The organism is Halobacillus yeomjeoni (assembly GCF_020171525.1).
GTDB lineage: Bacteria > Bacillota > Bacilli > Bacillales > Halobacillaceae > Halobacillus > Halobacillus yeomjeoni.
This window is the reverse complement of the sequence record NZ_JAIVAI010000001.1, coordinates 403,701-461,371: the sequence shown is the minus strand read 5'-3', so window position 1 is coordinate 461,371 and position 57,671 is coordinate 403,701. Positions and strand designations below refer to the sequence as shown.

Sequence of the window (57,671 nt, the reverse complement as noted above, 5' to 3'; positions counted from 1 at the left end):
TAGTGGAAACACAAAAACTTTCGAAGCATATTCCTCAACGGTTAATCGGGGGGATGTTTGAAATCATTCTATCCGGGGTGATCGGTGCTATATATACCGAAATGCAAAATACCGGAAGAGGTTATGATCCTAATCCAGCCTTTTGGAAGGCTTTCTTGATTGCACATTTGATAATTATGATCGTCGTCCCTCTTCTTTTCAGAGGTAAAACGATAGGAATATTAATCACCAATATGGACGTCGTTTCAAATAAAGGAAAAAGAATCAGATATTATCAAATACTTTCAAGAGCTATCCTCGGGTTCGGTGTAGTCGCTGTGACTCACGGGGCATGGTTTTTTGTCTCGATGGCTTTGTCGTTAATGGACAAACGTGGACGCGGTTGGTCCGAATTCATTTCTCATACGACAATTAAGCCTAAAGAAGAACATGAACTATAAAAAAAGAGCCAACTGTGGGTAATGTCCCCGGAGTTGGCTCTTTCCTGTTTAGAACGTATGAGCTGCATCTTTAGCACGAGCGATCGCATCTTCTTTAATCGATTCCGCTTTTTCCGGCATCATCGCATGTCCTTCTACGAATACACCATCAAAAGATGGGACACCGAAGAACTGCATGATTTTCTGCAGGTAACTGTGGCCTGTTTCCATCCCTGCGGCAGGACCTTCAGAATAGATTCCACCGCTGGCCTGGATATGGAATGCCTTTTTATCCGTCAATAAACCTTGAGGACCTTCCTCTGTATATTCAAACGCTTTACCAGCTACAGCAACAGAATCGATATAAGCTTTCATCACCGGAGGAAAAGCGAAATTCCACATCGGCGTTACGAAAACATACTTGTCAGCGTCAATGAATTGTTCACTCAATTCAGAGAGTCTCCCCACTTTTTCTTTTTCTGTTGAGGAGAGATCTTCAAACCCTGATCCATTTTGAAGTTTTCCCCAGCCATTAAAGATATCTGCATCGATTTGAGGAATATATTCTTTATACAAATCGATGTGGATGACCTCATGGTCCGGGTTCACCTCTTTGTATTGATCGATGAATGCCTTCCCTACTGCCATACTGTAAGATTGAGTATCATCGTGAGGGTGTGCTGTAATGTACAAAACTCTTGTCATTTCCATTTCATCCTTTCTGTGAAGTGTGTTGATTCTAGTTTGGTGTTTGAATTGGAATCGATACATTTATCTCAATACCAATTATTTTTAATTCGAGATAATTGTATTTCATATTTAATTTTTTTTCAAGTGTCTAGCTTTTGGTTATTTTTTCTAGGGTTTATGTAAAAATGCAAAAAAAAAGAATGGCCTCATACAGACCATTCTTTTTACTATGAAGATTTGTTGCTTGTCACCAGCAGATATATGAAGTAAGGTGCACCGATTGAAGCCGTAAAGACCCCTGCTGGAACTTCCAAAGGAAGAAACAGCGTGCGTCCTATCAAATCAGCTCCCATAACGAGTATAGCTCCGATCACTGCTGAGATCGGAATTAAAGACCCGTAGTTGGAACCGACGAGTCTCCTCGCTATATGTGGAGCCATGAGTCCTACGAACCCCACTCCACCTGCAAACGAAACGGCAATCCCTGTCAGAGCAGTTGCAATAATTAAAAACAAGCGGCGATCACGTTCCAAATGAACTCCGATTCCCACAGCCGTTTCATCTCCTAATTCCTGTGCATTCATACGCCTTGCCAATAAGAGTGAAAGAAGAAGTAAGGCTGTGACTACTGGAACAATAATTTTCACTTCGTCCCAATTCGAGCCGTACACACTTCCCGTCAGCCATACATTGGCCTGGGAAGCTCGGAAAATAGGCCCAAGAATCATAAGCATCGTAATGATTGCCTGAGTAAAAGCAGAGATACCAATACCAATCAAAATCAATCGCATGGGTGAGAGTCCGTTCTTATAGGCTAGAAAATAAACGAGAAGTCCAATCAGAATGGCACCCGCAAAGGCAGAAAGCGGCATCCATTTGATACTTACCGTCAAAGCATGATCTTCATTACTGAAGAATGCAAGAAAAGCGACCACTCCTACACCTGCTCCGCCTGTTAAACCGACTAAATCGGGAGAAGCCAGTGGATTTCTGATCATCCCCTGCAAAATAGCTCCACTAACAGCCAGAGCTGTTCCTACGAACAGAGCAATAATAATTCTTGGAAGACGTAACGTCTGCACAATCAAACGATCATATTCTTCCCCCCCACCAAAGAAAACCTGTAAAACATTAAGTGGATGGACAATGATCTCCCCAAGTGAAGCTGAGATTAAGAAAAGCCCCAGCATAATCAGCGTCAACACTCCCAAAATCATGAGCGTCCGAATTTCAATCAAAATCGAAAATAAATCATTTTTGGTTCGAAATGTACGGTATTTATTCAAGATTCATTCCACCCTCTCCGAGCAATAAAAATAAAGAAAGGGGTTCCGATAATGGCGGTCATCACGCCGACAGGAACTTCCTCGGGCATGATGATGTATCGTGCACTGATATCAGCCAAGAGCAACAGGATGGCACCTAAAATCGCTGAATAGGGTATGACCCATCGGTGATCCTGTCCCACAAGCCACCTTGCAATATGAGGAATAACTATACCGATGAATCCGATCGGACCTGCAATAGCGACGGCCCCTCCTGCCAACAAAACGATTACAATTCCTGCGATCGCTTTAATCCAGGCTGTTCGTAAACCTAAGCCATAAGCGACATCTTCTCCCATTAATAACACATTGATGTGACGGCCGATGAAAAGAGAGCCGAGCCATGCAGCTACGATATATGGAAGCACGGGAAGCATATGATCAAGGCTTCTTCCCTGAACAGACCCAGCCAGCCAAAATAAAACTTCATCCAGAGCCTTTTCATTCAACACAAGAAGCCCTTGTGTGAATGAGAAGAATAAAGCAGCAATGGCAGCTCCTGCAAGAGTGAGTCTGACAGGAGTCAACCCTTCTCTTCCAATCGATCCGATTCCATAAACCACTAAAGCTGCTACTGCGGCCCCTGCAAACGCAAGCCATGTAATGCCTTGTAATGAAAGCGATGGAATGTAGGATATAGCCACCACGACAAAAAAAGAAGCCCCTGCATTGATTCCGAAAATACTCGGAGATGCGAGAGGGTTTCGTGTTAAAGCCTGCATCAACACACCTGCTATGGCCAAGGATGCTCCGACACAAGCTGCTATAAGAGCTCTCGGGAACCTGACTTCCGTTATTATAATATGTAGATTTGTTTCATCGAAATTAAAAAAAGCTTGATACACATCCCTGATATTCACATCCGTATAACCGAATACGATACTTGCAAATGTGCAAAGCACCAATAATATCAGTCCAGCGATGATGCCCATACCTTTTAATACGTTAGATCTTAAAACCATATGATAACCCTCTCAAATCCATTCTCTTACAAAAATCTCATATCTTACAGTCTATGTGTACGCGCGTATACTGTCAATGTATATGAGAATCATTTTCAATTAATTACTGAAAAAAGGTTGACTTACATCTACTTTTGCTATAATCTACTAATTGCAATTGAGAATCAAAATCATTTAAGGAGTTGTTCATGTGTCAAAGAAATACATAGTATTATTCAGTCTAGTATTCACATTCGCGCTACTCTTGTCTGCTTGTGGAGGTTCTGAAGAGACATCCGAGCAGGAAGATAAGCAGAAAGAAGCGAACGGGTTTGAACCTTATACAGTAGAACATGCAATGGGAACGACCACTGTAGAAGAGAAGCCTGAGCGTGTCGTTATTTTGACCAACGAAGGTACAGAAGCGCTTCTTGCTCTAGGTAAGAAACCGGTTGGTGCCGTTAAATCATGGACCGGTGATCCATGGTATGACCATATCAGTGATCAAATGGAAGGCGTTGAAGTGTTAGGCGATGAAACAAATGTAAACATTGAAAAAATCATTGAACTGAAACCAGATTTGATCATCGGAAATAAAATGAGGCAGGAAGATGTCTACGATAAATTGAGCGCTATTGCTCCGACCGTTTTCTCTGAAACCCTTCGAGGGGAATGGCAGAATAACTTCATGACTTATGCAAAAGCATTGAACATGGAAGATAAAGGACAAAAAATGATCGATGAGTATGACCAGCGTTTGGACAGCTTTGCAGAAAAAGCCGGAGATAAGCTGAACCAAAAAGTATCCGTCATCCGCTTCATGCCTGATCACGTACGAATCTATCACAAAGATTCCTTCTCAGGAGTAATCCTTGAAGAAATCGGATTTGAACGCCCTGAATCCCAAGATGTCAATGATTTCATGGAAAAAGCGACGAAAGAACGTATTCCGGCTATGGATGGAGATGTTCTATTCTACTTCACCTATGAGCCAGGTGACGGCGCTGCAACTAACCTTGAAGAAGAATGGCTGAACGATCCATTGTTCCAAAACCTTGAAGTAGCCAAAGAAGGCGATGTCCACAAGGTGAGCGATGCCATTTGGAACACGGCAGGCGGTTACATTGCAGCAAATAAAATGGTCGACGACCTGGAAGAATACTTCCTGGACGAAGAACAATAATCTCTTCATATGAAAGAAAGAAGCGCATCCCATTGGATGCGCTTCTTTATGTGTATACGTTTCTTTTGCAGTACTCAGAGATGAGTTATAATAAGAGCATATAAAAGCAAATCCTGGTGCCCTCCGTTTGCATACACAGCTTTCCGCTGAGTACCTTCATAGGGAAGCATGGGTGTTCCATATAACACCTTCGGTCAACGTCTCATAACCGGCATAACGAAACATATCTCCTGCAACACCGTATGTCAATTTTGTTAAGACGTGTCAATTTCAGGTATGCATCTCTATACTTATATGCAGGTTTCACTTATATACCTCATTTCAAAATGTCAGGATTGCCACATTCATCAAAAGCTTCTACCCGCTCTAAAAATTGCTTCGCCTTTTCGCATTCTTCAGGGATGCTGAAATTATATGCCCTCGCCACTACCCTCCCGCTTTCCATAAACAATTCATAAAACCGGGACAGCGAATTCCACAATTCTTTATAATTGGTTCCTGCATAAGTTTCTAAAAAAAGAAGCCATTCATCTGGGGATAACAAACCTTCAAGCTTCTTCCCGCCTTTGCCGATCGATACAGGATTCTCATTTTCAACAGATATCTTCCATGACAACATCTGAATCAATGACTCCCGAAGGTCAGATTCTATCAATTGTTTTAGTAAGGGTAGTTCCCGCCTCCATATAGTTTTTGGGATATGAGATCCGAGACAGAACGAAAACTTATTACAACAGTTCTGAAACTGTTTTTTTGTAGGGGGGATGACCCAGTAACTTGATTCGTCAGGTTCGGGCTGCTCCTCAAGCAGACCACCTTTATCTAGAAGCACTTTTGTCAAACTGTCTTTCAGAAAATCTTCCATCCTTTCCAGAGAAACAAAGTGCATATCTATTCTGTTACCATCCATAAATTGAACAAGATATGTAGCTCGATGTAGTCCTAATGGGACTCCCCATACTTCTCCCTCAGGCATCTGCATGACGAGGACTTCACCAAAATAAGGGATGAGATCCTCTTTTTCATTGAACGGTTCGACTTTACTCACAAAAAATACGATGTCGTAATCCTGAAAACAGTCAGGTTCAATAGTTGGATTCACTCTTGACCCATTCATAACCACCCCGCGAATTTCATCATGTAACTGAGCAAATGACAAAATCCTATCCATCATTACTGCTTCTGATCTCACCATGAAACCTCCTTCTACAGACTTAACTTCACCTTTGAAAAATGGGTCTGTTATTGCTTGGTGTTGTTATATCACATGTGAGCTTATATCATCTCTCTCTGTCCTGGAATTTGTAGGAGACGGCCTTTTAGAATGACTCCCTTTCCGTGGGGTACCGTGAAGCCTCCTTACGATGCGCCTTCCGGAATCTCACGATGTACCTTTATCCCACAGGCGCCTCGCCTCGCCATTCTAAAAACCTGCCTCTTCAAAGGAGAAGAGACAGAAAGACCAAAACCGAAGTCCTTTACACCAACTACGAACGGGATGGCAGGGAAAACAGGGAGACTCCTGCGGGAAAAAGGAACAAGGTGAGACCCCGGAAAACGAAGTTTGAGGAGGCTTAGCGTTCCCCGCAGAAAGCGGACTGTTTTCCCTCCCATCCCATGCTCTAAGTAAATAACGGACCCGACATCTAGTCCCAGACGTAGGCTATTGAATAATCGTTTAAAATATCAACAACAGACTTTAACAGAGCCTTTTTAAAAAATATATATGTAAAGGACTGTCATAAGAATTTCCTCATTCTCAATTTAGGAAATTCTCCATAACTTTGAGATATTCTGTTAAACCCACTTAGCTGATAAAAATCCAATGCAGATTCATTAGATGGTGATACTTTCAAATGAAGTTCTGCAAGCTTATGTTTCTTAAAGGTTTCCTCAGCAAAATCAACCATTTGTTTTCCGAATCCTTTTCCTCTATAGTCTGGAATTAAATAAAATAAGTTTGCGTACCCGATCGTTCTCCCTTGGTATTCAGGTGTTGTGAGTCCGATTTGACCTATAGGTTGACTACTATCTTGAATGAACAACTGACCGGAAGACCACTGTTCGATTCTTGCTCTCAAACGGTTTACATAGGCTCTTTTGTCGAAATGGGTTTTCCCATAACTGACGAACTGTGCATCTTCTCTAAAATTCAAAAGCAGCGTTTCATCCTGTTCTATATCGATTTCCCTCATAATCAATTCTTCCATTGGTCCCCACCTCCTTACTTATAATTACAATTCCCCACTTTCAAATCCCTCCTTTCAGAAAAACAAAAAATCTTTCACTTACCGGTCAATAATACAAACATTTTCGGCAAAAAAATGGGCAGTCCCTAAATAGGAACTGCCCCAAAGACTAATAGATGCTTAACGGTTTTAAATCGTTGTTAAAAGATAGATTTATAAATTTAAGTGATCTTCTCACCTATGACGACCAACCTCTCTTTATTGGAATACATAGGATGACATGTAATCAGTGTAACAACCGATTTTCCCTCTACAGGCTCCAGCACCTCAAGTTGTGTAGGCTCTATAATTTTTTTATCTATGACTCGAAAGGTTAACGTTTGATCAGGAGATTGGAAAAGCAATTCATCTCCATTAGATAATTCATCCAATCGGTTAAAAAACTTCCCGGTGATGTGGGACCGATGGCCAAGGACGACAAAGTTCTGGCTCATGGCTCCCAATATCCCTGTCCCCTTTAAATGACCTACCGCTACTCTCAACTTTTCACTGGATGTACCTTCAATCACTGGTGTCTCCAACTCGATTTTTGGAATCGATAATTCCACATTCTTTAAGTCAGCGATGGTGTTCTCCTTATATTGGGGAATCTCTTTTTCACTTTTTTCATTTTCAACTTCACTTCTGAGCGATTGCGAAAGTTCTTCCGTATTCGCAAACAACTTTTTTTCCAAGTAAAACGAATACAGTTGTTCATATCCGATATAACCAAACAGTAAGACTGATAAGAGGATGAACAATCCTCCAAGCTTTTTCATTTAACCAAAACCATCCTTAGTCTTCTTCTATTCATTCTCTTTTTTCCTACCGAACCTTCGCAGCAAGATTCCTAAACTTCCAAACAAGCTGGCGATGGCTAATAGAAGGTTACGATCAAATATTGAACCCGTTTTCGGTAACTCATCCAAATCCTCTTTATGATGATCTTCACTATTTCCTTCTCGCTCTTGGTTTGTATTTTGGCGATCTTCGTCATCGCTTCCGATCGGCACTGTATTTTCATGTACCTGCACATGGACTTCAATGGTATGAAGAATCCCTTGTTGATTATAGTAAAGGACCTTGAATTCATCTTCTCCGACAAACCCTTCCTCGGGTTGATACTCCCAGTTCATTTCGGACAAACTGACATCTGCGGTACCATTTTCCGGCTGTTTCAACTCAATCGTAACTGGATCTATGATGTTCAAAGCTTTTAAATTTCCACTTATCGTCTTACCAGAGAAAGTCTCTAAGAATATTTCGTTACCCGGAGCATCCGGTAAAGAATTCCCTTCTACAGTGACTTTGACGGTAGAAACAGAAACCTCACCATGTTCGTCTTCAACACGCAGAATAAATTCATCCAGGCCACTGAATCCCGGTTTGGGAACGTAAGTAAATGTTCCCTTATCCTTTAAAGTCAAGCTTCCATGGGAAGGCTTCTTATATAGGCTGTAAGCAAGCATGTCCCCATCTGGATCTTCTGCTGTGACTTTTTCGGTCAAGACTGTGTTTTCTTTGACTGTGAACTGATAGTCTTTGAAACTTGGCGGATGATTCACGTCTTCATCATCACTTAAAGCTTTCATGGAAAAGTCATATTCGACAATATCTTGACCAACGTGAATGACGCCATCCTTAATATAGCTATCCTCGCCCGGTTTCGCACTGACATTTCTGCCTTCTGCGCGACTATCGTAAGTGTGATACTTTTCATTCTCAGCAATGATGTAATAATCGCCATCCGGAAATACCATCCAGGCATATTCACCTTTGCTGTTCGTAATTTGTGGGACACGGTTATCATTCGGTGCAAAACCATCCAATATTGGTAGGTTCACTAAAGTATGTGGCGTTCTACCTTTGTTCCGGTTCAATTCCGTATCTGCCCAATAAAGCTTCATTGTCGTATTTTCAATCGGAAGACCCGTTTCCTCATCGGTAACAACACCATATGGATCGATCAAGGTCGTTTGGACTTCAGAAATTCCATCCTCAGGTATATCAACTTTGATTTTCTTACCTACCATAAGCTGCTTTTCACCGTTTTCTCCTTCCACCTCAACATTCAGCATGACATCATAAGATTTTCCTTTTTGGCCACCGGTAATGACATATTTTCCGTTCCTATCCACCTTGATTTCAAGGTCATCATCACCCGAATTCAAAACCACCGGTTTAATATTGATATCCTTCCCTTGATTGTCCATTTCTTCAGGAAGGTTGGTTTCCCTGTTCAAAAAGAATACTTGACCGGAGATGGTTTTTTCAGATTTGATATTTTCTCCTACGCCTTTGATTTCACCTACCTTTGCCTTCAAGCTATAATTCACGGGAACCTTCTTCCCATCTAAAGTTGTGGAAGCCGTAACGTTCAACGTATAATCCCAATTATCATATGGTACTGCTATACTGTATGCCCCTTCTGAGTCCGTTACTGCAGTCGCTTCAAAATCAATCACACCATCTCCGTTAAAGTCTTCCCGTACTTCAATCAATGACCCTGGGATCGGTTGTTTCGACGATGAATCAATGATTACACCACTGACCGAAGCAGGAACATATTGGACAACAATCTGACTTTCTCCGTATAAATTTTTATCAGGGTTGGACACTTTGGCACTGATCACCTTTTGCTGACTTTCTATAGTTCCGCTCAAATCCGGAGAGATCAACTCTACCACGGCTACTCCTTCATCGTTTGTGGTGGCTTCAGAGTTTACTAGAGTTCCTGCCTTCGAACTGAAACTCACCCTTTCCCCTTTGACCGGGTTTCCATTGCCATCTTTAATGATCGCTGTTAGTACAGCTTTTGTCTTCCCATCCCCTACAATAGCTTTTGGACTGGAAGTCAATTTTAAAGAAACATTGGATTCTTCAACTTCAAGTGCCTGTACACTTTTATTAAGCTTTTCATCTGCCTCACTTTTGAGGGTAGCTACAATTTCATAAGAACCCGGAGCCAACTCTTTCTCAAGCATATAACTCCATGTTCCATTCAGGATGCTTGTATAATCCTTCAATACCATTTTTCCATCCGAGTTTAGAATTTCAATGGATACTTGAGAGAACTTGGGTGCTTCTGCTGTCCCGGATACCAAAGGAGTACGATCTGCAGATTTCAGCTCAGCCCCTCCATCAATAATGATTTTTGTATCCAGATCTGTGACATCAACGTTAATCATTGAAATAGAAGAGCCGCCACGAGCATCAGTCACCTTGATCTTGAACTGATCTTTTCCGACAAATCCGGAGTCAGGAGTGTAAAACCAGCTGCCATTGTCTTTAAGTTCAACTTCGCCGTTTTCTGCATCGCTACCCAACTTATAAATCAAATCGGTACCTTCCGGGTCTCTCGCTTCTACAATTCCCGATAATGATTGGTTCTCTTTTGTCTCAACAGTATAATTTTCAACAATCGGAAGCTCGTTTTCCGGTTCTTTTACTTGAAGTACAATTGTGGAGACAGTGCTTCCACCTCGAGTGTCCTCTACTTTGATTTTAAATTCATCGGTTCCCGTGAAGCCTACTATTGGCGTGTATGACCATGTTCCATCTTCACTCACTTCCACTTTCCCATTTGAAGGCTCGGTTTCGAGTGTATAACTGAGCTTATCTCCATCTGCATCTTCTCCGACGACCTTACCTGTAGCTGTTTGATCTTGTATTGTTTCTTCCTGGTAATTCCCTACGGTCGGAAGCGTATTTTCTGGTTCGCTTACTTGCAGTGTGATCATAGACAAAGCGGTACCACCATTTTCATCTTTCACTAAGACGGTGAATTCGTCGGTGCCGGTGAAACCTTCTTTTGGCGTGTATGTCCATGTTCCATCTTGACTCATTTCCACTTTCCCATTGGAAGGCTCGGATTCAAGTGCATAACTGAGCTTATCTCCATCCGCATCTTCTCCGACGACCTTACCTGTAGCTGTTTGATCTTGTATTGTTTCTTCCTGGTAATTCCCAACGGTCGGAAGCGTATTTTCTGGTTCACTTACTTGCAGTGTGATCGTAGACAAAGCGGTACCGCCATTTCCATCTTTCACTAAGACGGTGAATTCGTCGGTTCCGATGAAACCTTCTTTTGGCGTGTACGTCCATGTTCCATCTTCACTCATTTCCACTTTCCCATTGGAAGGATCGGATTCGAGTGCATAACTGAGCTTATCTCCATCCGCATCTTCTCCGACGACTTTACCTGTAGCTGTTTGATCTTGTATTGTTTCTTCCTGGTAATTTCCGACGGTCGGAAGCGTATTTTCTGGTTCGCTTACTTGCAATGTGATCGTAGACAAGGCGGTGCCACCATTTTCATCTTTCACTAAGACGGTGAATTCGTCGGTTCCGATGAAACCTTCTTTTGGCGTGTACGTCCATGTTCCATCTTCACTCATTTCCACTTTCCCATTGGAAGGATCGGATTCGAGTGCATAACTGAGCTTATCTCCATCCGCATCTTCTCCGACGACTTTACCTGTAGCTGCTTGATCTTGTATTGTTTCTTCCTGGTAATTTCCGACGGTCGGAAGCTTATTTTCTGGTTCGCTTACTTGCAATGTGATCGTAGACAAGGCGGTGCCACCATTTTCATCTTTCACTAAGACGGTGAATTCGTCGGTTCCGATGAAACCTTCTTTTGGCGTGTACGTCCATGTTCCATCTTCACTCATTTCCACTTTCCCATTGGAAGGATCGGATTCGAGTGCATAACTGAGCTTATCTCCATCCGCATCTTCTCCGACGACCTTACCTGTAGCTGCTTGATCTTGTATTGTTTCTTCCTGGTAATTTCCGACGGTGGGAAGTGTATTTTCAGGCTCTTTTACATTGATTAATACAGTGGAGGTCACCGTTCCTCCATTCCCATCTGAAATTATGACTCCAAAACTGTCCGGACCACTATAACTTCTATCTGGTGTATAGACCCAAGTACCATCCTCTTCCAGTTTCACAATCCCGTGTTGAGGATTTTTTTCCAGCTTGAAGGTCAACTCGTCTCCATCAGGGTCCGTACTTTCAATTTTTCCATTTAAAGCCTGGTTTTTAAGGGTTGTTTCATTGTAATTATCAACAACAGGGAGTTGATTAACTGGTTTCATTACGTTCAATGATATCGTGGACGTTTTTGTACCGCCCTTTCCATCAGAAACGATGATTGTAAAGCTATCTGTGCCAATAAACCCTTGGTCAGGAGTATATTTCCAGTTCCCATCCTTCTGTACGACAAGGGTTCCTTGTAAAGGACCTTTACCCTCTGAATAGTTCAAAAGATCTCCGTCTGTATCCGAGCCTATGACTCGACCTTCGACTTGCTGGTTCATTTCAGTTGTGACATTGTAATTCCCGACCTCAGGAATGTGGTTCACCGGTTCTTTCACATTGACTAGAATTGTAGAGGTCGCAGCGCCACCTTTTCCGTCATCTACTCTTACAGAAAAGCTGTCCGGTCCACTATAGCCTTCTAATGGAGTGTACGTCCAACTTCCACCTTCATCAACTTTGACAACCCCGTGTTCAGGATCTTTCGCTTTTGAATATAGGAGTGGATCTCCATCGGAATCCGATCCTTCCACCTTACCTTCAAGAGGCTGATTTTGTTCTGTAACTACATTGTAATTATCAACTACCGGAAGGTGATTAATGATTTCTTTGATTAAAATGGATACTTCTGAAGTCGTTACTCCACCTTTGCCATCGGAGACTTCGATTGTGAAACGATCCTCTCCGATATAGTCTTTATCCGGCGTATACGCCCAGCTTCCATCAGCATTAACTTCTTCTGTTCCGTGAGAAGAACCTTTACCGAGACGATAAGTGAGCGGATCTCCATCGACATCTTTTCCTTCTACCCTTCCACTTATATGACCACCTTGGAATATCACCTCGTTATAATTGGAAACTGTAGGTAGATTATTCACAGGTTCAAGTACATTGATCAATATGGTAGAAGTGGCTACGCCGCCTCTTCCATCAGACACCTGTATTGTAAAGCTATCTGTTCCGGAAAAGTCTTCTTGTGGTGTATATGTCCAGCTTCCATCATCATTAACTTCTGCTGCTCCATGGGAAGGAGACTCTCCAGCTGAGTAAGTAAGAGCATCTCCATCAGAATCTTTTCCTTCTACCTTACCGCTGACAGAATGGTTCTGTTCAGTCTTCTCATTATGATTGTTGATGGTTGGCAGTTGATTGATTGGTTCTAACACATTGATGGAAATCGTCGAAAAGGAAGTTCCACCTTTGCCATCGGATACATTAATAGTAAAGCTATCCATGCCTGTATACCCTTGAAGAGGTGTATAAGTCCAGGAGCCATCTATATTCACCGAAACTTTTCCATGTTCAGGTCCGGAACCATTCGTGTATGAAAGAGAATCGCCATCACTATCTATCCCTGAAACCTTTCCACTTACAGCATTATTCTCCCGAGTGGTCATATTGTAATTTTCAACTGTCGGTGCGTGATTAGCAGGCTCAGATACATTTACCGTAATGGAAGAGGTTACAACTCCGCCTTTTCCGTCATTCACTTCAATGGAAAATTGGTCGATCCCTTTATAATCTGTTGACGGCTGATAAGTCCAGCTTCCATCTTTCGTCACTTCTGTTGTTCCATGGCCTGGAGAAGTCTTAATAGAATACGTTAAAGGGTCTCCATCCGCATCTTTTCCTACCACTTTGCCGGATACAGCTTTATTTAATTCTGTTTTAACTGTGTAATTATCAACTGTAGGTAATAGATTTACAGGTGGCTCCACGTTGATAGAAACTGTCGAAGTTGCTGTTCCACCTTTGCCGTCAGAAACCAAAACCTCAAAGTGATCTTCACCTACATAATTATTCGATGGTGAATAGGACCAATTCCCATCCGAATGGATTTCTACAGTTCCATGGGAAGGAGATGAACCCTTGCTGTAGGTCAACGAGTCACCATCCGGGTCTGTTCCAGATACTCTGCCATTTACACTTTGATTATGCTCTGCTTTTACCTTGTAATTCCCGACTACAGGCAGTTGGTTGACCGGCTCCTTGATATGAATATCTACTGTAGTAGTCGCTGTGCCACCTTTTCCATCCGATACTTCTATGGTAAAACTATCAAAACCGATAAAATTGTCGTTCGGCGAATACGTCCATTCTCCCGTTCTATCGACATTAACGCTCCCATGATTGGGACTTGAAGCTTCCGAGTAAACCAATGAGTCACCATCCGGATCCGTCCCTTCTACCTTTCCGGATATTGCTTTATTTACCTCAGTCGTTTCATTATAATTTTTGATTTCCGGGAGTCTATTTACAGGCTCTTTAACGTTGATCAGTATGGTGGAGGTGGCTACTCCTCCTTTGCCATCTGAAGCTTTGATGCTGAAACTGTCCTGTCCGACAAAACTTGGATCAGGAGTATAGCTCCAGCTTCCATCACTATTTGCTTTCAAGTCACCATGAACAGGTAACTTTCCTTCTTCAAAAAGTAATGAATCCCCATCAGGATCTGTTCCTTCGACTTTTCCATTTACTGATTGACCCTGTTCTGTTTCTACATTGTAGTTATCAACGACAGGTAGTTGGTTCACAGGCTCCAATATACTTATCGAAACAGTAGACGTTACAGCCCCCCCTTTTCCATCAGATATTTCCACCTTAAAACTGTCATCTCCGATATAGTCTTTATCTGGGGTGTATACCCAGTTTCCGTCTTCTTTCAATACTACCGTTCCTTGTGATGCTTCCTGTTTCATTTTGAAGGTCAGTGGGTCTTTGTCCGGATCTATTGCTTCTATTTTTCCGCTGACGGACTTATTCTGCTCAGTTTCTTTATTGGAGTTTTCTGCAGACGGCAGCTGGTTCACAGGCTCTTTCACAATAACGGATATCGTTGAGGTCGCTGTTCCACCTTTTCCATCTTCAGTAATAACCGTGAAGCTATCTGTACCGGTATAGTCCTGCTCTGGTGTGTAGGACCAGCGTCCTTGTTCAGTGACTTCCACCTCTCCATGTTCAGGAAGACGTCCTTTTTTGTACTTCAAAGAGTCACCATCTGGGTCTGTACCTTCCACATTACCGTTTATGGAAGTGTTTTTTTCCATTTCTTCATTGTAGTTACTTACTACAGGTAATTGGTTGACTGGCTCTTTCACATAGACAGAAATTGTAGAAGTCGCATGACCACCTTTTCCATCGGAAACGTTTACCATAAAACTGTCTTGCCCAATGTAATCTTTTTCGGGTGTATAGGTCCACTCCCCATTATCTTTTAAATCAAGTGTTCCATGGGAAGGCTGCTTTTCTACACTATATGTTAGAACATCTTTATCGGGATCACTTCCTACTACACTTCCACTTACAGGTTTGTTTTGTTCCGTTTCTTCATAGTAATTGATAGCGGTCGGCATTTGGTTCGCTGGTTCTTTAACTGTTACAGACACCGTTGATGTAGCTGTCCCACCTTTACCATCAGAGAGGGAAATGGTAAAACGATCGGTCCCTGTGTAATCTTTCTCGGGTGTATACGTCCATTTTCCATCCTTTTCAACCGTTAATGTCCCATGTTGAGGGGATGTTCCCTTTGAATATTCCAATGGATCTCCGTCAGGATCTGCTCCTTCAATTACACCATTTAACGTTTGGTTTCGTTCTACGGTCTTCTGATAATTTTCAACGGTAGGCATTTGATTGGGTGGTTCTTTTACATCTATGGTTACGGTTGAAGTTACTTCAGCTTTTCCATCAGAGACTTGAACTTTGAAAAGATCTTCTCCCACATAATCATCCACCGGGGTATATGTCCATGTTCCATCTTCCTTCACCGTCACAGTGCCATGAGATGGACTGGATTCTTTAGAATAAGTCAATGGATCATTGTCCGCATCTGTTCCTTTTACCTTGCCACTAACCGCTTCATTTTTTATCGTAGTTTCACTATAGTTCTTCACAGATGGTAGTTCGTTCGGAGGTTCTTTGACATCAATGGTCACCTTTGAGATTACTACAGCCTCTCCATCTGACACCAACACTTCAAAGCTGTCTAATCCGACGTAATCGATCGTCGGAGTGTACACCCAGCTACCATCTTCTTTCACCGTTACGTTTCCGTGAGATGGTTTGGTGCCTTGCTTGTAAGTCAATCGATCGTTGTCATCATCTGTCCCTTCCACTTTTCCACTGGCTGCTTCATTTTTAAATGTCGTTGTTGAATAGTCTACTGTTGTCGGCGCTTTGTTAGGCGGTTCTTTTATTTCAATCGTTACAGTGGAGGTTACGTCGGCTTTTCCGTCCGAGACTTGAACTTTGAAAACATCGGTTCCTACATAATCTGTATTCGGTGTGTAACTCCATGTCCCGTCTTCCTTTACAGTGACCGTTCCATTTGAAGGGTCTGTTTCCTTGCTGTAAGTTAATGGATCTCCATCCACGTCTGCACCTTCGACTTTTCCGCTGATCGTTTCATTTTTTAACGTCGTATCTGAATAGTCTTCCGTTGTCGGCGCTTTGTTAGGCGGCTCTTTTACATCGATGGTTACTGTGGAGGTTACGGTGCTTTTTCCGTCCGAGACTTGAACTTTGAAAACATCGGTTCCTACATAATCTGTATTCGGTGTGTAACTCCATGTCCCGTCTTCCTTCACTGTGACCGTTCCATTTGAAGGGTCTGTTTCTTTAGTGTAAGTTAACGGATCTCCATCCGCGTCTGCACCTTCGACTTTTCCGCTTATCGTTTCATTTTTAAATGTCGCATCTGAATAGTCTTCCGTTGTCGGCGCTTTGTTAGGCGGCTCTTTTACATCGATGGTTACTGTGGAGGTTACGGTGCTTTTTCCGTCCGAGACTTGGACTTTGAAAACATCGGTTCCTACATAATCTGTATTCGGTGTGTAACTCCATGTCCCGTCTTCCTTCACTGTGACCGTTCCATTTGAAGGGTCTGTTTCTTTAGTGTAAGTTAACGGATCTCCATCCGCGTCTGCACCTTCGACTTTTCCGCTTATCGTTTCATTTTTAAATGTCGCATCTGAATAGTCTTCCGTTGTCGGCACTTTGTTAGGCGGTTCTTTTATTTCAATGGTTACGGTTGAGGTTGCAGCTCCGCCTTTTCCATCTGAAACTTCTATTGTGAAATTATCAGTGCCCGTATAATCACTATCAGGGGTATACGTATAAGTACCATCCTCTTTAACTTCAATCGTTCCATTGGATGGCTCAGATCCCTTACTATATGTAAGAGGGTCATTGTCACTATCTGTTGCGGTCACCTGACCACTCTTACTCTCCCCTTTGAATATGCTCTCGTTATAATCTTCAATTACTGGGACAGAGTTCCCTGGAGTATTAATAATGAAAGAAGTCGACGCCCTTTTCACATTCCCGTTCACATCCGAGGCAGTCACAATCACATCTTGCTTTCCTAAAGATAAATCACTAGAAGGCGTATAGGTCCAGTTCCCACCCGCATCTGCAAAGACAGTTTCAACTTTTTCACCATTATTAAAATTCAAACCTATGGTAGCAAATGGTTCTGCAGTACCGGATATCGACTCCCTTTTATTCTCAGTAACCGCCTGATTGGAAGGTGAGCTGATATTCACAAACGTGCTGGAATCTATAGTAAGCTCCTGGGTATAGGAGTCCGTCAATCCACCACTGGTCACACTTGCTTGTATGGAGTATGTAGCATCATCTAAGGGATTGTTGATATCTACAGACCATCTTCCATTTTTCACCTGGGTGGTAAGCGTATTACGATTTCCTACTTTAACTATTACTTCACTGCCATCAGGGGCGGTGGACCTTCCTCGAATAGTAGGGATATTGTCATTTAATTGGACCTTATATCCATTGATTATACTTATATCCAGGGAAGAAACCTTGTAGCTGTATACAGATGTCTCTTTCTTGTTTCCTATATCATCAGTCGCTTCTGCCTTGAACGTGTGATCGCCGGGGGCCAATGCTTTCCCTAAGGTTAGAGACCAATTTCCCGCATCGTCAGCAGAAACCGTTCGATGAAATTGATCATCTATAAAAACAGAAACTTCAGCTTTTGGGTCCGTGTTCCCCGTTACAGTAGGAAACGGATTGTCTGATGTTGTGTTATCAGCTGGACTGGTAATAGAAACATCAATTTGGTTATCTATGACAATGGTCTGTGTAGCTTTTGGTAAATTATCATTTTTCTTTACGTCTTCCACCGCTTCAATCGTATATGTACCTTCAGGTAACGATAGGGAGATATCTTCGCTCCACTTTTGTGTTTTATTGTTGACTTGAATTCCTTTGAATGACTTACTCACAGGGTCTCCATTTGAATCTTTCACTACAAATTCAATCTTTTTACTTCCACCCGTATCATTCGTAAACGTTCCTGACACTGTAGTAGGGAAGCTGCTTACCGTTCTTGTTTCACCACCATCAATCGTAATCGTTTTTCCAATTTGAATCGCCTGCTTTGTGGTGGCGATATTATTAAGTTCATTGACGACTTTTACAGTAGCCGTATGTGTCCCGTTCGTCAGAGGGTCCGTGACTGGAATACTCCACGATTGATTGGAAACTGTAGTTATGTATTTCTTTTCATTAATCGTTAATTCAACTTCGCTGCCTTCCGCCGCTTTTGTGGTTGTCCCGGAAAGAACAGGGGTTTTGGAATCAAAGCTCGCGGAACTTGTAATAGAAATTGTCGGGATTTCCATTGTTAAACTGGGGCTTAACTTTACACTCGCAGAATCCTCATAAGATCCCCCTCTGTCCGGCCCCATATAATCTTTATTAATGACAGATAAATTCGCAGCTTTTGAAGTTCCAAAAAATAATTGGATATTAGAATCAGAACTGATAGAAGGAGCAACTTCAGTTATCTTAGAGATTGGAACCTGGAAATCTAAAAAGAATTGTCCGTTTTCGGCTTCCACCACTCTTGTCCCCGGGACATGACTACCGGAGCTGTCTGTCTTGTATATGGAATTTACAGTTGTGCCTTTCGGGTTCGATACATATACATAATCTTCATGTGGAGATTTCCCGTTAATTCCAACGGTCGCTTTGTGTTCCCCATTTTCAGCAATCTGCACAAACCAAACAGATGATAAAAAACCTCCTTTTCGATCATAAGGATTCTCCATAAGTCTCATTCTAAAGAACATGTCCGTCCCGTTACTGGCTATATAAAATGAAGGCTTATCACCCGATCCTTTTGAGTATCCACTTACAAAATCAACTTCGTCCGGACTGATGCCAGGCTCGTTGGCTGGGTCATATATAAGCTCACCGTTATTCTTTACATAAGGGATAAAAGTGACACTATCCCATTCGGAAGATGTATTCGGAGAATTCGTCGCCGATACGGAATTACCAAGCGGGGAGATCACCAAACTGGATGCCAAACCCACTTTTGTAATGGTAGATAGTTTCTTTTTATTCATTGCTTTCTCTCCTTCAACTTCTTCTAATAGTAAAATTCTGCTGCGATTATTTGCTGATTTTTACATGGTTTTTTATGTTTAATTTTATTTTTATACAAAATTCGACATTGGGTCTTATATCGACAAGCTGAAGTGAAGCTTTAGTATTTATGGAAGGTTTTACAAAGAATTTAAGATTTTTTTCATTTCCTTCATAACTATAGTACGGAACAAAAGTACAAGGGAACCTTTCCGACTCCTCTGATTTTTCTATTACACAACTCTAGAAAATGAGTTGCAGAGAAGCATCTTCCTTTCACGTTCATAATTCTCATTTAAAAACTTCCATACTTAAAGACTATCGTTTTCTTTGAAATCACCCAAAAGACGACATGCTACAAAAAATATCGTACATACACTGTCGAAATCACTCATATATTGTTCCAAAATATGGTACGAAAACATCTTGTTATCGCATCTAAATACCCATACGATAATAGTACTATCATTCTTTTTTCTAAAGGAGCCGTTCTATGCTGACTAAAGTAAAACAAGCCCTTTTTTTAAAAAAACTAGAAAAAATGTTGTCAAACTACCATATTAAAATCATGCACTACATTCCAGGCCGTGTACGTTTATCTTCTCCGTATTGGACTGGTGACTCAAAAATCATCGATCATTTAAAGCCATTGCTGGAGCTCGAAAAGAAAATACTTTCCGTCAATCACACCAAAGAAACGGGTACATTATTGGTTGAATACGATCCTGCCCCTGACGTTGATGAGAAACAAATTGAACAATGGTTTGATATTGTCCAAAGGGTTCACAACGATGTCATCAAGAAAGAAGTGGCACGTCAATGATTCAGACACTAGTCGGATTAGGGGTGTCTATGGCTGCTCCTAATCTAATGAAACGTTTGAAAGATCAAAAAGTACAGGTCCTACACGCCATGCCGGGGCGTGTCCGCCTTCAAAGCAATCACTGGAAAGAAGATAAAATCGCTGCAGCATTGGAAGAATGCTTTTCACAACTTCCCATAATTAACAATGTACAAGCTTCAGGAATTACAGGAAGTCTGCTTTTGGAATTTACGACTCCTCACCTCACGTCTGAACAATTCGATGAAATCGTCCAACTTGCTGTCCGTACGTCTATCGATACATATCCTCACATAAAATCTAAGATGAAAACCTCTATGAAGCAGGGAGTGGATTCTTTAGACGATTTCGTAAAAAAACAGACAAGCGGAAAAGTCGATGCAGAAACCCTCCTTGCCCTTTGGCTTCTCTTTAAAGGCACTACAGGATTCTCAGCGAACCCTGCTTTTGCTTCCAGCTTGCTTTATTGGGCTTACACTTTGATTTCAAGGGACGGTGACCGTTCGTGAATCACCCTCGCATCTTACATTCTCTGCCGGGAAGAACGCGGCTTCAAGTCTTCTCCTCTGATTCTCAAAGGAAAATTGAAGCCACTTACCGCTCCCTTCCCGGCGTCTATTCAGCTCAGTATTCTAGCGCAACCAAATCTGTGCTGATTCATCATGAGTCTGATATACAAGCGTGCCAGCTTACTCAACTGGTATATGACAACCGAGTTGAGACCAATGTCAGAACCGTACAAATGAATAAGGATCTCCTTATAAGTGCCAGCGCATTTTTCATAGACATTCTCTTTCCTGTCCCTTCTCTGACAGGGTGGAAATGTTTGTTGCGACCAGGATCCATAGCCAGTCTTTTTGCTTCAAGGACTCTTTTTAAAAATGGAACGCAGCAACTGTTAAAAACAAGACGTCCGAACGCTGATACCCTGAGCATGACAGCAATTTCAGCTTCTATTCTTAAAGGGAACCCTCGTTCAGCCCTTGTCATCCTCGTCATGTCGACATTAAGTGAAATGATTACTGAACTTACCGCGAAAAAGACTCGAAATTACGTACGGGACATGATGAACCTTGATGTTTCTTCAGTCTTGAGAGTCAATCCAGATGGCAGTGAACAGAAAGTTTCTCTCGAAGAAATCACTGAGGGTGATTACATTGCTGTATTTGAAGGAGAAAAGATTCCAGCTGATGGTTATGTCATGAAGGGGATGGCGTCTATCGATCAGTCTGCAATAACAGGCGAATACTTCCCAGTAGAAGTCGGTAGTAAGCAGCGCGTTTTTGCAGGAACAATCATCAAAGCCGGAAATCTAATGATTGAAGTCGAAGAAGTAGGAGACCAGACGGCAGTATCCCGTATTGTCCAAATGATAGAAGAAGCCCAGGAAAAGAAAGCACCGATCCAGTCCTATGCTGATCAGTTAAGTGAACAGCTTGTACCCGTTTCCTTTTTACTGGCGGTCATGACTTATGTTTTAACGAAAAGCTGGAGTAGAGTTTTGAATATGCTGGTCATTGATTATGTATGTGGAATCAAACTATCGACAGCCACTGCCATCTCCGCATCTATAGGTAAAGCAGCCAGTAACGGTGCCCTTATCAAAGGTGGTGAATACTTAGAAAAACTTTCGAAAATCGACACAGCTATCCTTGATAAAACAGGGACTATAACGAAAGGAAAACCCATCGTACGATCGATCATCCCCTATGATGGATTTACGGAATTAGAGGTCTTGAAACACGCGGCATCTGCGGAAGAACATTCTACACACCCGATTGCAGAAGCAATCGTTGCCTATGCTTCAGAAAGAAAAATCACCCTGCCTGTTCATGACCATGAACGTATCAAGCAAGTCGTCGGGCAAGGGGTCAAAGCCTGGGTTGACAATAAAGAAGTGCTGGTGGGAAATAAAGCGTTCCTTACGAATGAAAAAGTGGCTTCCAATGGGCTCTCCTTGATGGATAAAATCGATAAATCGAACAACTCTGTTTATGTAGCCATCGAACATCAATTGGCAGGAGTGGTCGTCATAGAGGACAGCATCAGGGAAGGGATGAAGCGGACGATCAATCAACTCCGTAGAAATGGCATTGATGAGATCGTCATGATTACAGGAGATAAACAGAATGTAGCAGAAGACGTTTATCGTGAGCTCCAACTCGATGCCTATCATTCTGAAATCCTCCCACATCAAAAAGCCGAATTTGTTAAGCACTATAAATCTGCCGGAAATACGGTGATGATGGTGGGAGATGGAATCAATGATGCCCCCGCTCTCGCCTACGCCGATGTTGGTGTAACGATGGGAGGAAAACGCACCGATATTGCTGTGGAAGCAAGCGATCTCGTCATCAACTCTGATGACCCCATCATGCTTGCTGACGTCATCCAACAATCCAAACGTGCCATGGATACAATCCAGCAGAACTTTACAATTACAATCGCTGTTAATAGTGCTGCCATCTTGCTTGGAGCGCTGGGTTTGATCACCCCCACCATTGGAGCAGCTATTCACAATGCAGCCACAATCGGTGTGGTGCTCAATAGTACTCGACTACTTTTGGATAAGGAGCGAACAAAATGGAGGCAACCTTCAGCATCGTCCACGATATACCTGGTCGACTCCGCTTAATTGTCCCCGCACTGATAGATAAACGCGAACATGGACAGATCAATGATATGTTCTCCTCGATGCATGGCATTGATCATGTTCGGATCGAACCTGTCATTCAATCCATGACAATCATTTATAACGGGGATCAGATTAACAAAAAAGTGATTCTTCGATTTGTGGGTCTGTTTTTTAAACAAACGAGGTTCGATCCATTGGATAACCTTATGGTGAACATCGCTCCCGCACAGAGAAAGGATTTTTTGAGGAGCCTGTTTACCGGCTTTTTAATACTTATCGCTTACCTGAGAAAAACGAAGGTTCAGATTCCGGGAGTCCTGGACTATGCAGTGGTCATATCCACCGCTTACACCGTCCTTTCCCATGGCGAAAATAAACTAAGACACCCTGATGTAATTACCGGTATCGTCAGTATGCTTTCTATCGGAACAGGCAATATCCTTCACGTCGCCATGGTCACATGGGCAGTCAACGTCCTAGAACTTTTGAATGATGCGAATAAAAGCAAATTGCTTTTATAAAATACATTAATTTATAGGAGGATTTCAGATGGTTATGAATAAAGACTTTTTCATGGGGTTCGTTTCAGGAACAGTTGTCGGTGCTGTGGGGTATCGGTTATATGAACAAAACCAAGGACAGCTATCCCAATTGATCCAAAATCCTGCGACGCAGCAGTTAAACCCTCTCCAATCAGCAGCTGCTACACGAGAAGAACTATCATTAGAAGATTTAATAGCTCAAAAAGAAAGACTAGAAGACTTCATTGCTGAAAAGAAAGTGAACAGTGGTCAGTAAATGGAATGATTGCGCCCTATCCACCATAATAGGGCGCATTTTTTTATCCTGGAGGGTTTCGTTCTCTTCCTAAGTGGTATGGTAATTTATCTATACAAATTCTTTCTATTCATAGACATTCAAAAGGGTAAGTGAGTTAAAAGACCACTGCCTACACCTCCGGTTACTGCCAGTAGAGAAAAACTGAATAAATTGCGAGATCAGAGATTGTTGATTATCAAATGATAAAAATTTCACTCTCCTCCTTCCCGCCACTGAGAATGTTTAGAAAGACTTTTTTAAAAATCACACGTAAGAACGCTTATTTCTGTTGACTTTTAGTGCAGAAGGCTATATATTTTGCATTAGGGAAACATTTCGGTGTGAGGTCAAAATTAAGTATCTTACTTTAAACTATTGCATATAGTAGAGTGGAAAAAAATTTTAGGCTATTTTTTGCCCTAAGGAAAATTAATTGAGTATATGTAAAGGAGATGTAGAGATGAAAAAATTAATGTTTGTATTATTCTTATTACCTGTTCTTCTATTAGGATGTCAGTCTGGAGACGCACAGCCTAAAAATGAAGATGGCAAAGTCGAGGTTGTCACTACCATTGCACAAATTGGTGATGTCGTAAAAAATGTAGGTGGCGAACACGTAAACGTAGAGTCTTTGATGGGCCCTGGAACGGACCCGCACTTATATAAGCCGGTTTCCAGTGATATTGAAAAGATGGATCAGGCTGAAGTCATTTTTTACAATGGACACCACCTGGAAGGTCAAATGAATTCCGTTTTCAAAAAGATGAAGAAACAAAAACCGACGTATCCTGTGGCTGAGGCCGTTCCTGAAGAAATGATGGATGCAGACCCTGAAAACCCTGAAATTTATGACCCACACGTATGGTTCGATATTGAAATGTGGAAATATGCTGTTGATGAGGTAACAAAAGGATTAAGTGAATACGATCCAGATAATAAAGAAACCTATGAAAAGAACGCAGAAGCATATAAGAAAGAGCTTGATGAATTAAACGCTTATGCGAAAGAACGTATCGAGGAAATTCCTGAACAGAGCCGAGTACTTGTAACTGCCCATGATGCTTTCCATTACTTCGGAAAAGCCTATGGCCTTGAAGTAAAAGGATTGCAGGGGCTGAGTACAGAGTCTGAGTATGGATTGAATGACATCGAACGTATCATCAACACGTTGACAGAACGAGATGTCAAAGCTGTCTTCGTTGAAAGTAGTGTATCAGATCGTTCCATCAATGCCGTTGTCGAAGGTGCTAAGAAACAAGGCCACGAAGTCAACATCGGAGGAGAATTGTACTCTGATGCTATGGGACCAAAAGATACAGAGGAAGGCACCTACATCGGAATGTTCCGCCATAATATCGATACGATTGTTGAAGCACTGAAATAAAGGAGTGAACGACTGATGAACGCCCTAGAGATCAAAAATATATCGGTAACCTACGATAAACAGCCGGCGCTTGAGGACGTAACATTTTCCGTACCGGAAGGCTCCCTGACCGGGATTATCGGACCCAACGGGGCAGGAAAGTCGACACTGATCAAATCGATCCTCCGGTTGATTCCAAAACTTTCAGGTGACGTGAAGGTCTATGGAAAACCATATAAAGAACAACGGAAAATGATAGGGTATGTCCCGCAGCGGAGCGAAGTGGATTGGGACTTCCCTACTAACGCGCTTGACGTTGTTTTGATGGGCCGTTATGGACATATCGGCTGGTTGAAGCGCCCTGGAAAGAAAGAAAAACAATTTGCGATGGAATGTCTGGAAAAAGTCGGTATGCAAGACTATGCAAAACGCCAAATCAGCCAACTCTCAGGCGGACAGCAGCAACGAGTTTTCCTTGCACGAGCCTTGGCTCAAGATGCTCAAATCTACTTTATGGATGAACCGTTCGCCGGTGTCGATGCGGCTACTGAGAAAGCTATAATGAACCTGCTTCAGGAATGGAAAAAACAAGGAAAAACTGTTCTTGTTGTACACCACGATTTGCAGACCGTCCGTGATTATTTCGACCATTGCTTGTTATTGAATAAGACACCTGTAAAATTCGGTCCGACCGATAAAGTATTCACCTATGATAACCTCCAGGAAACGTATGGAGGGGCATTGTCCATCCTTACGCAAGAGTCCACACTCTTGCAGGAAGGGTGATTACTATGAATAGTTTAATCGAATTTCTCTCCAACCCAAATACTCAGTGGGTGTTAACGGGGTCGATCCTGTTAGGTTTTGCAAGTGGTTTGATTGGCAGTTTTGTATTACTGAAAAAACAAAGTTTGATTGGAGACGCTATGGCACATGCGACTTTGCCTGGCGTCTGCATTGCTTATATAATCTCAGGGGTTAAGTCCACTCCCCTCTTTTTAACGGGAGCTGCCCTTACAGGATTACTCGCTACTTATTTCATACAGGCGATTGTCAAACATTCAAGAATTAAAACCGACGCCTCTATCGGTGTCGTTTTATCTGTATTTTTCGGAATCGGAATCGTTCTCCTCACCTATATCACTAAAAATATGGGAGGAAACCAAAGTGGATTGGATGACTTCATCTTCGGTCAGGCTGCATCAATGGTTCGTGGAGATATACAAACCATTGCAGTTGGATCGTTTTTAATCATCCTGTTCACTTCCTTGTTCTTCAAAGAGTTCAAGATTGCAGTTTTTGACCCGAACTACGCGAAAGGCCTCGGCATTCCAGTCGGGCTGATCAACTCCATTCTCATGGCTCTCGTTATCGGAGTTGTCGTTGTCGGAATCCAAATGGTTGGTGTCGTACTGATCGCTGCCCTGCTCATCACTCCTCCATTAGCTGCACGCTATTGGACGGACCGACTGGGATTGATGAGTTTCATTTCAGGCATCATCGGTGCATTATCCGGAGTTGTAGGTACGACCGTCAGTACAATTGGTGAAGGACTGCCGACCGGTCCCTTAATCGTTCTCGTCACTTCTGCGCTATTCTTATTATCTTTGCTCTTTGGAAAAAGCAAAGGACTTATTACTCGATTCTTCATTAGTAAGGGGGTACGTCACACATGACCTATACAGCTTGGATTATCCTGACCGGTGTCTTAGTCGGTGTTACATGTGGGATGACTGGTGCCCTGCTCATTTTAAGAAGAATGGCGATGATTGCGGATGCCATCAGTCACACCGTCTTACTTGGAATCGTCGGCGCATTTTTCGTCACGCAATCGCTAAATGGGATTCCTATGCTGATTGGAGCTGCTATTGTTGGAATGCTGACTGCCTTTTTCGTTCAGCTTCTGGATTCAAGCGGTGTTCAATCTGGTGCAGCCATCGGAGTAGTATTCACTTCATTGTTTGCACTCGGTGTCGTCCTATTGTCCTTTATCGGAGACAGTGTCCACTTGGATGTGCAGCATGCGTTAATGGGTGAGATTGCCTTTGTGCCATGGGATACTCTTATCCTGGGTGGTAAAGAAGCTGGGCCCGTTGCGGTGTGGATGCTCAGCGGTGTGTTTCTTCTCAACCTGGCGATTATTTTGATCTTTTATAAAGAGTTCAAGATCAGCACATTCGATCCTCAAATGGCGATTTCCATCGGTGTACCTGTGGTCTTCATCCACTATCTCCTGATGTCGATGGTTTCTTTTTCAACGGTTGCATCATTCGATAGTGTCGGTGCCATCCTTGTAGTTGCCATGTTGATTGTTCCGGGAGCGACCGCATACTTGCTGACAGACCGATTCGGCCTTATGATCATTTTAAGTGCCGTTATCGGAGCCGTATCAGCTTTGTTGGGCTATGGATTTGCTGTTGTCATGGATGTATCCATTGCAGGATCGATGGCGACTGCGACCGGATTCCTATTCGGCCTTGCTTTCTTCTTCAGTCCTTCTCACGGTTTGATTGCTAAGTGGGTCCGGAGAAAGAACATGCAAAAGAATCTGAATGAAGAAGCCCGTGTTTCTTAATGAATGAACGAAAAAGGAACTTCCCTATCCAGGGAAGTTCCTTTTTTAATAGCTTTTGCTGCTCTCCACACAATAATTGTCGCAAGCAGTATAATCGCTGATTTACTAAAACCCAGTCTATTTATCACCCTAAGAGACAAGACTTTACTTGAAACCGTGTTTCTAAGGTTTCATCTCCATCCAATGATCATAGGAGTGTATAGCCATCCCTCGGAAGCTGTCGAAGCTCCTATACTCCTTTTCTACTTTTTTCAACTCTTTCATCATGATCCTCTGCCCTTCTTCATGAAAAGACACATGATCATACTCCGTGGACTGTTTCGTTTCCACTGCGATAGTAATAGGTTTCTTCAACTTCTCTGCATATTCTATCTCACTGCGTACCACCTTAATGATTCCATTGGAACCTTCTGCTTTATCACGATAGGCCATGATGGTCACAGCATCTGTATGTTCCATCACCCATTCAGAAAGGACTCCAGAACCAAAGTCGTTTTTATAGTTTTTCTTATCGAACCAAAATGGAATATCAACTTCTAAAGGAATTCCGAGAATATCTGCCTGCTTACCCGCAGTCATGATGAAAGATTGATAAGAGGAGACTGTACGATCGTAATTCTCTCTCCAGCCAGCATGTAAATAAGGCTCCACATCGAGGTGAATTCCTTTAAACTTCTCAGAGTCGGATACCTCATTTTGATAATTCCCAAGCCAATTGAAGAAAAGGGATGCTTCTTCATCCCCCTCACTTGCGACCCATATAGGAGAGCCATCCAGAGCATGTACTTTCATATTACGGCTGTCTGCATCTCGGATGAAGGATTGATAAACTTCTTTTTCAATATCCCTATCCACCTGCAAAAAGACATCCGTAACTCCTTTTGATTCCAACGCCTGCATAACAGCAGCACGGTCATCATCAATGATAGACGTATGCCAAATCCATGTTCCGAGATTTTTAGGATGATTTACAAAAACACTGGACCACACAATGACGGTTAAGATAAGTAACACTCCAATTAAAAGCGATATATAAGGATTGAATTTATTCAATTACGTTCCTCCCTATTGTATGGTGCTTCCCTTTACAATAGGGAATGGCGGCTCGGCGGTCCCAAGAGCTCCTGCGTTATATTACAAAGGTTTCCCCTTTGTATCTTTCAATGGATAGAAGTTTTTCTATGTCTACCTCTTTTTTTCATTCCGGAATTTATGTCAGCCGCTTCTGTGTCATTCCAATGCTCCTCATTTCATGCAGCACTGCAACCAGCTATATTAAGAAGGATCCCCAGATTTATAACAAGCTTTAAACAAACGGATTCCTTCTCTTTATTATACTTTTTTATGTATGGCCTCTAAAGCTTCATCTTCATCCTGCTTTTTGACATAAAATTTATACTCCTGACCATAATCACTATATATTCCTCCCCCGGAATAACTTGAAGTCGTTGTGATTCGGTACTTGATACCTGCAGCCTTCAGTTTGGATATGACCGTATAATACTCTTTTTGATTGAGGCTCATATATATAAGTCTTCTTTTATTGGAAAACAAGTAATCCAGACCGTTGACGATAAAATTCATGGAATTTTCCTCCTATATCAAGAAGTGCTTCAGACTCTCTCATAACGAAAATTAATACAGATCACACTTCCACTACTTGGCTGCTTGAACTCTTCCAAATAAATCAGACCATTGATATTCTTAGCTTTTAATACAAGTAAAGTTTGTTCACTTTTTTTCGTTTGATTGTTCTTCTGAACTGAAATAAAAATGAGATGCACCGAATAGACCGATGACCGTAAGCAAACCGGTCAATATCGGAATCCAGAAACCCATTTGAACATCTCCTTTATGAAGGTTTTTTTAGGAATTCGGGAAGTGTGGCTGGCTTCCCTTTTACTTTCTATCAAATGAATCTCGATCTGCATCTATCATCTGTAAATCCAGTTTTCGATGCTCCAGTTCAATCTCTTTTTTCCTCAAATCATGGTTCTTCTTTTTTTCATAAGCTCCGTAAATGAATGACAACGCGACAATTATAGTGATATAGAAGAAAAAGTCCATTTTGTTTCTCCTTTCTCCACACTTTCCGGGTATTTTTGATTACGGTATACAGTAGAAAGGGATATGTACCCTTTCACCAGCAACTCTTTTAAAAGATTAAACCTTTCAACCAAACTACCGCTGCGATCACCAATCCAATGACTATAATGAATAAAGTGACCAAAAGAAAGCCATATAAAAAGCCTCTGATCATGGCATACAAGTCTAATGCCATATCTTTAACTGCCGTTACGATGCTGTTCATTTAAGTTCTCTTCCCTCTCATTTTTGTTCGGCTTCAAGATTGTACGCTGTAAAGGGACTCCTCCCATGCTCACATTCCTTTCCAGGAAGAGAAAAGATTTTCCGTCAATCTCAAACTCATGATTTCCGAGATACTCCGCTTGGTAGCCTCTCTTTTCCAATTCCCCTTGTATAGCCTTTATATATTCCTTGTGATTGAAATATCTTTCATCTAGATCTATTTGTATGTGACCTTTTCGATAACCCATAAGCCAATTGAATAAGAAGAACATACCCACAAATAGAATTACCATTCCAATGATACCGAACCACACCTCAAACACTCTCCCTTTTGCTACATCTACTATACGTACGTGTAAGATTTGGTTTGGTTTCACTTCAAAGAAAATAGTTTATAAGTGGAAGCATGTATATGATGCGGAAGTTAAGGAGAAATTGGGAAAAGGGAGAATGTGAAGGAAATTTTTGAGGAAGGCGATCATCCTGAAAGCCTCCCTGTTTGCTACAGCATCTAAAATCCCCACACTGCGATAATAACGCGCGAACTTTCATCGAATGAATTCTATGTTCAACAGCTAACCCACCCCATGAAAAATTTTCAACAAGTTCCAACGATCCGGGACGTTCAACTTTTCATACGATTCAAGAAAATCCGTCTTGTCATAGGACGCTCGCTTTAATGCAACTTTTATATCTCCCTGTTTAACATCAATGATGGCATAAGGTGCAACGCCGCCCTTTTGGCACCCTAATGATCCAGCATTTAAAAAAGTAGTCGTTGAACTTTGATAATAGTGAACCGGGTGGTGATGGCCGAAGCCGATAAAAGTATGTTGGCAGTTCCGGAATAACTTTTTCATGTTTTTCAAGCTGGGTTTTACAATAGAGCTCAAAGGATCTTTATGTATAGGAGCATCTTGATCATGGTATTGGTAATGAGTGAAAAATAGAGAATGACCTTCGATCTGCTCCTCAATCGTTCGGGAGAGCTTATTTAATTCAGTCATATAGGAATTTTCGAGTTCCTCTGCCACCCATTCATGATGTTCTCTGATATGCGAGTGGCTTCCTGGGTAATCTTCGTCATTAAGAAGAGCAAGCACAGCCTCATCATGATTACCAGTGATCATCGATACGTCCGTTCGGTTACACAAGATATCCATTACCTCGTTGGTATGTGGACCGATTCCAATCATATCTCCTAAACAATATATGTGGCCAACCCCTCCAATTTGGTGGATTTCATCCAAAACAGCATTCAATGCAGGTGCATTGCCGTGGATATCAGAGATGACAGCAAATTTCATACTTGTTTCTCCCCCGCTTTCCTCGTTTTAGAATCAGTCCAAAAAACCCAGCCTATCATGAGAGAACACACTACTATTTCGACTTGTTTAAGAAATTCCAGATTCTTCATACGAAACTTTGTTTCTTTTATTCAGGGATGGAGACTACAATGCTTGTAGTTGTCATCCCAAGCCGTTCCTTTAATTCTTCGGTGATCATGATCTTAAGCGGGAATTCTTTTTCCACATGATTAAAATCATAGTGCATTCCCGTTACTAACGTTCCATCAGAACCATAGGTGTTATCCGGTTCTGCATTCATGTCCACGATATGATCAAAGTATTCACCGCTTATTTTTCCTTCTGACAACATTCCATTGGGGAGGATACTTACTGAAGGCTGTTGTTGAACAATCGATAAAGACACGTTTTCATCATCAACCTTCACTTTGCCATTTTTCGGAATGGGTTGGTCATTGACCATCAGCTTATATTCCCATAGCATTTCTGCCAATTGACTCAACTCTTTGACATTTGCATCGTTAACCATTTTACGCGCGATACCGCTGTAGATTTCAACTTCTTCTTTAGTAAAATCAAGTTCCATTTCCAAAGCTTTGACTTGAGACTTCAGCTCATCGTTCGCTTCAGTCAAATGATCGATCTTTCCACTTTGTTTGTTGATTACTTCTGAACCGGCTGCCGTCACTTCCCCTTCTTTGTCACCAACAGCATCAGCAGACTGGCATCCAAAAAGTAGCCCGGTAACCAACAACCCCGTTACAAACGCTTTCATCTTTTTCATAATTTCAGCCTCTCTATGAAATATTTATCCCTACACGCTGAACTTTACTGCTCTTGTGGCCATCATGGACTTCATATAACGATCAATCGTACGGCCGCCTCCAAAATCGTCTTCGTAAAAACCGGTAAGTACAAAGCCTGCTTCCATCTGCCCTCGCAACTGATCCTCGAGTGTATGACTGAATTCAAGTGCTTCATCGGGATCAGCTTTTTCATCATCTAAAGAGGAATAAGGAAGGGTATAAGCGACTTCGAGTATCCCCTTATCTTCTTTTTGTTCATCAAATAAATATAAGGCAGGGTTCATAAACCCGGAGATCAATACTCCTTGATCCTTGAGAACCCGGGCGCATTCTTTCCAAACAGGGTGTACATCCTCTATGAATACATTGGATACGGGGTGCACGATTAAATCAAAACTTTTATCCTCAAACATCGGAAGATTCGTCATTTCAGCCTGGACCGTATGAATCTTCAAGTTGTCCCTAACTGCAACTGCTTGGTCCTGCTCCAGCTGCTTCACTGATATATCGACCACGGTTACTTCAGCTCCAGCTGCAGCAAGTATCGGTCCCTGCTGCCCTCCACCAGAAGCTAAACAAAGGACCTTCAAACCTTCTACACTTTCCGGGAACCAACTACGAGGCACCTGCTTATCTGCAGTCACTCCAATCTGCCAATCCCCCCGTCTGCTTTTTTCAATGACTTCAGATGAGACCGCACGGGTGTAAGTTACGCTTTCTTCTACTTTCCGATCCCAGATTTTCGAGTTATGTTCGATGACTTTTTTCATTGGGTTTCTCCTCTTCTTTTGGTTGTAACGATGTTTGGTTAATATAATCGTTCTGATTCTTCAATAGCCTTCGTAATGGAGAAAGCCCCTGAGCATTGATTAGATAAAATCACAGCTATCCCATTTGTCTCCGGATAATACGCGGAGTGAAAACTCACACCAGGGTCATACCCCATAACGTGATATTTGCTTACTTTATTGTCCTTTGAATTTATCCATATTCCGTACCCATATTGCACCCCTTCTTTGACGGAAACAAAAGGATTCAACATTTGCCCGGTAACCTCTTCAGAAAGCAGCGCATTTTCCATGAATGCTTCCCAAAACTTAACCATATCAGGGCCAGTCACAAATGCACCTCCATCGGCACCCCCTATGACTGGAACGGAATACATATTCGTTTTCCAACGCCCATCATCAAGTTGGATGTGCCCCCAGGCACATCGCTCTGGCAGCTGATCCAACCTGAAATAACCAGAATCCATCATCCCGGCCGGAATAAAGATTTGTTCTTGTATAAACTGTTGTATATTCATACCTGATAATTTTTCCACTATGTATCCGAGCATGATGTATCCAGCATTGTTATAATGAAACTTCTCACCTGGATGAAACATCATGGCTTTGTCTTTGAACAAAGGGAAGAAGTCTTCGGTTTTTCTTATTTGATACATGGGAATCTCTTTCCACAGGTCCTCATAATTATCCATGACTGCTTCATCAAAATAATCCGGTATGCCAGATGTATGAGTCAACAAGTGATGGACGGTTAAATCTTTGTGGAAATTCGGAAACTCATCCCCTAAAATATCCTTAATAGGAGTCTCGAAAGATAACGAACCTTCTTCTACAAGTTTTGCAATCGCAACCGCTGTAAACAACTTACTCCCTGAGGCGATTCCAAACCTGGTTTCAATTCCATTTCTTCTGCCATTCGCCCTGTCCGCATCTCCGTTCGCCTGGGCTAACCGCGTTTCACTGCTCACCTTCACAACAATAGAACCTGAAAAACCCTCTTTTTCAATGGTGCTGCTTACGTGTTGTCCTTTTCTCCCTGCTGTAACCGTCATAGTTATACACTTCCTTCCTGATAAACGTGTAAAAGGGACTTGCTAAAAACAGCCAGCCCCTTGAATTTTTAGAGGTAAATCCGAACTTTCTTTCCGGCCTTTATTCGACTTCCTTTTCCAGGTATTTCAAAGCATCATTCAGACTAGAGAAAAACAGCATCTTCAAAGAAGGGATATTGGAACCTACCCACCCTTTAGCCAGGGCTGGTTTCATACCTGAAACGACTACTTGGACTCCCATCAAAGTAATGGACTGAATAAGTTTGTTCAGTTTATCGAAAAGCACATGATCGATATGAAAGATTGTAGAAAAATCGATAATGAGCGAGTCAATATCCATATCAGCAAGTTTATTTAAAATTTCGTCAAGCACGTGGGAAAAATCAACCTCCGTCAGTACCGGCTGTAAAGGAAATAATGCTGTTTTATCATACAAAGGTATGATGTTTACACACATATCCTCCATCTGGTTGATCAATCTCCGCTGCTCTTCATAAAAACCAGTGACATCGCCAAATTCGACCATCGCTCCTACAATTTCACCCTGGTCCCGTAAAAGCTTCGTTTTTATGGATAAGTACATATCGTACTTTCCCCAATGGTAGGGCATTGCTGCAATGTTGGTTTCTTTTTGAGTTTCAATCGTCCTTTCCACGTGTCGAACTTCCTCGGGAGCATCAGAAAACAATTCGAACATACTTTTTCCAAGCGCATTTTCTTTTGTTAATTGTAAAAGTTCTTCACCTTGAGTGTTGATTTCAGTTACTCTGCATTGATTATCAATGGCCAGCACGCCTATCGATAACCGGTCCAGCACTTGTTCGGACATCAGTGTTTTCATTTCTGCACACCCTTAATTGAAAATGGTTTCCTTTCTATTACAATTCGAGTTTTCCAGTCAATTCCCTGCTATATTTGTATAATGTTTTACAGAAATGAATACTTCTTTATATACCGACTTAACGTCTGGAGAGGCCAAATGTAACGATAACTATGATAATGGATATAAAATTCTCCTCCCATCCCCTGCCCTTTCGGGTAATCGTACTCCCATCCTGTTCCCTGCCCTTCCTTCACCAAATACTGAATCCCTCGATTGATTTGATCAGTAGGAAAGTCTGAGACAGCTATTAATGCTTCCAGTGCCCACGCCGTATGGGTGAGTGTGCTTTTTTCCAATGGAACATATTGTTTCTTCAGATCGCTTTCACAAGACTCTCCCCATCCCCCATCTTTATTTTGAATACGCTCCAGCCAATCCACACCTCTTTGAACGGCAGGTGTGGTCTGTTTTTCCCCGGCGGCCATCAAACCGGTCATGGCCGCCCACGTTCCATAGATATAGCAGATCCCCCACCTTCCATACCATGAGCCATCCGCGCGTTGATTTTCCTTGAGCCACTTTTTACCGGCTATCATTTGAGGGTGGTCTTTGTTCAATTTCGAAGTGTTTCCGAGAAATTCTAATGTTCTTCCTGTAAGATCCGCAGAGGAAGCATCTGATAAAACGAATGCTGCTCCTTTCACAGGCACCCACTTCAAAAGTTCATCCCCTACCCCCCTTTCAAATGCCGGCCAACCTCCGTCATCATTCTGCATACTTAATGTCCATTGCAGCCCCCGGGACCATGCCTGCATCCATTCAGGACGAAGGATCGAATGACCAATAACCGCTCTTAAGCTTGCAGTCGTATCATCAACATCAGGATTGATCATGTTTATATTTGAAAACCCCCATCCCCCAGGGAGCGCCCGTGTATTGTGAAGAATCCAGTCCCCGAACAGGGTATGCTGGCGTGTCAATAAAAAGTGATTGGCCTTCACAATCATAGGATTTTCAGCTTCCACACCCGCTTCCTGAAGTGCACTGCTGATCAGGGATGTATTCCACACACCTGCCGTCGTATATTGGATATGAGGCCACCCATCAATCGTCGTCTCCATGGCTTTAAGTCCTTCAACTGCGTTTAAAATAACAGGACTTGTTTTTTCATATCCGGTAGATAAAAGAGCGATAATCATGTAAAAAGTCGAGCTGAAATAACTTAGAAATGTGCCATCCGGTTCAATTCTTTTCATCATGTACTCTTTGGCGAAGTCGACCGCCGCTTGATTAAAATGAAAAAAAGTATGCAAATAGGACTTGAACTGATCAATAGCAGAATTGAAATACCCCCGCCACTCTTCCATTTGAAAGAATTCTGTGTGATCACTTTCATGATTTCTAACTTGTAAGTCCGATAAGTCAATGGAAAGATCCACTTGATATTTTTGGTGGGCAAAGAGAAGAATAGGAATGATATTGGCACGGCCGAAAACAGAAATACGGTAAATATTGACCGGGAAATAGGAAGGTAATAAAAGAGCACCGATGGGGACTGGAAAATGTTTGGGCCAAGAGCGCTGCCCTAAAAGAATCAACAGGAGTTTTGTAAATGCTCCTGCTTTCCCAATACCCCCATGAGCGATGATGAACTGTTTTGATTTTTGCAGGGCAGGATACTCTTTTGAATACACGCCAGAAACATGTAAAGCGATGTATGCTTCAATCGTTCTCGAAAGGTTCCCCGCTTTTTCATTATGGTAAAGCTTCCAACTCCCGTTATCTTCCTGCTTGCTTTCTATCCGCTGTGTCAACTTGTAAACCAACTCTTCGTCATCGATTTCCAGTATCCGCAATAAAATAATCATGTAAGCATCTGTCATGATCCCAGTATCAAATGCATAATCCCATGAGCCATCTTCGCGTTGATCAGCTTGGAGCTGACGAACCAATCTGTCCATTTCCATTTGAACCTGTTCGATCATTGCTATCCACCCATTTCATCGTTGATTACCCCATACTTATTCACAAGAGCAATTGATAGAAGGAGGAAGTGTCAATGTGGAGGAATAAACCTATACAACAACTTAAAAAACATTTGAAGGATTATTTACAGCACCCCGCCAAAACACCTTCCCTTTCTATGAAAGAAAAAGCTTTGATCAATCGTATCCGTGTTGTTACTCAAAACGAAAATCGCAACAATGTGACCAGAACAATGGCTTATTTGAATTTTTATCTAAAGAACCGAGAAATCCATTGGGCTCTACTCGCTCACCTTGTATCCAGAAATGCCGGGTGGAACATGACGGACTTGAAAGGGGAATTCCTTCCGCGCCTGATTACGGGCAAAGAACAAATTGATTTTTTCGTATTTTTGGAAAGAGGCAACTGGCTTATTTTTCAAGATGCCTATCCACAACTACTGTTGTATGCCGAAAGTAAAAAAGCAGGTACACCTCTCTTTCATTTGCTTCCGGCAATTGGTGTTTCCTCATTCATGATTCCGAATTGGAAGCATTTTTGGGAACACCAATCAAGCAGCTTATTGACAACTGCGCTCATCATCAACGAGCAAAACTATATTGAAAACCGTGTCGTTCACAATTCCCTATACAAAGACACGGTTGTTGAGACTCTTTCATTCAAACTTCAAGACTTGTTTGACATGAATCAAATTCTATTTCCGTTTGATGAAAAGAAAACGAAGTTGGTCGGCGATACTGTCCACCACTTTTCGTCTCTGCATGACCGCATATCGATTGGAATCGTCCTATATAAGCTGTTATTTTCAGAAAAGTTAGAGGCCATTGTATCTTGGGCTGGAGATCATCCTCACACGGGATCACGCAAAGATTACTGGCCTGAAGTTTTTAACGACGTAAAAGAGACTTTACCAGGTGAATCTGCTGAAAAACCTTGTAAGATGGGGGCAGGGGCTCCTCGTATCTTCAGCCCGACATTGGAGAAGGCTTGGGAAGACTGGACCCATCAGTCAGCCAAACCCGGGGATTGGTTTAAAGATATGAAAGTATTCCCTTATTTTAAAAAGGATGGCAAAGGACATACAGGAGACATCGAAGAACATTATTGTGACACCATTGAAAAACTGGAGTTCGCCGTGTTCACCAAAAAGGTGTTCTTCCGTCGTGAATAGTAATGTTCATGGCACAAAAATTAAAAAAAGCGCCCACTGAGGGGCGCTCTTCACTTATTCCTTATATGATTTCCAGTCCAGGTCACTCTCATTCAGCAGCTCTTCAAAGCTTTTATTCGCTTCTTTCCTTTTTTTCTCTTCAAGACGGCGTTTGCGCTCTTCTTCCTGACGCACTTCCTCCTGTTCTTTCAGCTCTGATTTCTTCGACCGGAGCTTTTTCAATACATCCGCATTCAAATGATCTCCGAGGGAACCTTGTTCCTGCTTCTTCTTACTCATATCGTCGCACCTTCTTTGACATCTTTCGTCGAGATGATCGGATTCAAGATGCCATCAGGACTGCTTAAGCGGAAGCTGTTTTTCACAAAGTCAAGCTTCATGTCAGGTTTGAAAAAAGTGGCCTGCTGGTGATCGATGACGACGGGATAATCCTCATTTTCTACCTCCTCGTCAGTGGCACGGCGTTCGCTCTCCAACCGGATCGTAGGCAGACCATTAACGCCACACCCGCAGCCTTCTGTATCATAGAATAACCGGATCATCGGTCGATTTGGATCTTTCATTTGTTCTAATTGTTGTTTTGCTTTGTCGGTCATCCTCAATTTCATCGGACACCCCTCCTATGGACTCTATGATAAGAAATCCTGGGCGCTTGCGCAATCCTTTTGTCTCTACTCTGCGTAATGGCCGCCAACGAGACGGCTTCGGTGACGGGCTGTACCTGCTTCTGTCCAGGAAACCGCGCGCAGCAGCATATCCTGTCCATACCGATCGCGGATCTCATCCATTACATAACCGAGATCTCTCTTTTTATCCCGCTCCGTATCAAACAAGTCGAGCTGGATATCGGAGTCCTCTGTAATGTTGCCGAGAGAAATTGATATTTTACGGACGGTACCTCCATTATAAAAGCGATCGAACAAGGTGAGGCAGGCGTGATAGATGTCCATCGTAATGCTCGTCGGGTGATCGATTGTGATGGATCGATGGAATCCTCCTCCTGCTTCAGCTTTACTGTAGCCGATTCCAAGGGAGATCGTACGGCCGGCGTGGCCTTTTTTCCTCGCTCTCCGCGCCACTTCTTCACACATTTCAAGAATGACATACTTGACATCTTCTGGACGATGGTAGTCACGAAGGAGAATTTGGCTTTTTCCATAGCTGACCTGCCCATGGATGATCGGAGCACCTGGATCGGACAAATCGATTCCATTCGCATGGTAGAACAACTGGTTCCCAATGACACCAAATGTTTTTTCCAACCGGTCCAGCGAGTAATTGGCCAATTGTCCGACCGACCAGATCCCCATTCGATTCAACCGGTATTCAAGCCTCGGACCGATCCCCCACATTTCTCCCAGGGGAGCGACAGGCCACAAACGATCTTTGAAATTATCAAACGTCCAGCGAGCCACACCGACTTTCTTCGCTTCAAGATCCAGGCATAGTTTAGAGAGAAGCATATTCGGACCAATGCCGATGGCGGCATCAAGGTGAAACGTCTCCTTTAATTCACGAATGATCATTTCAGCCGTTTCTTCCGGGTTCCCGAACTTCCCTCGGTTTTCACCGACTTCCAAAAAACTTTCATCAACGCTGTACGTGTGGATGGATTCTTTCGGTACGAATTTATGAAAAAGGTTGGTTACTTGCGTAGAGATTTCCAGGTATTTTCTCATTTGCGCAGAAACGATGACGATATCCGGTGACGAAGGAATTTCGAATAACCGGCTCCCGGTACGGATCCCGTATTGTTTTTTCATCGCAGGGGTTGCTGCAAGCACAACACTTCCTTTCCGGTTCATATCAGCAACAACAGCAAGTGGACAGGTGAGCGGATCGAGACCACGATCGACCGCAGCACAGCTGGCATAAAAACTTTTCATATCGACACACAAAATGCCACGGTCCGGGTATTTCGAATAATCGATCTTCGGATTGTTCACGTTCTGCACCCCCTCTTTATTTTTAGTATATCCTTATTATGCGAATATATGTTCGTATTTTCAAGAGGGAATCGTTTCCTTGCGCAATAAAAAACCATAGACGTAATCGTCTATGGTTCATCATCATTTCTTATTGAATTGTCGTCCCATCGCTTTTTCCATCAATACAGGGGCGAGTGAATAAACTTTGCTCCCTGAATCCATCCACACAGGAAGGTTGATTTCCCGTTGTTTCGTAAATAGGGAATCGACGATTTTCAGTGCAACATGATTCGGATCCAGCATGAATCGATCGACAGCCCTTTCGTAATTGCCTGAAGGATCAGCTTGTTGGAAGAAATTCGTCCTCACTGGACCAAGGTTGACGGATGTGACAAAAATGCCGTCTTTTTCGACTTCCATCCTCAATCCGTTGGTGAAGCCTATGACTGCATGTTTAGTGGCAGCGTATACGGCAGACTTGGGTGTTGCCATCTTTCCAGCCTGTGAAGCGATGTTTACAATGTGGCCGTTCCCCTGCTGTAGGAAATGAGGCAGCAATTGATGTGTCGCCCGAAACAATGATTTCACATTGACAGAGAGCATCCGGTCGATATCCTGCCACTTCGCTTCAGAAACAAGATCGAACACAGCCATTCCTGCATTATTGATCAAAGCATCCAACGATCCATGTTCATAGCAGATACGGTCGATGACGTCCTTCCATTCTGCATCATTAGAAAGATCCGCCTTATACCAATAGCAGGATACACCAAACGTCTCTTCAATCTTTTCTGAGATGATATGCAGTCTTTCCCCGGACCTTGCAATTAAGATCGGCACACCACCTTGACGCGCTACGTGGATGGCCAGGAATTGGCCGATTCCGCTCGAAGCTCCGGTTATCATCACTTTCTTCTCTTTTACCAATCGATTCATAAAAGCATCACCTGTTTACATAATATAATTTCTGCAGACCAGAATAAGACGTTTTTAATTGTCCGGTATGTTCTAAGTAATCCAATTGACCAATGGTCTCTGACATCGTCAAGCCGAATTGGCTTTCGATATGTTTCGGAAAAAGTTGTTTACACACTTCATATGCACCTAAAGGACCGTCTTCAAACATTTTTAAAACCTTTTCAGCGCGTTCCACCTGCTTTTTCAAGCGTCTGCGAATCAATGCATGAGCTTGATCGAAGACCTTGCCATGACCGGGATATACAATCTGAATATCGAAATTCAATAACTTTTCCATGGATGCGCGGTATTGAAGCAAAGGACGAGGACGCTCTTCACCTTCTTCATAAGGCGGTTCCAACAAAGGATTAGACGAAATGGGCTCGAGCAGATGATCTCCTCCGATGAATGCGCCGTCCGCTTCCCTGTAAAAAGATATATGACTTTGAGCATGCCCTGGTGTCTCCACTGTCACCCATTCATCGTGACCTGGAATGACTCCCCCATCCGTCAGCTCTTTCGTAAGCGATCCTTTGGAACTGAATTCAAGTGGCTTTTTCAACCGTTTCAGCAAAGGATAGTACTGTTCCGGCACCCCTGATTCCTGATACATTTCATAGAAGAATTGTTCGTAACGTTTGAAAAAAGTTTCATCTCTTTCCAGCCAGGGTCGTAGTTTCGGATGTCCGGCTACACTGCTCACATTCGGAAGCTTTTCCACAAGTCCCATATGATCGGGATGATGATGAGTCAAAACGACTTGTTCGATGTCTTCCGGTGTATAGCTACATTCTGCAAGCTGTTTTACTAGAGCCTGCCACGCATCATCCGTTTTCACTCCGGCATCGATCAAGGTCAGACGGTCCCCTTCCAATAAGTATACATGGACATCCCCTACGGCATAAGGCGTTGGTAAAGTGATTTTTTTAATGGTATCTTTCATGGTCTGCATCACGTATCCTCCACACACTGAATGATCATTCATTATTCACTTATTGTAGCATGATTTTAATATAAAATCTCTTTTCTCTTACTATTCCACTACTTCATTCCTAATAAAAAGGCTCTGTTAAAGTCTGTTGTTGATATTTTAAACGATTACTAAATAGTCCCGGTCTGAGACTAGGTCTCCGGTCCGTTATTTACTCAGAGCATGGGATGGCAGGGAAAACAGTCCGCTTTCCGCGGGGAACGCTGAGCCTCCTCAAACTTCGTTCTCCGGGGTCTCACCTTGTTCCTTTTTCCCGCAGGAGTCTACCTGTTTTCCCTGCCATCCCGTTCGTAGTTGGTGTAACGGACTTCAGTTATGGTCTTTCCGATCCTCCTACTTTGAAGAGGCGGCCTTTTAGAATGGCGAGACTCCTGTAGGAGAAAGGTACATCGTGAGACCCCGGAAGGCGCAGCCTGAGGAGGCTCACGGTACCCTACGGAAAGGGAGGCATTCTAAAAGGCTGCCTCATACAATACCCAGGTCGGAAAAAGCTGATATGAGCTCACATGTGAAATGACAACAGCAAGCAATAACAGAGCCAATAAAAAAGGCTTCCTGTTAAAGAAGCCCTTTTCGTGAAATGCCAGGATTTATTGATTAGTTTGAAAGAAATACTGGATAGTTTTCGTCATAATTTCAGGCAGTTTTTCGAAACTGTACGTCAACTCCAGCCGTTCCGTCCACTGATGCGGGTCCCTGCCTACAGGTCCGATATTGATGATCGGCATAGTGACGGACTCCATCGCCTCCGTCGGCAGTTCATATCCATTCCCCTGTAGCGGCATTTGTTTCAACAAGTCTTCCATCGGAGACTTGTTCGGAACCGGTCCGACGAAGCTCAAATCCGATAACCCAGTAAAGAATTGCACCTCTGCCAAATCGACGGAGAACTTTTCTTTCGCATAGTCCATCGCTACTTTTGCACCTGCTTGGATCCATTCATCATGATGGGATGACACAGACGGGTAGAAAGGTGGACTATAAAATAAAACGATCATCGGGCTGATATCCTTACACAAGGAAGCCAGCGATTGGACAAGTGTCGTTGAAAAATCTCGATCTCCTTGATCGCGCTGATTGATTAACCGGTTTTGGCGGCGCTCAACTTCTTGTGCCCCATACCTTATCACCGCTTCTTTATACAATTGATCGAACGTTAAAATTCTAATATCGGGCGAATAGGCTGAAGTCTGAGTTCCACTTAAGTAAAAAGCAGCCTGGTGATGATAGTGGTTGATGATTTTTGCTCTTGCTCTCTGCGCCGCCTGCAATAATTTTTCATTGATATCCTGAATGGTTTGTTTCATGTACAGCACGTTATACATGGCAACCGCTGCCTGCGGCGTCTGGACGGAGTACTCATGTTTCAGATCGCGAAGCATCAAGCTGATCGGAGGTGGTGTCCTCTCGTCATCAACCTGCTCGATGAATGCTTCATTCAACTCCATCTCCTGCGCCAGATAACTGACCATCAAGTTTGCATTCAACCCCGCGAACGGTTCACCAGCATGCGTTTCTTTTCCATAACATAAAAAACCGGGAAGGACTTTACCGATGGAACCGGTATAAAGATAGTAAGCAGGATCTCCTGGGTATTTACTGAACATCGGCTCCCCATTCATACAAACTTTATAGTCGAGGCTCTCCCGGTCTTTGATTTCTTTCAGTACAGGCAGAGCTGCAAGCATCCCCTCCGAATTGACTTCTTCGTCCGGTACGGCGACAAGAAGCAGGTTCCCTTCGAAATCCCCGTCCATAGCTTTCTCCAACAAGGATAAGTGCACCGTCAACCCTGCCTTCATATCCATCGTTCCCCTGCCGAAAAGCCAATTACCGGACAAAAGATCCCGGGCAGCTTCCTTTGGAAGGTCATCAATGATTTTATGTAACTCCTGAGTGAGCTCTTTCGGATAAAAAGCCAGGTTTTCAAACGAACCGTAATCCTCTACACCGACGACATCAGCATGAGCAATGAGGACGATCGTTTCCTTGGCATCGCCTTTTTTCACAAGAGCTGTCAATAACTGGCGCCCATCTTCCAAAGGATGCAAATTCAAGTGTTCAGGATGGTTTTGATAATATTTACGATCTTCTAAAATATAATATAAGTATTCCATGATTGCGATTTCTGCGTTACTGTGTGTGATACTCGGATGTTCTACAAGAGAACAAAGGAGATCGGTCAATTGTTCCTTCGTCTGCCACTTTCTCATTTGCGACACTCCTTCATTGACTTTTCTTAAATAATCGAACACAATCAAAATCAAGTCCCACTGGAAAAAAAGAGGTGATTTCCGATGGTCAAAACTATGATTTATGCCCACCGAGGAGCAAGTAAACTAGCCCCTGAAAATACGATGCCAGCTTTTGAACTTGCCTGTGCTGCAGGTGCCGAGGGAATTGAAACGGATGTTCAACTGACCAAAGATCAAGTCCCTGTTCTCATTCACGATGAAAATTTACGCCGGACGACAAACGGTACAGGCTTCGTACAAGACTATACATATGCACAACTACGCCTACTTGATGCCGGCAGCTGGTTTAATCCTAAATTTTCTGACACTTATATTGTAACACTCGATGAGTTTTTGCGTTGGTTTAAAAATCACCCTATGTTTTTGAATGTCGAATTGAAAACCAATGTCATCGAGTATAAGAACATCGAACAAATCGTATATGACTGTCTGATAGATCACCATGTACTGGATCGGACGGTCATTTCGAGCTTCAATCCGGACAGCCTCACCCGTATGAAAAAGATCAACCCCTCTGTCGAGACAGCTTTTCTCACATCCACAAATATGCGTAACCTGCCTCAATACGCGAAATCACTCGGTACGGACGCGCTTCACGTCAAACACCGGCTGTTAGATAAAAAACTGGTCAAGCGCTGTCACAAACAAAAGCTTGACTTAAGAATTTATACTGTCAACAGACCTGCGATGATGAAAAAGTGCTTCAAACTCGGCGTGGACGCTTTTTTCACCGATGTTCCCCATCAGGCGCTGGAATATCGACAGTTGTACAAAGAAAATAGAAAAGGATAATGTATATGTTTTGGTTACTATTGTTATTGGCCATCTTTTGGACCGTCATTCTGGTCGATTTTTTGATTGGTCTTAAGAAAATTCCTTCCATTGATAATGTAGAGGCTGTAGAAATGGACGAGTTTGTTTCGGTGATCATCCCTGCGAAGGATGAACAGGAATCCATCCGACAAACCATTATGTCATTACTGAATCAGAGGAAAGTCAACCTGGAGGTTATTGCAGTCAATGACAGATCCGAGGACCAGACAGGTGCAATTATGAAAGATTTAGCTGAGGTCTATCCCAATGTAAAAATGATGAATATTGAACACCTTCCTTCTGGTTGGCTTGGCAAAAATCATGCTCTTTCCCGTGGAGTATCAGCAGCTGCTGGTACTCATTTACTTTTCACAGACGCAGACATAAAGTTCGAAAGTCAAGCCCTTGCAAAAGCCTTGACTTATATGAAAGAGAAAGAGCTTGACCATTTGACTGCCGCTCCAGACTTGAGGGGAAATTCCTTCTTATTGAGAGGGCTCATTTCCTTTTTCCTATTCGGCTTCAATTATTTGAAACGTCCATGGACAGCGAATCTAAAAAATAATAAAGGCGGAATGGGTGTAGGCGCATTCCAACTGCTTACTCAGGACTGTTATCAGTCCATCGGCGGACATGAAGCGATCAAAATGCGTCCTGACGATGACCTTGCCCTTGGCATGCGTATTAAAAGAAAAGGGTACCGACAAAACCTCGTTACAGCTCTGAACAGCTTGTCTGTCGAGTGGTATCCGAATACAAAAGCGGCTTTGCGAGGTTTTGAGAAAAATGCTTTTGCGGGCCTGAATTACTCCATCCCCCTCGCCCTGACAGCCTTAGCCGGGGTCTTTGTCTCCCATCTGTTTCCGTTCCTGTTTCTGTTCAGCCCGGTTGGTGCAGTTCAAATCATTAGCGGTTTGAACGTCGTTTTGTTATTTTATTTGTATGCCTTATCGACAAAACGGCTGACCACTTATCCGCTGCGTCTCGTGTTCGCTCTTCCCATTTTCGCCCTGTTGTTCGTGTATATGTTAGCGCGTGCACTGGTTCTGACGTGGATTCGTGGAGGGATTGAATGGCGAGGAAGCCGTTATACATTAAAAGAATTGAAGCAGCATTTCCGAAATAATGAGGAGGACTAATCATTGAAGCACCAACTCTTTTCACCTTTTACCATAAAAAATGTTACCTTGAAGAACCGCATCGTCATGTCACCGATGTGCATGTATTCCGCTTATGATCAAGATGGTCATACACAGCCGTTCCATATAGCCCACTATGAAAGCAGGGCGGCCGGACAAGTCGGCCTAGTCATGACAGAAGCGACATCTGTTCTGCCGGAAGGACGGATTTCCCACGAAGATTTAGGGATATGGGAGGATGCGCATATAGAAGGTTTAAGAGATATCACAGCCTCCATTCACCGCCATGATGCTAAAGCTGCCATCCAGCTCGCTCATGCGGGGCGTAAGGCGAATCTGAATGATGAAATTTTCGCTCCAAGCCCAAAAGCATTCAATGAATCTTTGAAAGAGCCGACTGAAATGTCTGAGAACGATATCAGGCGGACAATACAAGCCTTCAAAGAAGGGGCAAGGCGTTCGAAGGAAGCAGGGTTTGACATCATTGAATTGCACGGAGCTCATGGGTATCTCATCAATCAGTTTTTATCTCCTTTGACGAACGACCGAACAGATGAATACGGTGGTGATCGTGAAGAACGATACCGCTTCCTGCGGGAAATCATTGAAGCTGTGAAGGAAGTATGGGAAGGACCATTGTTTGTGAGGATTTCCGGCGACGAATATCAAGAAGATGGCAACACGATGGATGATTTCATCTTCTTTTCAAAAGAAATGAAGGCACAAGGCGTCGACCTGATAGATGTCAGTTCAGGGGGCGTCGTTCCGGCGGCTATTGAACCTTACCCTGGTTACCAAGTGAAATACGCCGAACAAATAAAAGAAGGGGCCGAAATTGCTACAGGAGCAGTCGGGCTGATCACCAGCGGTATTCAAGCAGAAGAGATTCTGCAAAATGACCGTGCAGATTTGATATTCCTTGCACGTGCGTTACTGAAAAACCCTTACTGGCCGAAGCAGGCCGCAGATGAAATGGACTTCCCTTTGGAAGGTCCACGTCAATATACGAGAGCTTGGTAAAGAAGGTATTGCGGGATTTCAGCCAAGTATTGCGTATTTTCCTCAGGTGATTGCAGTTTTTCAGCTCAACTTTGCGTATTTTCATCTGTTGATTGCAGGATTTCAGCTCAACTTTGCGTATTTTCCACTCTTTATAAAAACTGTCGATCTAATTCGGCAGTTTTTTTTCTTATGGAGTGTATAGAACAAGTACGGGTGGTATGATGGTACATAATAGGAGGTTGTACATATGGAACTATTTTTTTTAGGCACGGGATCCGGTGTCCCATCAAAAGAACGGAATGTGTCCTCGCTCGTCCTCCGCATGCTGGAAGATCGAGGGACGACATGGGTTTTTGATTGTGGAGAAGGAACCCAACACCAAATTCTCAACACACCAATTCGACCTCGACGGATAGAAATGATCTTCATCACACATCTGCACGGAGACCATATATACGGTCTTCCCGGCCTATTGAGCAGCCGCTCTTTCCAGGGCGGGGAAACTCCGGTTACCGTGTTTGGACCAAGAGGGTTAAAAGAATATATCGACATTAGTCTAAAACTGAGTGGGACGCATTTGCGCTACCCGCTGCATATAAAGGAAGTGGATGAAGGAATTCTATTTGAAGATGATAATTGTTCTGTGGAAGCAGTCAAACTCGAGCATGGATTGGAAAGCTTTGGGTATATTCTAAAAGAGAAAGATCAAATCGGTGAACTGCAGCCCGATAAATTACAAGCGCTCGGAATCCAGCCGGGTCCTATCTATCAAAAAATTAAAAGTCAGCTGGAAACCAAATTGGAAGATGGGCGCGTCATTCAGCGTGACGACGTGATCGGACCGCCAAAAAAAGGGCGTAAAATCGCCATTCTAGGTGACACCCGCTACATTCCGGAATTGAAACACCATGTGAAAGAGGCTGATGTATTAGTCCATGAAGCAACTTTTGCAAGTGAAGAAACAGAGATGGCTCACGACTATTATCACTCCACCGTCCAACAAGCAGCAACGCTCGCAAAAGAGGCGCAAGTCAAGCAGCTCGTTCTCAATCATATTTCTTCCAGATACCAGGGAGATGCCATAGAAAAACTGGAAGCTGAAGCAAAAGAAATCTTTAAAAACACCGTTATCGCTTACGATTTTTACAGACATTCGATTCCACGTAATAACTAGGAGGTTTTTTTATGATGCATCCGATTGTACAGCAGCAAAAAAAATGGTTCAGTGAAGGACACACGAAGGAATACTCTTTCCGTAAAGAACAATTGCAGAAGATGAGAAAAATGCTGGACACCTTCGAAAAGCCGATTATCAATGCTTTAAAATTCGACTTGAACAAATCCGAATATGAGGCATACGCATCAGAAATCGCTTTTCTGAAAAGTGAAATCGATCATCATTTGAAAAATCTTAAGCATTGGATGACGCCTGAAAAAGTGAAAGCCCCTTTTACGCATACAGGGACGAAAAATTTCATACATAAAGAGCCATATGGGACTGTGCTGGTCATCGGTCCATGGAATTACCCTTTTCAGCTTGCGCTTGCTCCTGTAATAGGAGCGATTGCTGCTGGAAATACGGTCATCATCAAACCTTCAGAATTGACTCCGACAGTCGCCTGGGTGACGAAAAAAATGATTGAACATTACTTCCCCCCTTATATCATATCCGTGGTCGAAGGTGGAAAAGAAGTCACCCAGAAACTGTTAGAGGAACCGCTTGATTATGTATTTTTCACAGGTAGTGTAAAAGTCGGAAAAATCATCATGGAAAAAGCAAGCCAGCAACTCATCCCTGTCACGCTTGAGCTGGGGGGCAAAAGCCCTGCTATCGTTCAAAAGGATGCATCCATAGAGTTGTCGGCAAAACGGATTGTCTGGGGAAAATATACGAATGCAGGTCAAACCTGCATTGCTCCGGACTATCTGTTTGTCCACCATGAAGTGAAAGCTCCATTGATTCATGCTATGAAGAAGTACATCAAAGAATTTTATGGAGAGCGTCCATTAGATAACCCGGATTACGTAAAAATCATTAACAAGGAACATTTCGACCGTCTTTCCTCCTACCTTGAAACGGGAACTGTCGTCTCTGGTGGAAGCATGAACTCAGAATTCGAAAAGATGGAGCCTACGATTCTCGATCAAGTTACATGGGCAGACCCTATCATGCAGGATGAAATTTTTGGTCCCATCCTGCCTATCTTGACCTTCGATCATCTCGATGAAGTCATAGAACAAATCAACCGCCGTCCAAAGCCGCTTGCCTTATATTATTTCGGGAACGATGAAACGGAACAGGAAAAAATCACGAACTCCATATCATTTGGCGGTGGCTGCATCAATGATACCCTTTATCATATATTGAACCCCAACCTCCCATTCGGAGGCGTCGGAGAAAGCGGAATTGGTCAGTACCACGGAAAAGCGAGTTTCGATACATTCACCCATAAGAAGAGCATAATGAAACAAACGACGAAATTCGATCAAAACTTCCGCTATCCCGGGTCAACATTAGGGCTGGCCTTAATCAAACGGATTTTAGGATAAAGAAACCCCACTCGACTATGAGTGGGGTTCTTCTATTAATCCTGCTGCTTTTTCAAAGCCTCTTGTAAAGAGACTTTTTTCAATTTTTGTTTCGATAAAGTTAAAGATAGAGCATAAGTCAAGGTAATGACCGAAAAGCCTATCAAAACCATCCACCATGAAACCTCTGTCGGCATAAGAAAGCCTGTTTCTTTTACAAGACTGTTCATCGTACCCTCCAAGCTGAGAACAGCGAGAGGAATGGAAGCAAAAAAGGAAAGCATTACGACAGGCGTATATACGCTCAAAACCAGCTTTGAAACTTCTTTATCGTGATAGCCCATGACTTTGAACAAAGATATCGAAGGAGAATTCTCTTCTACAATCAAATTCGTCAACAAAGTGAGAACGATCACTCCGATGATGACAGCAAAAACAGCCATTCCTATGACAGAAGACTTGGTCGCTCCAGAATTGGATTCAAAGCTTTCAATGACCTTCTGCTTATCTTCTATCATGAATATATTTTCATTCATCTTCGGTTTCTGACCCTGCCATATAGAAGTGTAGGCATTTCCAGGGAATCCTAAAAATTCATTCACTTCGGATTTTGGAAGGTAGATGCTTGTGCCTATAAAGACATCAGCAATACCTGCGACTTCAATCGTCCGTTTCTCATCATTCAAAGAGTTCGTCAAGGTGATTTCATCTTCTTCACTGACTCCTAAGATTGCAGCGAGTGGTTTACTGAGAACTGCTCCTTCGCTTAAACGATCATTCAATTTTTCACCTTCTGAAGATAAGTTCAAATATTCCGTTCCAGGTTCGATCCCATAAATAAGAGCTTTGTTTGTATCGTTTTCTGTAGTGACTTCCACTTCACTTGAGGTATAGGGGCTTATGCCATCCTTTGTTTCATCTGTATCTGTCATCAGCGTTTTGTAATGGATCGCATAGTCGTAGGTATAAATCTCTTCATAAGTCGTTTCCACAAGCCGGTCCATGGAGTTGAACATGATTAATCCGAAAAACAATAAGACAGTTGAAAACATGACACCAAGGAAAATATAGAAACTCCGCCACTTACTTCTTACCATCAGACGTAGACGGAATCTCTTGATAAAGTTTCCACTGTTCAATACTGGCAGCTTTTCAAGCCATGACTTTTTCCCGGTCGCCATTTCTTTCGGGCGAAGCAGGGTCAAAGGATCCACCTTCAAAGCTCTCCATATCACTATAAATGTCAGCACAAGCAGAAGCCCTAAAGGAGTCGCTACCCCGAGCACCAATACCATCGGATCCCAGTCAAACAAGGATAAGGAAGGCAGATTGAAGAATTGGGCATATAAATTAGAAAGCGGAATCGAAAGACCGATACCAGCAAGAGTTCCTAAAACTGTGCCTGAAAGTCCTACAAACCAGGCATAGCCTAAGTAATGACGAATCAATTCATTCTTCCTGTAGCCTATAGCCATGAGTGTCCCGATTTCCTTACGCTGTAAATCAAGCCGCCTCTTCATCAGCAGGAGTACCATCGCTATAGATAATGCTAAAACGAATAATGGAAGTGTCGTTATCGTCGTTTGTGCTCCTTCGATTTCATTCTCAACAAATTGAATACGAGCATTATCTTCATGACCGACAAATTGCAGCAACGTCGATTTTTCATTTACACTCGCGCGCATGCCCTCAGGAACACTATTCGTTTCTGACCATCCAATTACTTGAATTTGTTCTTCCCCTTGAATGTTTACCAGCGTTTCCTTTGATGTAATCCCGAACCCGAATTGATCAGGGTTACTCAAAAGATCAGATTGCTGCTGAATCATATAGATGTAATCCGGCAGATATACATAACCTGTCACTTCAGCTTTTGTACCTGCCAGTGTAATCGAATCTCCAATTTCGTACCCATGCTGCTCAGCAAAAACTTTTGCCAGAGCAATTTCGTTTTTTCCTTGAGGCATCACACCCTGAGAAACGAAAGGAACGTTCACTTCCTCAGAAGTATTGAACAGCCGCAATACAGCGTCTTGATCGATATCCAGATCCTGAAATCTTCTTTCTTCAAGAGTGACATCATATTCAGACTCTAGTTCCTGGAGTTGACTGTTTTTAAGCGGCTCTCTAGTCATAAAATGGAACGTTTCCTGCTTATAATCATTCTTGAATATGCGGTTTCGTTGGTCGAGAGTGCTGATGGCCATCGATAACGATGTATACAAAGTCACCGCCAATACAAGAAGAAAAACAACGCCGATATATTGGAATTTTTTCTCTTTGATTGTACGGAGAATGGACTTTCTTAGTATCACGCCCAAGTCACCTTCTCAGGATCGACCGGTGATTCATTATCAAAAGATTCAACGATAGAACCACTGCTCATTTTTATGATTTTATGCGCCATTGCACCGATTCCGTGGTTATGGGTGATGATTAATACTGTTGTTCCGAACTCTTCATTCACGTACTTTAATAAACGAAGAATCTTTTTTCCTGTCACCTCGTCCAACGCTCCTGTCGGCTCATCACAGAGTAAAAATTGTGGGTTCTTTATCAACGCTCTAGCTATGGCTACTCGCTGCTGCTCACCACCACTCAACTGGTAGGGAAACTTATCCTTTTTATCATACATGCCCACCTTCTCCAACATGCTTTTCATATCAAGAGGATTTTCGCTCAGTTCTCTACCGACCTCCACGTTTTCCTGAACGGTTAATGTGGGAATGAGATTGTATTGTTGGAATATGAATCCGGCATATTTGCGTCTGAAATCAGTCAGTTGATGGTCTTTCAAAAATTCCAGCTGTTGACCAGCTACCACTAACGTTCCGGAATCAAATCGGTCAATACCTCCAATAACGTTGAGTAATGTAGACTTTCCTGATCCTGAAGGGCCGAGGATGGTTACGATTTTATGATCGGGAATCTTCAAGGTAGCTTCTCTAAGCGCGTGAATCGTTACTTCTCCACTTTCATAGGTTTTCGTTACGTTCTCCACGTTGATCGTCATAGCCTCATCCCTCATCATTTAAATTTTTGACTAAAATGTGTACTTCATTTAAGTTTACTTTACAATCCCATCACCTACAACGACTTTATGTAAAACCAAATCTTCCTATTGTTCCTTACGTAATCACAAAAAAAGAACCCGGAAACAAGTTCCGGGTTAAAGATCAGTTAAGAGTTATTGAGACGGCTCTCAAAAAGAAGGCATGTTATCCAAATTGTTCGTCGGATCTCCATCAGGCTGACTTCTAAGGTGCAGCTCTCCGTCTTTTCCGTTTATCAGCTGAACGTGTTCAATTTCACCATTCTTAGCCATTTCGTGGGCTGTTTTGTAATCCACGACTGTTCCTGAAGACAATTTCATCTCTTTGATGCTTCCTTGACCATTTTTTCTGACTGCTACTATTCGTTCAGGCATACTCCTCACCTCCCTGATAAGAAGTAAAGAAAAGGCAGCTCATCCCAGCTGCCTTTTCTTTTATAAATCGTGTGAAGATTTTTGTTTGTCACGAGAATGATTCGCTGTTTTAACTTTATGTGAACCAGACATCGCTTCGCCCATCCCTTGCTCAGGGGATTTCGGCAACTTCGGTCTGCGTTGTTGTTTCGGTCCCATTCTTCTGCCCGGCATAGGTCATCCTCCTCTGAAGGTGCTATCTGCGCTTACGTGCTTCCTCTGGTCCCTCCATTGTGGTGGCACCAGGGTAGCTTAAGCTTTGATTTCTGTCAGACTCTACTCGCCCCGATTTCTTCAATTTCTTTTCTTGACGGTCTCTGCCCATTAGAAAAAGCCTCCCTTCCCTATTTAGTATGAAATAAAGGGAGCGAGGCATACGATGATATCTTTGCCAAATATGGTTTTAATCTTTTTTATAATCATCAAGAAAATCTTTTTGAAAGCTCGTGGAAACCTTACCTTCAGAAGGCATGGAAATGGTGCGGAATGGATTGCTTCCGTATTTTTCAGTCAAATTGTCTATGGCCTGATACAATTTTTCTTTATCCGCATATTGTTCGTAATTGAACAAGTCCAATTGCTGGGTCACCTCTGATTTTTCAGCCAAATCGGATGCTGTCACTCCCAGCAGCCTCACCGGATTTTGATTCCAATGTTCATCAAACAACTGTAGAGCTACTTGAAACAAGTCATCTGACTTACTGATGAAATCACTTAACTGCCTGCTTCTTGTCACCGTTTTGCGATCGTGGTAACGAATCATCAGTTGAATATTTTTGGTGAGAACTTTCTTATTCTTCATTCGAGCTTCCACTTTATTGCACAAACGCCGGAGTACCGACTGAATTTCTGTATCTTCTGTCGTGTCCTGCGGCAGGGTGGTTGATGTACCTATGCTTTTGAAATCATGAACAGCATCAGGATCCACGGGGCGGTCGTCTTGACCATTGGCACGGTTTTGCAGGCGCTCACCATTGATACCAAGCACTTTTTTAAGATCAAGGACTGGATGCTTCGCCAAGTCTTCAATCGTCTCTATTTTTAATTTTCGCAGCTTTTCCCCTGTTTTTTCTCCTACGCCATACATTTCTTCAATCGGCAGGGGCCATAATTTATGACTTAAGTCACGCTTTCTCAAAATGGTGATTCCCATAGGCTTTTTCATATCCGAAGCCATTTTTGCCAAAAATTTATTAGGTGCGATCCCGATACTGCACGGAAGATCAAGTTCTTCATATATCCTTTTCTGAATTCGTTCAGCAATTTGAGGAGGAGATCCCTGATCCGCACAATCAGTGACATCCATGTATCCCTCGTCGATGCTCACAGGCTGGACGAGGGGAGTGACATCCGCTAAAATTTTAAACATTTCTTTAGATGCTGTTCGATACCTTTCAAAGTTCGGTCTCATTACAATTAAATCCGGACAGAGTTTTCTCGCCTCCCAAAGCGGCATTGTCGTTTTAACTCCGAACTTCCGCGCCTCGTAGCTGCTGGTGACTACAATACCCCTGCGCTCTTCAGGATTGCCTGCAATCGCCAGTGGTTTTCCCTTCAAAGAAGGGTCAAATGCCATTTCGACAGACGCATAGAAACTATTCATATCCACATGAAAGATGACCCGGCCTTTTTTAGGATACCACTTCGACACAATAACCCTTCCTTTACTCGAACTCTTGTTCTTCTATTATAACACGGCAGGAAAACCGTTATCAGTGACAAGAAGAATTAGATTAAAACCGTCTGAACGAACAACAAAATCTAATACAGGAATAAAAAGAGAGCGGACATCCGTCCGCTCTGACAGTCTTTATTGCTCAGCCACCTCTTGAATGATTGCTGCTACCAGCTCAGCTGTTTTTTCTAATTCAGCTACCGGCATACGTTCATTCGTCGTATGAATCTCTTCGTACCCGACGGCCAGGTTGACAGTCGGCACTCCGTGTCCGGCGATGATGTTGGCATCGCTGCCTCCACCGCTTGTCAACAACTCACTTTCTCTGCCGATTTTAGCCGCGGCGGTACGTGCCACTTCCACTACTTGGTCACCCGCTTGCTGCTTGAATCCTGGGTACATGACTTGAACATCAAGTTCGACCTCTCCGCCCATTTCTTCAGCTGTTTCTATAAATGCTTTTTTCATCTTTTCTACTTGCTCTTCCATCTTTTCAGGAACCAAAGAGCGAGCCTCTGCCAGAATTTCTACATGATCACATACAATGTTTGTCTTTTGACCACCTTCAAAGCTTCCGATGTTAGCTGTTGTCTCATCATCGATTCGTCCTAGAGGCATTTTAGCGATTGCGCGGGAAGCGAGTGTAATTGCAGACACTCCCTTTTCAGGGGCCACGCCGGCATGCGCAGTTTTACCTTTTACGATCGCATTGATTTTCGCTTGTGTCGGTGCTGCGACGATGATATTACCGACTTGACCGTCACTATCAAGAGCGTATCCGTATTTCGCTTTCAACATGGAAGCATCCAAAGCTTTTGCACCTACAAGACCACTCTCTTCGCCGACAGTGATGACAAATTGGATATCCCCATGCTCTACATCATTCTCTTTAAGAGAACGAACCGCTTCAAAAATCGCAGCCAAACCCGTTTTATCATCAGCACCAAGAATGGTTGTTCCATCTGTGATGACATAACCATCTTCGATCGATGGACTGACTCCTTTACCCGGAACGACTGTATCCATATGAGAAGTGAAGTAAATCGTATCTACTCCTTCTTTCGTCCCTTTCAATGTACATATCAGATTGTTTGCTCCATGGCCGGTTATGTTTTTTGCGTCATCTTCAACAACCTCTACGCCGAGGTCTTCAAATTTTCTTTTTAGGATTTCTGCGATTTCAGATTCTTCTCCGGTTTCAGAGTCAATTTGAACCAACTCCAGAAATTCATCAAGCAGACGTTCTTTATTAATCTTCAGCATATGGTTTCCTCCTTATATGTAAACCCATTCCTCTTAGTACGTTAGCGAAAGAACAAAGGTGTGTCAATCAAAGAGGAATGTTTCCATGCTTCTTAAAAGGACGTGCCTCGGATTTGCCTTCCAGCATATCCAAAGCCTGTATGATGCTGCTTCGAGTCTCCTCCGGCGTAATGACTTCATCCACCATCCCTAAACCAGCGGCATGGTAAGGAGTCGCAAAACGGCTTCGGTATTCCTCGATTTTCTTTTGTTTTGTAGTTTCAGGATCATCACTTTGTTGTATTTCTTTCGCATAAATGACACTCGCAGCACCTTCAGGTCCCATAACGGCGATTTCAGCATTCGGCCATGCAAAGACAAGATCAGCTCCGATCGCTTTGCTATTCATCGCTACATAGGCTCCACCATAAGCTTTTCTTAATATCACTGTAACTTTAGGTACCGTCGCTTCTGAAAAAGCATAAAGCAGTTTCGCTCCATGACGAATAATGCCCCCATGCTCCTGCTTCACACCAGGGAAGAATCCTGTTACATCTTCCAACGTAACCAGTGGAATATTGAAAGCATCACAAAAACGGATAAATCGTGCCGCTTTATCACTGGCATCAATATCGAGTCCTCCTGCCATACACTTCGGCTGATTACATACGAGCCCTATGACCTTACCATTCATACGAGCAAAACCAACTACGATGCATTTGGCAAATGAAGGATGAATTTCAAAAAATGTATCATTATCCACAACTTCTTTAATCACATTTCGGACATCATATGGACGAGTTGGATTCTCCGGGACAATGGAAGCTATCATTGTAGGGTCCTTTTTTTCACCTTCAGACTTATCTTCTCCAGGAGTTTCCCGGTTATTTTGCGGGAAATAATCAATCAATACTTTCACCTGATCCAACGCTTCCTTTTCACTAGGAGCTTTTAAATGGGCACTTCCGCTCACTTTGTTATGGACTGCCGCTCCCCCAAGATCTTCCGCTGAAATTTCTTCACCAGTAATCGCCTTTAATACTTTTGGCCCCGTCACGAACATTTGGGATGTCTGCTCCACCATAATGACGAAATCAGTCAATGCTGGAGAGTAAACAGCACCTCCTGCACATGGTCCCATGATGACAGAAATCTGCGGAATGACCCCTGAGTAAATGGCATTTCTGTAAAAGACTTTTCCGTAGCCATCCAGAGCTGATACACCTTCCTGGATGCGGGCGCCACCCGAATCATTCAATCCGATGATAGGAACTCCTGTTTTTGCAGCCAAATCCATGACTGCACAAATTTTCTGTGCATGTACTTCCCCCAAGGATCCCCCATTGACCGTAAAATCCTGTGCATAAAGATAGACCTTCCGTCCATCTATTTTCCCATAACCCGTAACGACGCCTTCACACGGGGATGGGTCATCATCAGAGCCTCTGCTCCTCATATGGGTGTTTAATTCAACAAACGTATCTTGATCCAGCAAATAATCAATTCGTTCCCTTGCCGTCAACTTCCCTTTTTCATGTTGTCTTGCAATGCGTTCTTCTCCTCCGCCTAAGCGGATTTGCTGACGTTTTTCATATAATTGACTTAACTTATCAAAGCTGTCCACTACAACTCACCTCTATGCTGAGACTGGACGTATTCCAATAGTACACCGTAAGAGGAAGAAGGATGCGCAAAAGCCACATCATGTCCGCCGGCTCCCCTTCTAGGACTATTATCAATCATACGTATTCCTTCGTTTTGAAGGATATCGATGCGTCTTTGTAAGTCTTCGATTTCAAAAGCGATATGATGGATGCCCTGCCCTCGTTTCTGGATAAACGTAAATACAGGTGATTTTTCGTTTAACGGTTGAATCAACTCAAGCATGGTTTCTCCTACTTTCAAAAAAGCGACCTCCACATGATCCATGGGCACTTTTTCAATGGACTCTGCAGATACTCCCAGTGATTTCTC

Annotated in this window: 50 protein-coding genes (1 of these 50 only partly in view); 17 read left to right on the top strand and 33 right to left on the bottom strand. The window is 42.8% G+C overall.

The window, feature by feature from the left end:
* Nucleotides 1-2 precede the first annotated feature (2 nt).
* Nucleotides 3-440 carry an RDD family protein gene (locus LCL89_RS02310; protein ID WP_224807459.1) on the top strand — a complete coding sequence of 146 codons (438 nt, stop codon included), beginning with the start codon at nt 3-5 and terminating at the stop codon, nt 438-440.
* Between the two features lie 48 nt (nt 441-488).
* On the opposite strand, the gene LCL89_RS02305 is transcribed toward LCL89_RS02310, so the two are convergent.
* The 3 genes from LCL89_RS02305 to LCL89_RS02295 all read right to left on the bottom strand — a co-directional run bounded on the left by LCL89_RS02305 (nt 489) and on the right by LCL89_RS02295 (nt 3,396).
* Nucleotides 489-1,124, bottom strand: coding sequence for an FMN-dependent NADH-azoreductase (locus tag LCL89_RS02305; RefSeq protein ID WP_224807458.1), 636 nt, complete (start codon nt 1,122-1,124; stop codon nt 489-491).
* Nucleotides 1,125-1,336: 212 nt separating this feature from the next.
* Nucleotides 1,337-2,395 (bottom strand): FecCD family ABC transporter permease, encoded by a 1,059-nt coding sequence (locus tag LCL89_RS02300; protein ID WP_404813384.1) that lies wholly within the window; start codon nt 2,393-2,395, stop codon nt 1,337-1,339.
* Nucleotides 2,392-3,396, bottom strand: coding sequence for a FecCD family ABC transporter permease (locus LCL89_RS02295; RefSeq protein WP_224807457.1), 1,005 nt, complete (start codon nt 3,394-3,396; stop codon nt 2,392-2,394). The genes LCL89_RS02300 and LCL89_RS02295 overlap by 4 nt, the downstream gene beginning before the upstream one ends.
* A 190-nt stretch (nt 3,397-3,586) precedes the next feature.
* Here LCL89_RS02295 and LCL89_RS02290 point away from each other — a divergent pair, with 190 nt between their 5' ends.
* A complete protein-coding gene (locus LCL89_RS02290) occupies nt 3,587-4,558 on the top strand; it encodes an ABC transporter substrate-binding protein (protein ID WP_224807456.1) in 972 nt (323 codons plus the stop codon).
* A gap of 316 nt (nt 4,559-4,874) precedes the next feature.
* Here LCL89_RS02290 and LCL89_RS02285 read toward each other — a convergent pair whose 3' ends face one another.
* The 4 genes from LCL89_RS02285 to LCL89_RS02270 form a co-directional block, all read right to left on the bottom strand.
* Nucleotides 4,875-5,750, bottom strand: coding sequence for an aminoglycoside 6-adenylyltransferase (locus LCL89_RS02285; RefSeq protein WP_224807455.1), 876 nt, complete (start codon nt 5,748-5,750; stop codon nt 4,875-4,877).
* Nucleotides 5,751-6,297: 547 nt separating this feature from the next.
* On the bottom strand, nt 6,298-6,768 hold the full coding sequence (locus LCL89_RS02280; RefSeq protein ID WP_224807454.1) for a GNAT family N-acetyltransferase: 471 nt from the start codon (nt 6,766-6,768) through the stop codon (nt 6,298-6,300).
* Nucleotides 6,769-6,968: 200 nt separating this feature from the next.
* On the bottom strand, nt 6,969-7,565 hold the full coding sequence (locus tag LCL89_RS02275; protein ID WP_224807453.1) for a class D sortase: 597 nt from the start codon (nt 7,563-7,565) through the stop codon (nt 6,969-6,971).
* A 27-nt stretch (nt 7,566-7,592) separates the two neighbouring features.
* Nucleotides 7,593-19,205: an Ig-like domain-containing protein gene (locus LCL89_RS02270; RefSeq protein ID WP_224807452.1), complete on the bottom strand. Its 11,613-nt coding sequence runs from the start codon at nt 19,203-19,205 to the stop codon at nt 7,593-7,595.
* 512 nt (nt 19,206-19,717) lie between these two features.
* Here LCL89_RS02270 and LCL89_RS02265 point away from each other — a divergent pair.
* From LCL89_RS02265 to LCL89_RS02225, 9 genes are all read left to right on the top strand, one after another.
* Nucleotides 19,718-20,047, top strand: coding sequence for an HMA2 domain-containing protein (locus LCL89_RS02265; RefSeq protein WP_224807451.1), 330 nt, complete (start codon nt 19,718-19,720; stop codon nt 20,045-20,047).
* Nucleotides 20,044-20,574 carry an HMA2 domain-containing protein gene (locus LCL89_RS02260; protein ID WP_197316352.1) on the top strand — a complete coding sequence of 177 codons (531 nt, stop codon included), beginning with the start codon at nt 20,044-20,046 and terminating at the stop codon, nt 20,572-20,574. Before LCL89_RS02265 ends, LCL89_RS02260 begins: the two co-directional genes overlap by 4 nt.
* 317 nt (nt 20,575-20,891) lie before the next feature.
* Complete coding sequence (locus tag LCL89_RS02255; RefSeq protein ID WP_224807450.1) at nt 20,892-22,700, top strand: heavy metal translocating P-type ATPase; 1,809 nt, start codon at nt 20,892-20,894, stop codon at nt 22,698-22,700.
* Nucleotides 22,649-23,221, top strand: coding sequence for an HMA2 domain-containing protein (locus tag LCL89_RS02250; protein ID WP_224807448.1), 573 nt, complete (start codon nt 22,649-22,651; stop codon nt 23,219-23,221). Before LCL89_RS02255 ends, LCL89_RS02250 begins: the two co-directional genes overlap by 52 nt.
* Before the next feature lie 28 nt (nt 23,222-23,249).
* Nucleotides 23,250-23,498: a hypothetical protein gene (locus tag LCL89_RS02245; protein WP_197316355.1), complete on the top strand. Its 249-nt coding sequence runs from the start codon at nt 23,250-23,252 to the stop codon at nt 23,496-23,498.
* Nucleotides 23,499-23,979: 481 nt separating this feature from the next.
* On the top strand, nt 23,980-24,903 hold the full coding sequence (locus LCL89_RS02240) for a metal ABC transporter solute-binding protein, Zn/Mn family (RefSeq protein WP_224807446.1): 924 nt from the start codon (nt 23,980-23,982) through the stop codon (nt 24,901-24,903).
* A 15-nt stretch (nt 24,904-24,918) separates the two neighbouring features.
* Entirely contained in the window at nt 24,919-25,668 is a 750-nt protein-coding gene (locus LCL89_RS02235) for a metal ABC transporter ATP-binding protein (protein ID WP_197316357.1), read from the top strand.
* A 5-nt stretch (nt 25,669-25,673) separates the two neighbouring features.
* Entirely contained in the window at nt 25,674-26,558 is an 885-nt protein-coding gene (locus tag LCL89_RS02230) for a metal ABC transporter permease (RefSeq protein ID WP_224807444.1), read from the top strand.
* Complete coding sequence (locus LCL89_RS02225) at nt 26,555-27,457, top strand: metal ABC transporter permease (protein ID WP_224807443.1); 903 nt, start codon at nt 26,555-26,557, stop codon at nt 27,455-27,457. Before LCL89_RS02230 ends, LCL89_RS02225 begins: the two co-directional genes overlap by 4 nt.
* A gap of 162 nt (nt 27,458-27,619) precedes the next feature.
* On the opposite strand, the gene LCL89_RS02220 is transcribed toward LCL89_RS02225, so the two are convergent.
* The 11 genes from LCL89_RS02220 to LCL89_RS02170 form a co-directional block, all read right to left on the bottom strand.
* Nucleotides 27,620-28,510, bottom strand: a complete 891-nt coding sequence (locus LCL89_RS02220) for an amidase (RefSeq protein WP_224807442.1) — start codon at nt 28,508-28,510, stop codon at nt 27,620-27,622.
* 279 nt (nt 28,511-28,789) lie between these two features.
* Complete coding sequence (locus LCL89_RS02215) at nt 28,790-29,041, bottom strand: hypothetical protein (RefSeq protein WP_197316361.1); 252 nt, start codon at nt 29,039-29,041, stop codon at nt 28,790-28,792.
* Nucleotides 29,042-29,356: 315 nt separating this feature from the next.
* Entirely contained in the window at nt 29,357-29,524 is a 168-nt protein-coding gene (locus LCL89_RS02210; RefSeq protein ID WP_197316362.1) for a hypothetical protein, read from the bottom strand.
* Between the two features lie 88 nt (nt 29,525-29,612).
* Nucleotides 29,613-29,768 (bottom strand): hypothetical protein, encoded by a 156-nt coding sequence (locus tag LCL89_RS02205; protein ID WP_197316363.1) that lies wholly within the window; start codon nt 29,766-29,768, stop codon nt 29,613-29,615.
* Nucleotides 29,743-30,060 carry a hypothetical protein gene (locus tag LCL89_RS02200; RefSeq protein ID WP_224807441.1) on the bottom strand — a complete coding sequence of 106 codons (318 nt, stop codon included), beginning with the start codon at nt 30,058-30,060 and terminating at the stop codon, nt 29,743-29,745. The genes LCL89_RS02205 and LCL89_RS02200 overlap by 26 nt, the downstream gene beginning before the upstream one ends.
* 282 nt (nt 30,061-30,342) lie before the next feature.
* Nucleotides 30,343-31,074 carry a metallophosphoesterase family protein gene (locus tag LCL89_RS02195; RefSeq protein WP_224807440.1) on the bottom strand — a complete coding sequence of 244 codons (732 nt, stop codon included), beginning with the start codon at nt 31,072-31,074 and terminating at the stop codon, nt 30,343-30,345.
* Nucleotides 31,075-31,201: 127 nt separating this feature from the next.
* The gene (locus tag LCL89_RS02190; RefSeq protein ID WP_224807439.1) at nt 31,202-31,858 is read right to left on the bottom strand and encodes a hypothetical protein; all 657 of its coding nucleotides are present in this window, start codon (nt 31,856-31,858) and stop codon (nt 31,202-31,204) included.
* 30 nt (nt 31,859-31,888) lie between these two features.
* A complete protein-coding gene (locus LCL89_RS02185) occupies nt 31,889-32,650 on the bottom strand; it encodes a class I SAM-dependent methyltransferase (RefSeq protein ID WP_224807438.1) in 762 nt (253 codons plus the stop codon).
* 38 nt (nt 32,651-32,688) lie between these two features.
* Nucleotides 32,689-33,720: a serine hydrolase domain-containing protein gene (locus LCL89_RS02180; protein WP_224807437.1), complete on the bottom strand. Its 1,032-nt coding sequence runs from the start codon at nt 33,718-33,720 to the stop codon at nt 32,689-32,691.
* 100 nt (nt 33,721-33,820) lie between these two features.
* The gene (locus LCL89_RS02175) at nt 33,821-34,561 is read right to left on the bottom strand and encodes an STAS domain-containing protein (RefSeq protein WP_224807436.1); all 741 of its coding nucleotides are present in this window, start codon (nt 34,559-34,561) and stop codon (nt 33,821-33,823) included.
* Between the two features lie 86 nt (nt 34,562-34,647).
* Nucleotides 34,648-36,528, bottom strand: coding sequence for a terpene cyclase/mutase family protein (locus LCL89_RS02170; RefSeq protein WP_224807434.1), 1,881 nt, complete (start codon nt 36,526-36,528; stop codon nt 34,648-34,650).
* A 74-nt stretch (nt 36,529-36,602) separates the two neighbouring features.
* Here LCL89_RS02170 and LCL89_RS02165 point away from each other — a divergent pair, with 74 nt between their 5' ends.
* Entirely contained in the window at nt 36,603-37,700 is a 1,098-nt protein-coding gene (locus LCL89_RS02165; RefSeq protein WP_224807432.1) for a DUF2515 domain-containing protein, read from the top strand.
* Between the two features lie 54 nt (nt 37,701-37,754).
* Here the strand turns inward: LCL89_RS02165 and LCL89_RS02160 are convergent, their stop codons facing one another.
* The 6 genes from LCL89_RS02160 to LCL89_RS02135 form a co-directional block, all read right to left on the bottom strand.
* Nucleotides 37,755-37,979: a YqkE family protein gene (locus tag LCL89_RS02160; RefSeq protein WP_197316371.1), complete on the bottom strand. Its 225-nt coding sequence runs from the start codon at nt 37,977-37,979 to the stop codon at nt 37,755-37,757.
* Entirely contained in the window at nt 37,976-38,308 is a 333-nt protein-coding gene (locus tag LCL89_RS02155) for an iron-sulfur cluster biosynthesis family protein (RefSeq protein WP_224807430.1), read from the bottom strand. Before LCL89_RS02155 ends, LCL89_RS02160 begins: the two co-directional genes overlap by 4 nt.
* A 63-nt stretch (nt 38,309-38,371) precedes the next feature.
* A complete protein-coding gene (locus tag LCL89_RS02150) occupies nt 38,372-39,586 on the bottom strand; it encodes a Y-family DNA polymerase (RefSeq protein WP_224809535.1) in 1,215 nt (404 codons plus the stop codon).
* A gap of 183 nt (nt 39,587-39,769) precedes the next feature.
* Nucleotides 39,770-40,564, bottom strand: coding sequence for an SDR family NAD(P)-dependent oxidoreductase (locus LCL89_RS02145; RefSeq protein ID WP_224807428.1), 795 nt, complete (start codon nt 40,562-40,564; stop codon nt 39,770-39,772).
* A 7-nt stretch (nt 40,565-40,571) separates the two neighbouring features.
* A complete protein-coding gene (locus LCL89_RS02140; protein ID WP_224807426.1) occupies nt 40,572-41,537 on the bottom strand; it encodes an MBL fold metallo-hydrolase in 966 nt (321 codons plus the stop codon).
* A gap of 629 nt (nt 41,538-42,166) precedes the next feature.
* Nucleotides 42,167-43,789: a M20/M25/M40 family metallo-hydrolase gene (locus tag LCL89_RS02135; RefSeq protein WP_224807424.1), complete on the bottom strand. Its 1,623-nt coding sequence runs from the start codon at nt 43,787-43,789 to the stop codon at nt 42,167-42,169.
* 84 nt (nt 43,790-43,873) lie between these two features.
* Between LCL89_RS02135 and LCL89_RS02130 the strand changes: the two genes are divergently transcribed.
* The 5 genes from LCL89_RS02130 to LCL89_RS02110 all read left to right on the top strand — a co-directional run bounded on the left by LCL89_RS02130 (nt 43,874) and on the right by LCL89_RS02110 (nt 49,335).
* Nucleotides 43,874-44,623, top strand: coding sequence for a glycerophosphodiester phosphodiesterase (locus LCL89_RS02130; RefSeq protein ID WP_224807423.1), 750 nt, complete (start codon nt 43,874-43,876; stop codon nt 44,621-44,623).
* A 5-nt stretch (nt 44,624-44,628) separates the two neighbouring features.
* Nucleotides 44,629-45,783, top strand: a complete 1,155-nt coding sequence (locus LCL89_RS02125; RefSeq protein WP_224807422.1) for a glycosyltransferase — start codon at nt 44,629-44,631, stop codon at nt 45,781-45,783.
* A gap of 3 nt (nt 45,784-45,786) precedes the next feature.
* Nucleotides 45,787-46,803: an NADPH dehydrogenase NamA gene (gene namA, locus LCL89_RS02120; RefSeq protein ID WP_224807421.1), complete on the top strand. Its 1,017-nt coding sequence runs from the start codon at nt 45,787-45,789 to the stop codon at nt 46,801-46,803.
* Between the two features lie 229 nt (nt 46,804-47,032).
* Entirely contained in the window at nt 47,033-47,959 is a 927-nt protein-coding gene (rnz, locus tag LCL89_RS02115; protein ID WP_224807420.1) for a ribonuclease Z, read from the top strand.
* 14 nt (nt 47,960-47,973) lie between these two features.
* The gene (locus LCL89_RS02110; RefSeq protein WP_224809533.1) at nt 47,974-49,335 is read left to right on the top strand and encodes an aldehyde dehydrogenase; all 1,362 of its coding nucleotides are present in this window, start codon (nt 47,974-47,976) and stop codon (nt 49,333-49,335) included.
* 35 nt (nt 49,336-49,370) lie between these two features.
* On the opposite strand, the gene LCL89_RS16815 is transcribed toward LCL89_RS02110, so the two are convergent.
* The 9 genes from LCL89_RS16815 to mce form a co-directional block, all read right to left on the bottom strand.
* Nucleotides 49,371-51,629, bottom strand: a complete 2,259-nt coding sequence (locus LCL89_RS16815; protein WP_224807419.1) for an ABC transporter permease — start codon at nt 51,627-51,629, stop codon at nt 49,371-49,373.
* Nucleotides 51,626-52,327, bottom strand: a complete 702-nt coding sequence (locus tag LCL89_RS02100; protein ID WP_224807418.1) for an ABC transporter ATP-binding protein — start codon at nt 52,325-52,327, stop codon at nt 51,626-51,628. The genes LCL89_RS16815 and LCL89_RS02100 overlap by 4 nt, the downstream gene beginning before the upstream one ends.
* A gap of 189 nt (nt 52,328-52,516) precedes the next feature.
* Nucleotides 52,517-52,741, bottom strand: coding sequence for a DUF3892 domain-containing protein (locus LCL89_RS02095; protein ID WP_197316382.1), 225 nt, complete (start codon nt 52,739-52,741; stop codon nt 52,517-52,519).
* Nucleotides 52,742-52,801: 60 nt separating this feature from the next.
* Nucleotides 52,802-52,954, bottom strand: coding sequence for a small acid-soluble spore protein P (locus tag LCL89_RS02090; RefSeq protein WP_197316383.1), 153 nt, complete (start codon nt 52,952-52,954; stop codon nt 52,802-52,804).
* Nucleotides 52,955-52,976: 22 nt separating this feature from the next.
* On the bottom strand, nt 52,977-53,105 hold the full coding sequence (locus LCL89_RS02085) for a YpzI family protein (protein ID WP_197316384.1): 129 nt from the start codon (nt 53,103-53,105) through the stop codon (nt 52,977-52,979).
* A 78-nt stretch (nt 53,106-53,183) separates the two neighbouring features.
* Nucleotides 53,184-54,431, bottom strand: a complete 1,248-nt coding sequence (locus LCL89_RS02080) for a DNA polymerase IV (RefSeq protein WP_224807417.1) — start codon at nt 54,429-54,431, stop codon at nt 53,184-53,186.
* 159 nt (nt 54,432-54,590) lie between these two features.
* A complete protein-coding gene (locus tag LCL89_RS02075) occupies nt 54,591-55,718 on the bottom strand; it encodes a M20/M25/M40 family metallo-hydrolase (RefSeq protein WP_224807416.1) in 1,128 nt (375 codons plus the stop codon).
* A gap of 67 nt (nt 55,719-55,785) precedes the next feature.
* Nucleotides 55,786-57,321 (bottom strand): acyl-CoA carboxylase subunit beta, encoded by a 1,536-nt coding sequence (locus LCL89_RS02070; protein ID WP_224807415.1) that lies wholly within the window; start codon nt 57,319-57,321, stop codon nt 55,786-55,788.
* A protein-coding gene (gene mce / locus LCL89_RS02065; protein ID WP_224807413.1) for a methylmalonyl-CoA epimerase crosses the window boundary here: on the bottom strand, nt 57,321-57,671 show its 3' portion. It continues 99 nt past the right edge of the window; only the last 351 of its 450 coding nucleotides appear in the window; its start codon lies beyond the right edge, outside the window — the gene reads right to left on this strand; the stop codon is at nt 57,321-57,323. The genes LCL89_RS02070 and mce overlap by 1 nt, the downstream gene beginning before the upstream one ends.

Bases quoted from the DNA above. Each gene is read 5' to 3' on its own strand.
- LCL89_RS02275 (WP_224807453.1), bottom strand. From the start codon at position 7,565: ATGAAAAAGCTTGGAGGATTGTTCATCCTCTTATCAGTCTTACTGTTT.
- LCL89_RS02160 (WP_197316371.1), bottom strand. From the start codon at position 37,979: ATGAGTAAGAAGAAGCAGGAACAAGGTTCCCTCGGAGATCATTTGAAT.
- LCL89_RS02150 (WP_224809535.1), bottom strand. From the start codon at position 39,586: ATGAAAAGTTTTTATGCCAGCTGTGCTGCGGTCGATCGTGGTCTCGAT.
- LCL89_RS02130 (WP_224807423.1), top strand. From the start codon at position 43,874: ATGGTCAAAACTATGATTTATGCCCACCGAGGAGCAAGTAAACTAGCC.
- LCL89_RS02095 (WP_197316382.1), bottom strand. From the start codon at position 52,741: ATGCCTGAACGAATAGTAGCAGTCAGAAAAAATGGTCAAGGAAGCATC.
- LCL89_RS02260 (WP_197316352.1), top strand. From the start codon at position 20,044: ATGATTCAGACACTAGTCGGATTAGGGGTGTCTATGGCTGCTCCTAAT.
- LCL89_RS02185 (WP_224807438.1), bottom strand. From the start codon at position 32,650: ATGAAAAAAGTCATCGAACATAACTCGAAAATCTGGGATCGGAAAGTA.
- LCL89_RS02210 (WP_197316362.1), bottom strand. From the start codon at position 29,524: ATGGACTTTTTCTTCTATATCACTATAATTGTCGCGTTGTCATTCATT.
- LCL89_RS02270 (WP_224807452.1), bottom strand. From the start codon at position 19,205: ATGAATAAAAAGAAACTATCTACCATTACAAAAGTGGGTTTGGCATCC.
- LCL89_RS02085 (WP_197316384.1), bottom strand. From the start codon at position 53,105: ATGGGCAGAGACCGTCAAGAAAAGAAATTGAAGAAATCGGGGCGAGTA.
- LCL89_RS02240 (WP_224807446.1), top strand. From the start codon at position 23,980: ATGAAAAAATTAATGTTTGTATTATTCTTATTACCTGTTCTTCTATTA.
- LCL89_RS02195 (WP_224807440.1), bottom strand. From the start codon at position 31,074: ATGAAATTTGCTGTCATCTCTGATATCCACGGCAATGCACCTGCATTG.
- LCL89_RS02125 (WP_224807422.1), top strand. From the start codon at position 44,629: ATGTTTTGGTTACTATTGTTATTGGCCATCTTTTGGACCGTCATTCTG.
- LCL89_RS02230 (WP_224807444.1), top strand. From the start codon at position 25,674: ATGAATAGTTTAATCGAATTTCTCTCCAACCCAAATACTCAGTGGGTG.
- LCL89_RS02245 (WP_197316355.1), top strand. From the start codon at position 23,250: ATGGTTATGAATAAAGACTTTTTCATGGGGTTCGTTTCAGGAACAGTT.
- LCL89_RS02225 (WP_224807443.1), top strand. From the start codon at position 26,555: ATGACCTATACAGCTTGGATTATCCTGACCGGTGTCTTAGTCGGTGTT.
- LCL89_RS02090 (WP_197316383.1), bottom strand. From the start codon at position 52,954: ATGCCGGGCAGAAGAATGGGACCGAAACAACAACGCAGACCGAAGTTG.
- LCL89_RS02265 (WP_224807451.1), top strand. From the start codon at position 19,718: ATGCTGACTAAAGTAAAACAAGCCCTTTTTTTAAAAAAACTAGAAAAA.
- LCL89_RS02215 (WP_197316361.1), bottom strand. From the start codon at position 29,041: ATGAATTTTATCGTCAACGGTCTGGATTACTTGTTTTCCAATAAAAGA.
- LCL89_RS02250 (WP_224807448.1), top strand. From the start codon at position 22,649: ATGGAGGCAACCTTCAGCATCGTCCACGATATACCTGGTCGACTCCGC.
- LCL89_RS02175 (WP_224807436.1), bottom strand. From the start codon at position 34,561: ATGAAAACACTGATGTCCGAACAAGTGCTGGACCGGTTATCGATAGGC.
- LCL89_RS02180 (WP_224807437.1), bottom strand. From the start codon at position 33,720: ATGACGGTTACAGCAGGGAGAAAAGGACAACACGTAAGCAGCACCATT.
- LCL89_RS02165 (WP_224807432.1), top strand. From the start codon at position 36,603: ATGTGGAGGAATAAACCTATACAACAACTTAAAAAACATTTGAAGGAT.
- LCL89_RS02235 (WP_197316357.1), top strand. From the start codon at position 24,919: ATGAACGCCCTAGAGATCAAAAATATATCGGTAACCTACGATAAACAG.
- LCL89_RS02110 (WP_224809533.1), top strand. From the start codon at position 47,974: ATGCATCCGATTGTACAGCAGCAAAAAAAATGGTTCAGTGAAGGACAC.
- LCL89_RS02200 (WP_224807441.1), bottom strand. From the start codon at position 30,060: ATGGTAATTCTATTTGTGGGTATGTTCTTCTTATTCAATTGGCTTATG.
- LCL89_RS02190 (WP_224807439.1), bottom strand. From the start codon at position 31,858: ATGAAAAAGATGAAAGCGTTTGTAACGGGGTTGTTGGTTACCGGGCTA.
- LCL89_RS02140 (WP_224807426.1), bottom strand. From the start codon at position 41,537: ATGCAGACCATGAAAGATACCATTAAAAAAATCACTTTACCAACGCCT.
- LCL89_RS02205 (WP_197316363.1), bottom strand. From the start codon at position 29,768: ATGAACAGCATCGTAACGGCAGTTAAAGATATGGCATTAGACTTGTAT.
- LCL89_RS02170 (WP_224807434.1), bottom strand. From the start codon at position 36,528: ATGATCGAACAGGTTCAAATGGAAATGGACAGATTGGTTCGTCAGCTC.
- LCL89_RS02075 (WP_224807416.1), bottom strand. From the start codon at position 55,718: ATGCTGAAGATTAATAAAGAACGTCTGCTTGATGAATTTCTGGAGTTG.
- LCL89_RS02155 (WP_224807430.1), bottom strand. From the start codon at position 38,308: ATGAAATTGAGGATGACCGACAAAGCAAAACAACAATTAGAACAAATG.
- LCL89_RS02100 (WP_224807418.1), bottom strand. From the start codon at position 52,327: ATGACGATCAACGTGGAGAACGTAACGAAAACCTATGAAAGTGGAGAA.
- LCL89_RS02145 (WP_224807428.1), bottom strand. From the start codon at position 40,564: ATGAATCGATTGGTAAAAGAGAAGAAAGTGATGATAACCGGAGCTTCG.
- LCL89_RS02280 (WP_224807454.1), bottom strand. From the start codon at position 6,768: ATGGAAGAATTGATTATGAGGGAAATCGATATAGAACAGGATGAAACG.
- rnz (WP_224807420.1), top strand. From the start codon at position 47,033: ATGGAACTATTTTTTTTAGGCACGGGATCCGGTGTCCCATCAAAAGAA.
- LCL89_RS02305 (WP_224807458.1), bottom strand. From the start codon at position 1,124: ATGACAAGAGTTTTGTACATTACAGCACACCCTCACGATGATACTCAA.
- LCL89_RS02295 (WP_224807457.1), bottom strand. From the start codon at position 3,396: ATGGTTTTAAGATCTAACGTATTAAAAGGTATGGGCATCATCGCTGGA.
- LCL89_RS02135 (WP_224807424.1), bottom strand. From the start codon at position 43,789: ATGAGAAAGTGGCAGACGAAGGAACAATTGACCGATCTCCTTTGTTCT.